Source organism: Bradyrhizobium mercantei (assembly GCF_001982635.1).
GTDB lineage: Bacteria > Pseudomonadota > Alphaproteobacteria > Rhizobiales > Xanthobacteraceae > Bradyrhizobium > Bradyrhizobium mercantei.
Map to the genome: position 1 here is coordinate 901,273 of NZ_MKFI01000003.1, position 57,290 is coordinate 958,562.

A 57,290-nucleotide genomic window follows, 5' to 3' on the forward strand; every position below is an offset into this window, starting at 1 on the left:
AGACACAACGCAAGATAGAGCTTTTAAGAATGGAGGTGCGGTGTGGCTACTATTGTGCCTGAAGTTCGCTCATTCTTTCACGCTAAGATAAACGCTATAATTCCTCCGCCGGTCGCGCCATCGGTAGTTCTGACCGCTCCGGATGTTGATACCGAAGATGAAGTTGGGGCCTTACGACCATCACCAGGTACGATCGAACATGCGGAGGGCCAATCGTTCGTTCTCCATTACAAGGATGCTGACGGAAATATAAGCGCTCGATCGGTTAGCGTTTGGGCGATCCGTCACACCGACGCTGGGATACCGGTATTAGTCGCGAGATGCTACCTTCGAAAGGCAACACGCTATTTCCGCGTGGATCGCATCGAAGCCGTCGCTGATTTCGACGGAGTCGTTATCGTGCCAACCAGTAAGTTTCTTGCGGACACCTTCGGGGTGCGATGGCCGCCATCGAAGGCAGAACTCGCCGCCGCGGCCGAAGTTCAGATGCGTTGGTCTCGATTGAGAACGATCTGCAGAGAGAATGGAGCGGCGCTCTTAACTGCGGTTGGCCTCGCCGATGGCGAGTTGGTGCCCGATGAAGTAGGAGCTATTCTCGATTTCGTTGGGAAGTGTTGTAGGCGAGTTAGCTTTGATTGCGGAGAGCGAGAAAACGATCGATTGCGTCTCTACATTCGCCGGCTTCGACCAACCCCAGAATTAATCGATCGTGCCGTCGATCACATGGCGCAAAGCGATCCGGCGACGGTCGTGGAAACGCTGTCCGCATGCGTGCGAGTGATGGAGGCGGACGGGCACATTCATCCAGCGGAAAGAAAAATGCTGGACGGGTTCTCTCAGGCCATGACGGGGCTGCCTTTGCAATATCCATAGCGCCGGCAGCGTCTGCGCTCTGCGCACCGACCTGTCGCATCTCCAGTTCAACTTGCGACCGAGCTTTATGCAGGATCATCATCAACTGTTCGCGCTTGGTGACTCGATTGGCAAAGCTGAGACCGTTGATCGCTATCTGAGCTTCAGGTGCGAGTGATAGGTAACCTGTCGCTCCAATCAACGCGTTCGCATCTCCGGCCCATTTCATATAAGCGGGCGGAATTGGTCCAGTCTCCGGTAGCAAGGGTGCTGTCTCTATGATTTGACTAAGAGCGCGCTGGAGATCTGCCAGAGGCAATCGACGGCTGCGTTCCGGGCAGTCGCATTGTGTCTCACCTCCCATGTACCGGCTAACAAGCTGCCGCACGCCCTCCACCACGCCTTGTTTAGCTACCTTCCTTCTTACCGACCGCTGCTTCAACGACTTTTATAAGATGGGCATCGTAGTCCTTCTCGAACGACTCGCGTTGTATAGCGACCGTTGTTTCACCCTTTTTTAGAACGAAGTTCCTTTCAGTTTTCGCAAATTCAAAGGCGATCTTTTCGACGGCCTTCTTGTCCCCGTCTCTTGCCACAGAGAAGAGAGCGAGTAGACGAAACTGCGCGTTTGTCATCTCATTCTGAAAATACTTAATCTCAAACAGACTGTAGCGGTAAAGGCGCAGAAAGAAATAAGCAAACAATTGCACAAATGCGGCCAGGGTGAGTCTAATAAGAAATCGGACTCCAACGTCCGTGGCACTTGAGCCGGAACTTAACTCGCTTGTTGCCGTCCATACAAACCAGGTCAATATGGCCAAGCCAACTGCCGACACTGCCGAGCCTATGGCTAGGTTGATGTTTGCCCTGCGCCCCAACGCATCGACTTCCTCTTGGAGGCGATTTCTGATGCGGGCGCCGAAATTGCGCAAATAAGAAAAATGCTCACTTTTAGAGTCTTCCGCCTGAAACTCTTCGCGCCATACCGCGGATAACTGCTGAACGGTCTCCTCCGATAAGGCTTTCCTTGTTTCGAGAAGAAGGTCTTCGCGCTCCTGAGCGGTCAGTAGAGAGGTTTCGGCGCTACTTGCCTTAATCTCGGCTCGAATAGCGGCATTCAAATCGTCAGGCGCGGCCACGCTGAGCCCGCGGAGTGTGACCCTGGCATCTTGGAGATAAGAGAAGAGAGCAGTTGAGGCGCCGGTTACCAGTACAAGAATTCCAGCTGCGGTTATTATCTGGCTCTGGAAGTAAGACGTAATGGCGCTTGTTCCGAGCGACATGAAAGTCACGGCGAGACCCAATACCGCAACCACGATCGGCGTTGGAAGTTTACGCGCCCCTTGCATGTTGTCAGACATCGCACCCAACCTCGTGAAGGGCGCAACTCTATGTTTAGTAAAGATAAATGTACACCATCTACGCGGTTGAATTTGGACTGATCAACCGATTTTGTGCATTTCGGCCTGGTGCATCTCCGCCATCGCAGCCAGGCACGGTGCTGCTAGGTTGCATCCTCGACCTCAGGCCATTTAGAATTGGTTCATAGCCATCGTGCAACCGAAGGGCGCCCCCGTGGTACTGCGGTTAGGCGGAAACATCATCCGTCGCGTTCGCTGTGTAACCGATCAAAATAGCTTGCGGTGACTGTTGCCAAAATTTTCGTTCACCAAAACGGCTAGCCAATTCGGTGGAATCGTCTCACTACGTCTCGATGTTCAACTCCATGAAGTCGTAGACGATACCCTCGAGCTGATCTATCGACGCCGTCCAAATGTCTAAATGATATTCCTTACTCTGTGGCTTGATTGATACTGAAACCGTTCCGTCCAGCTGGACACCCACCACGCACTTTCGTTGAACATCCTCTGAATACTTGTCCTCAAACATTATGATTACATCGCCGACGGTGCGGTCTGCGTCCGGATTGTAAGGTTGGAGATAGAGTTTTCTGCCTCCGGTCATTGCGGCATTTGTCGTCGCGACAGTCTGTGCCAGGACGTGATATAAGCGCCGGCATTCGTTTACAGCTCGGGCTTTCGCTTCTTTGGCGCGGTGATCAGCCATCGCCCGCCGCGCTAATTCGGCCACCTGCGCGCGGTCAGCGGCGTCCTGCTTTTCGAGAATTGATCTCAGCCTATTGTTTTCGGCCATTTAGCCCCCGCCGACGATGAGGTGTTCTTCCTCTTTGCTAGCGTTCCGCTCGCTCACCACGAGACCCACGTTGATGAACTGATGTGGAGAGCCGGCCGGTCGAAAGAAGCGACTTTCGACTGTGTAGACCTTGTGCTTCTCGATTTCGCGAGCGCCCTCTATTGAAGGTGCAATCATGTCACCCACATTCGGCAAAACACCGCCGAAATCCGAAAGCGTAAAGTCGTAGCCAACCTGCCAATATCCATCGATACCGTCGGATGATCTACCGCGTCTGAATAGTCGGATGTTTAGTTCACGTGTCATTTTCGGTTGTCCTTGACGAGCCGACCGTAAACAGGACCATCGCGGCGAACCTGAGCCGCTAAGGCATTGTCGAGATAGCCGGTGGCATCAAGCCGCCACAGCCGTGGATCGAGTTCCTTCGGAAATCGTTCGGTCGGCGTAACCAAGACGCGCGAGCTGCCGACCTCTCTGAAAACGCGGAGTGTCATTGCCTTGCTCTCTCGAATCAACTCGGAACCGGAAGTATAGCAATTGGCCATCCGGGAATATCGGTTAGTCGCTTTTGGTGAGTCGAAAGCCGCTAATATTGAAAATACTGACTTTTTGGCCTCGACTGGCGCAAGGGGCGATTCGAACTACGGCATCCATCGTTGAGCGACTTCGCGTTTCGCCCAGAGGAGTCCACTCCAATATCAACTTTCACTTTCCGCGTTGCGCTTCAGCTCACGATTAATCCGATCCTTTACCCGACGGACCGCAAGAAGCTGCAATTTCGTTTGGGTCTTTCCGCTGATCGTCCTGTCATCGATCTCAAAGCGGTAGTGCCATTCGCCCGGCAACGCTTCTCGCATGTGGAATTGCACTCCTCTGTGCTGCATAATTGTTCCAACCCCAATCACACAAGGTGCCTCTGCCCGGGCACCGCGTCGGTCGCGTGCAGATTGATCCATGATTTCTCAATCATGGGAACGTTGATCTAACACCGAAAGGGAGCCGCCGATCCTATCGGACCGGCGGCCAAGTCAAGGGAGGAAACGCCCGTTAGGGCAGCGGTAGCGAGACTACCGCATGGCACCGCCGATCTCTCGGCGGATCTCGAATATACATTTTGCGACTAGGCTAGAGAATGATCCGCCTACTCATCGAATGGAGATGATGCGCAGTCGTCTACGCATTGCTGGCTTCAAGTAATTCAATCGAGAACGCACCGAAAGGAAAAGTTGCGTACGCAGCGTACCAATTGAGCTCTTTCGTGCTTTCTCATTGGATCTTCAACAAGTCAGCGCTGTTTCGCGCGACGGTGTCCCGAGCCATCCATGAAGTGCAAAGCGTGCCGTTCCCTCCTTCGGAGCACGCAAGAGGCGCCAAGCGCAGCCGCAATGGCTCGCCCGGCAGTGTGAAGATTCAATAGCAGATCACGGATGTCCAATTATCAACTATCGATGTCGGTAGTTTCGAGGCGCGACCCTCAATGTAGTCTGAGTGCACCAAGGCCTATCTAGATCTGCGGAAATACTTCCGAGAAGGAAGGAGTTCCAACGACCGCTGCCAGCCAAAGAGAAAACCACAAGCAACGGATCTAACCTCAACTTGCGTCTTCCGATCGATTGTCCTGGCATTTTTGGGCATATCCATCGCTCGGTCCGACGCTATCGGACCGCAATCTGCGCGCCGATTGACGGGCGCGTCAGAACAATTCGGGTAAATCCCGATGCGGAGGCGACCATCGGATTGGATTCCGTCGATGGGGACCCCGCAAGCGAATAGTTGAGCGCACCGACGACAGCTATTGATCCGCCAGTCATCACAAAGCCCCATCCACTTCCCAGTCGAAAGACATCTGTTTATGCCGCGTCATCTTCCCGCAAGTCCTGCCGAGGTTTTCCGTGCCTCTGCCCGACTGCGCGCAGCCGTACGATGCGCCACATGGTTACGGCTCTGGGATCGTCCGCTGCAGAATGTCGCGACCGATTTAGCGGAGATGGAATTTGCCGATATGGCGTACTGGTTCTACAAAAGCGCCAGGCCGATCATAGCATCAGAAAACAAGGTATCTGGGACCCTTTTTCTACACGACAACTCGGTTGTGAAGTTGCCGGATGAGTTCAGGAGCGATAGTTCGGTGACGCTGAGCGCATCTGGTGATTTAATTCAGGCGGATGGTCTCGAATTCTCCAAGGACATCCTTTTTGAAAAGGTTGCTTCTGCCCTCTTTGATGCTGACATTTCATTCGCAAATTATGAATCGCCTGTAGCAGAAGAGGAGGTCGTAAGAAGAGCCATAGGTGACGGACGCACGGCGATGATGTGTTGCTCATTCGCTCAATATGCTGCGTTGACCGAACATCGGGGCAAGCATTTTACAGTTCTTAACGCGGCCAATAATCATATATTGGACTTGGGAATAGAGGGGATTGAAGCGACCCGGACAGCGATGACCCAAACCGGGATCGTTGATATTGGTGCTCCCCGTCGCCCCGAGGAATACGGGCGAGCAAACATTCTTGCGAAGAAGCAAATTACAATCGGGTTCGTATCGGCGACATTTGGACTCAATGCTCATCAGTTGCCCGAGAACGAAACGTTTCGTGTGCACACGGCGAGACTCTTGTCCAAGTACGTCCCAACGGACTTGGCGTTGCTCAAAAAGCAAATCGAGGATTGCAAGACGCAAGGTTGTGATTTCATTGTTGCGTCAATTCATTGGGGCTACGAATTTGAGTTTTTTCCACGGTACAGACAAATCGAGGCCGCTCATTCATTGATTGAGGAGGGAGTGGACCTGATTCTGGGTCATCATCCTCACGTTATTCAGCCGCTTGAATATTACCGGACAAAGAGGGATCCAGATCGTATTGGTGTTATCGCCTATTCTTTGGGCAGCTTGACGTGGGGATGGTATACCGCGCCGCACCTCGTCTTAAGTATGATCTTGAACGTTCGATTGTCGAAGGGCGGCAGAAATGGCGCTCACCGCACTTACATCGAAAGCGTCAAGCCCATTCCGGTATTTCGTGGTATTTCTTGTCAGGGCAAAAAAGCACTGATGCGCATTGAAAAGCTGGAAGACCATTTGGATGAATGTACATCTTCTCCTCCAGCGGAGCGTATTAGGCGAATGAAAGAGTATGTTGATCTGGTTCTTGGAAGCTGGACAAAGAAGTCTCTCGGATAGACTTTTCGTTGCAATCCAGTTCGCATCCGATGCTCTGACGATCGGCGCTTCGACGAAGGCGAGGGCGCAGACGAGCAGCCAGCCGTTTCGATTCTCACGGGATCGTTGAGAGGCGCGATTAGGCCCACCCGCTCATTCCGGGCTCGCTTGCGAGAATAATTTCCTCAATTGCGACAGTCGCCAACCATTCCAACGAATGCCTCTGCGAAATCATCCATTCGCTGCGACCTGCTCTGCTGCAGCCTCATCCTGCGCCATCTTGCGTAGAGCGCCACGAATTATCTTGCCCGTGGTTGTTAGGGGAATCTCATCAATGAAGCGTACGACACGCGGATATTCGTGCGCCGCTAGGCGTGACTTGACGAAGTTTGCAATGTCGTCAGCCAATGCATCTGATCCAACATGTCCATCCTTAAGCACGACATATGCGGCAACGACCGCCCCCCGCAGCGGATCCGGTTTAGCGACGACCCCGGCAAGACGGACAGCTTGGTGCGCAAGCAGGCAATCCTCAACTTCTGCAGGGCCAATTCTATAGCCGGCGGAGCCAATGACATCGTCATTGCGCCCCACAAAGTGAAGCCGGCCCTCAGCATCGCGCACCCCCTGGTCACCCGTGAGAAGCCATTTCCCATCCGGCCCTTCTACGAACTTCTCGCGGGTCCCTTCGGAATTGTGCCAGTAGCCGATGAACATCACGGGGTCGGGAGATAAAACCGCAAGGGCGCCTTCCGTCTCGTTGGGTTGGCGAATGCCGGTCGCAGCATCGATTACATCAACAACGTGACCAGGCACAGACCGGCCCATTTTGCCCGGAAAGGGGGGCTCTAGCGCTGCACAGGAAGAGACCACCATGTTGCACTCGGTCTGGCCGTAAAACTCGTTGATCGTGACCCCAAGCGTCGCACGCCCCCATTCGATCAATTCTGCACCAAGCGGTTCGCCGCCGCTTGCCACCGAGCGAAGGCGCACCTTGGGCGTCTGGGTCTTAGGCAGGAGCTTCATCATCTTCAAAGCGGTGGGAGGCAAAAAGGCGTTGCGAATTCGGCAGGTCTTGATCAGTTCGAACGCTGCCTCTGCGGTGAATTTCGTAAACCGACAGGCGACAACCGGGATGCCATGATGAAGCGCTGGCATGAGTACATCGAGCAGACCGCCAATCCATGCCCAGTCAGCAGGAGTCCAGAAACGATCTCCGTCGTGAGGAAGAAACTCGTGGCTCATTTCAACACCCGGAAGATGTCCCAGCAGAACCCTGTGGGCATGTAGGGCACCTTTAGGGTTTCCTGTGGTGCCTGACGTGTAAATTAGAATTGCTGGATCATCTGCGCGTGTCGATACAGGTTCGAAGACATCTGATTCTGCCGCGCAAAGTGCAGCGTAATTCTTGGCCGGTCCAATCGCGCCATCGACGCAGATGATCAACTCCAATGCAGGGAGTCGCTGAAGAAGAGGTTTTATTCGCTCGACGCCCGAGGCGTCGGTTACGATTGCTCTTGCGCCAGAATTTGCCAGGCGATGTAGAAGGGCATCGGGTCCAAACAGTGTAAATAGCGGGATCGAGATGCATGCGAGTTTTGCGAGCGCAACATGCACCACTGCTGTCTCGAAGCGCTGAGGAAGCATAACCCCAACCCGATCGCCCATCTCTCCGGCACGTCGGCCAATGCCGCGCGCGCTCAAGGCGTTAGCCAGCCGGTTGGAGATTGCCTTCAAGTCGCCGAAGCTGTATTCGCGAGTGGGTTTTCCAGGCTCCACGTCGATGATCGCCAATCGACCGGGTTCCTTATCGGCCCACCTGTCGCATATATCCGCACCGATATTATAGTAATCAGGGATATTCCAGCGGAACCCATTTCGAACCTCATCGAACGTTTTTCCTTTTTTCAGCATCACTGATCCTTTGTCCTGCGTCTGAAATGGCCGCCGTCCTTGACCCGAGTTCCGGGCGATAAACGGGCCCTTCGGCTATTGTGCTCGTCGTCGTGTTTCCAGCGTCCGCTCCGATGTCATGGCGTCTGTTACGATCAGCAGTCCTCCCCGACCGATGCATTGAGGCGTACCCGCTGCGCCTTTCGCGCGTCCGGTCATATCTGAAGCGAGAGCTTCGCCAACTCCAGGAAACCGGCGGTATCGGCGATAGGCGCAAAAGCGAAGTGCGAATGCTGACCGCGCGCCTCGCGGCCGCTTCGTGTGGGTACGCTCACGCAGACCTCTCCCGCAGTCGGGTGAGCAGGGATAAAGCCCCTGCGAGCCTCTTGTGAGCGGCTGGCTGTCAGTGAAGTCTTTGACGCTGGCAGCGTCCAAGTAGCCGGTCTGTGCTGAGGCGCTCACGATACTCTTCTCCATTCGATCGAGAGTTCGGAAGCGCCCGCACGGAAGCTCGCCCAGTTCCGCGCGGTTGTTGAGCCCGTTGGCGTAGCGCGCTCTGTCCTCCCTTGCTGTGTCACGCAACCTAACCTGAGAAATTCTGGGTCGGAAAAAGCCGAGTTCCGGCAATAGGCTTATGAAAATAATATGTCAAATGAAAGAAAATGTTTGACTTTGATCTATGAATTTCGTTCTCTTGGGTAGTTCAGTGTGGCGCTGGGTGCCATGCACCAACTTCGGGTGACGTGTTGCTGTACGCAGAAACCTTGCCGAGTGTGCTCTCGCCATCGGACCCACGCCCGGTTGAACTGGTCAATGCCAACGGACGTGCTGACTTCGTGCTGGTTTGCGAGCACGCGGGGGTCGCTGTTCCAGGGCGTCTCAAGAACCTTGGTCTGCCCGCGGCCGAAACCCTCGGGCATATTGCCTACGATATCGGCGCCGAAGGTGTAGCGCGTTGCCTTGCGGATCGCCTCGATGCTCCGCTTTTCCTGCAGCGCTATAGCCGGCTTGTCATCGACTGCAATCGTCCCTTTAACGCGCCCGATTGCGTTCCGGAGGTGAGCGATGGGACAGTCGTGCCGGGCAATTTGCAACTCGCGGAGTATCATCGCCGTCAGCGCTATGCGGAGATCCACGAGCCATTCCATCGGGAAGTGGCGCTCTTTCTCGACCGTCGCGCGACGGCGGGTTCGCCGGCGGTCCTGGTCGCCGTGCATAGCTTTACGCCGCGGCTGGCGGGAGGGCCCGAGCGACCTTGGCAACTCGGTGTGCTCTCCAACCGTGACCGCAGCTTTGCCGAGCGTTTCCTGGGCTCTTTTCAGGAGCGGAATCCAACGACGATCTGCGCACATAACGAGCCGTATGTCGTCGACGATGAGGGCGACTACACGATTCCGGTGCACGGGGAGGCGCGCGGCTTGCTGCACCTGTTGCTTGAAATTCGTAACGATTTGATCGGTGATCCCGAGGGGCAGCACCGATGGGCGAGCTTGATTGCCGATGGGCTGATCGATGCGCGAGAGAAAAAGCATGTCAACGATTGACTTTCCCACGACACGCGAGATGCCGCTCAATCCGAAGCAGTCGGCGCTGTTGTTCATCGACGTGCAGAACTTTTGCGTGCGACGCGATGGCGGCGAGTTCAAGGATGTGTCGGACGCCGAGATTGCCGGCAAGTACGGCTATTATTTCGATCGTTTGAATAACCTTGCCATCCCCAACATGCAGCGGTTGCAGGGGGCGTTTCGTGCCGCAGGCATGGAAGTACTCTACACCACGATCGAGAGTCTCACCAAGGATGGTCGCGATCGCAGCCTCGATTACAAGATCACGGGCTTCAATGTCCCAAAGGGCTCATGGGACGGGAAGGTTATCGACGAGATCGCGCCCGGCGACGACGAAATCGTGCTGCCGAAATCGTCCTCGAGCGTCTTTGTGTCCACCCACGTCGATTACCTGCTGCGCAATCTTGGGGTTAAGCAGCTGGTGTTGGCCGGGCTGGTTACCGACCAGTGCGTGGAATCTGCGGTGCGTGACGCCTGCGATCTCGGCTACCTCGTGACGCTCGTACCAGATGCCTGCGCCACCTATAGCCAGGACCGTCACGACAACACTCTGCGAGCGATCAAGGGGTATTGTCGCCAGGTCGATACAGATGCGCTGCTCGACGAGATCGGAAGGTACTCGGGATAAGCGGCCGAGAGCGAGTGAATCGTAATGCTTCGCGACTGAGGTGCCGCCTGAACCAAAACGCGACGGCCGCACTCGTCGATTTGCACCCGTTCAAAGATGTTCAGCACGTGCCATCAAGGAGAGGGGAATATAACGATGACCGTAAAATTTTCTAGCCTTTGGCTGAGTCTCGCGTTTGCTGGCCTCATCGCGACCAACTCTGCCCATGCTGAAGGGAAGATCAGCAAGATCGGCGTTATTGCGCCGCTCGCTGGAGGCAGCGCCGCCGACGGCAGCGAAATGGTCGACGGCGCCAAGCTCGCCGTTGACGAAATCAATGCGGCGGGCGGCGTGGCCGGCTACAAGCTTCAGGTCGTCGTTGGCGACACGCAGAACATGTCAGTGGAGTCGGTCACGAGCGCCGTCCAGCGCCTGACGAATGACCCTGACCTGAATGCCGTCATCACCGGCTATGCCGACTATAGCAATTTTGAGATCGAGATGATGGCCGAGCAGGATATGCCTTACCTGCTCTACGCCAGCACCGACTCGACGCGCGCGATCATTGCACCCCATCCGGACAAGTTCCCGACTGTCTGGTCGTTGAACGCTTCCTATGATGCCTACAAAACGGCAATGATTCCGGTGCTGCACAGCCTGGAAAAGAGCGGCAAGTTGAAGCTGCAAAACAAGAAGGTGGCTCTAATCTCCACCGACAATCCTTACTCGAAGTCAATCATGAATGGATTGAAAAAGAGCTTCGAAGAAGACGGTTGGACGGTCACATCTGCTGACCTTCTGCCGACGGGGGAAATCAGCGACTGGCGAACGTTCCTCGTCAAGGTCCGGCAGGACAACCCGGCAGTCGTCATAAATACCGACCCGAGGGCCGACAACGCAGCAAAGTTTTTGACCCAGTTTCTCGAGCAGCCGACCAACAGCCTGGTGTTTATCCAGTACGCACCGCACATTCCGGAATTCCTCAAATTGACCGGCGAGAAGGCAACGGGCGTCATCTATAATCTCATCGGCGGAACGCTACCGAAAAACCCGCGCACGGCTGAGATCAATACCAAGTTTCACGCCAAATTCGGCTACGAGCCGGGCTCAAGCGGACCGGCGGTCTACGAGGAGGTTATGCTCTACGCCGACGCACTGAAGAAGGTTGGCGACCCGAAGAAGCGGCTCGCGATCGGAAAAGCCATCGGTGAAATCAACAAGCTGACAGCGCAGGGTAGGCTTTCGTTCGATCCGAAGACGCATCTTGCCGTCCAAAGCGACGACGGCTTTCCGATCCAGTTCTACCAGGTTTGGGACGGCAAGCGGGTCCTGTTTTCTCCGCAGCAGCATGCGGACGGCGAATTCCGCATGCCGCCCTGGATGAAGCAATAAGCATTGCGGCGGCGCGGCGTTATCGCGTCGCACGCCCAGACACGCTGATCCATGAGACTGGCGGCCGCGCGTTGGCCGCCATGGGCGAAGCAATATCTGTGCTGACATAGGGAGGGGTTCCAAATGGGAAATATAGACGCTGCAGTGAAGGCCGCCTGGAACGCGATCGATCGCGAGCGGAGTTACACGACTGAGCTCACCCAAAGGCTTGTCCGAATACCATCGGTCAATCCGAAGTTCGTCAATGATCCAGGCCAGAACCGCGAGAGCGCCGTCCAAGACCTGGTTGAATCAGAACTCACGTCGCTTGGTATGTCGATCGACCGGTGGGACGTCTTTCCGGACCGGCCTAACGTCATCGGTCAACTCGCCGGCTTGGAAGAGCGTAGCCTGTTGTTGTGCGGCCATATCGATGTGGTGCCGGTCGGCGAGGCCGGCACCTGGTCGGTCGACCCTTTCGGGGGCGAGATCAAGGATGGTAAGCTTTACGGGCGTGGTGCCATCGACATGAAGAGCGGCGTCGCAGCCGCCATTGCTGCCATCCGGGGCATCAGGGCGGCAGGTATCGAACTTGAGGGACGTGTTGCCCTCCATTCGGTGGTCGATGAAGAAGCTGGCGGCTTTGGTGCGATAGACGCCGTCAAGCGCGGCTATCTCGCCAAGGCGGCGATCATCACCGAACTAACGATGGGTGATATCCAGGTCTGCGAAGGCGGCCTGGAATGGATACGCATCACCATCACCGGTCGGCAAGGCCATTCGGCGTGGCGCTACAACGAGATTTGGCCGCAGCGTGATGCACCTGATCGGCTGCGGCCAGCCGTGAATGCGATCGATATTGCAACCCGTTTTCTGGAAGCGCTCAGGAACTTCGAATATTCGAGGTGCCGCATGCGTCAACACCCGCTGCTGCCGCCCGGTATGAATACGATCAATGTCGGGGCAATGCGCGCTGGCGCGGGGCTTGGGCCAGACGGATTGCCGCTCATCATGACCAATCCCGCCATCATTCCGGATGTGGCGGTTATCGACCTCGACTACAAATTCCTGCCCCACCAGACCAAGCAAGAGATCCGGTCTGAGTTCGAAGCGTTCGTCCACCACTTCTGCCAGCAGGATCTTTGGTTGCAGAAGAATCCGATCAAGGTGCAATGGGAGCTCGGTGGCCTGCATTTTCCGCCTATGGATACCGCGCCAGATCATCCGCTTGTGCAGTCGCTTTTGCAGCGTCGAACCCAGTTGGGCGGCAAGCCCAAGATCTCTGGAATGATTGCCGTCGTCGACGCGGCGCACTACGCCGGCGCGGGAGTTGATGCCGTGATCTGCGGCGCAACCGGGGATGGTTTCCACGGCGCCGACGAGTATGTGGATATCGCCTCGTTGGAGGAAACAACAAAAACCTTGGCCGCCGGAATCATCGATTGGTGCGGAATCAAATGATTGCTCGCAAAATGAGTAAACAAGCGCAGTGAAAGAGGGACTGCTACAATGAAGCTTTATAGTCTTTTGACCTGTCTGGTTGTTGCTGCGCTCGCCGCGTCAGCGCCTGCCCATTCTGCTGGTAGAATTGCCAAGATCGGTATCCTCGCGCCGCTGACCGGAAACTCGGCTGCGGATGGAAACGAAATGATCGACGGCGCCAAGCTCGCCGTTGACGAAATCAATGCAGCCGGCGGGGTGGCTGGCTACAAGCTGCAGGTGGTCGTAGGTGACACCCAGAACCAGTCCGCCGATGCGGTGACCAGCGCGATCGAACGTCTGGCGGGTGACCATGACCTGAACGCCATCCTCACCGGCTACGCCAGCGGCAGCAATTTTGAAATCGAGACCATGGCCGAGCAGGATATGCCGTACCTGATCTGGGCGAATTCGGCTCAGACGCGGGACATCATCGCGCCCCATCCGGACAAGTTCCCGACTGTCTGGTCAATGGCCCCGTCCCTGGATGAGTACAATACGGCCATGGTCCCGGTAGTTAAGCGCCTACTTGCAGATGGCAAGCTCAGGCTGCGGAATACGAAGGTCGCCCTGATCTCTTCGGACAATCCCTATTCGAAGACCATCATGAACGGGCTCAAGAAGAGCTTCGAGGGCGCGGGCTGGACCGTGACCTCGGCAGACCTTCTGCCGTTCGGTGAGATCGACAACTGGCGGACATTCATGGCCAAGGTTCGCCAGGATAATCCAGCCGTCATCATCAATACCGACTATCAGCCGGGCAACGCCGGGAAATTCCTGACCCAGTTTCTCGAGCAGCCGACGGACAGCCTGGTCTTCATCCAGTATGCGCCTTCGGTCCCCGAATTCTTGAAGTTGACGGGCAAGCAGGCCACGGGCGTCGTCTATAACCTGCTGGGCGGCACGCTCAACACACCTGCGAACCCGCGGGCTGCCGAGGTGATCAAGAAATATCAGGACAAATACGGCCACGAACCAGGCACGTACGGGCCGGCGCTCTACGAGGAGGTCATGGTCTATGCCGATGCCCTGGCGAAGGTTGGGGATCCGACCAAGCGGCTCGCTATCGGCAAGGCTATTGGCGAGAGCCGGAAGCAGATCGTAAGTGGCAAGCTCTCCTTTGACGCGAAAACGCATCTCGCCAACCAAGGTGACGACTCAATTCCCATCCAGTTCTTCCAGATCTGGGACGGCAAGCGGGTTCTGTTTTACCCGAAGCAGTATGCGGACGGAGAGTTCCGCATGCCTCCGTGGATGCAGCAATAGCGCTTCGGCGTGCGGCCACGCGGCAATGGCACGTGGCCGCTTCTTCCACTGCGAGCCGGAAGATGAAACGATGGTAGAACCAAATGACGATAAGCCGCTGCTCGAGATGCGCCAGGTAACCCGGCGCTTCGGTGCACTGCTCGCGCTTGATAATGTGTCGTTCTCGGTTCGAAAGAGCGAGATCTTCGGCATCGCAGGTCCGAACGGTAGCGGCAAGAGCACGCTCTTCAATGTCATCACCGGGATTCCATTTCCGCCGAGCGAGGGTGAGATACTGCTTGCTGGCAAGCCGATCCATCGGCTGCCCCCGCATCAGATCAGCCGGGCGGGTATCCTTCGAACATTCCAAAAGGACGCGGAGTTTGCGACGCTGAGCGCGCGCGAGAACGTTTATGCAAGCGCCGTCTATTGCGGGAGGATGACATCGACTGAGGCGAAAGAAGCCGCTGATCAGGCGCTCGATGACGTGTCACTCAAGGCTGAACGCCGGGCGAAAGCCGCCTCAGACCTTTCCGTCTTTGAGCGCAAGCAGTTGATGATAGCTTCCGCAATTGCAGGCCGGCCCAAGGTGCTTCTCCTCGATGAGCCTGCCGCCGGCCTCACCAAGCCGGAAGTAACCGGGCTCTCCGACCTCATATTTACCGTGCACCGACGCGGCATCACTGTCGTGCTCATCGAACACGTCCTGCCGCTTCTCTTGAACGTGTCCGAACGTCTGATGATTCTCAATCACGGTGCCATCATCGCCTCAGGAAGTCCGGCCGAGGTGGTGCGTAACCCGGAGGTCGTGGAAGCCTATCTCGGCAAACGGGAGGCCAGGCTTTGAGCAACAATACGAACGCCCTTGAAATCGCTGGCTTGCGCGCCGGTTACGATGCTTCCGATGTGCTGCTCGGCATGAGCTTTCACGTCGGACCGACGGAGCGCGTCGGCCTCTTTGGACCCAACGGGCACGGCAAGACGACGCTTCTCAACACGATTTCGCGGGTGATCCGCCCGCGAGCGGGAGATGTCCGCTTCATGGGCGAGACGATCGATCAGCTCGCGCCCCAGAAGATCGTGGCACGCGGCTTGATTCACGTGCCCCAGGCCAATCGCCTCTTTCCAGACATGCAGATCATGGAGACGCTCGAACTTGCGGCGTTCACGCCGCGCGCGCGGAACGAGCTGAAGACAAACCTCGATTATGTGCTCAACCTGTTTCCTCGGCTTGCCGAGCGCCGTCGGCAGCAATGCAAGACGCTGTCAGGCGGCGAGCGTCAGATGCTGTCAATCGGCGCGGGACTCATGTGCGCGCCTCGCATGCTGATGCTGGATGAGCCAACGCTTGGGCTGTCTCCGAAGCTCAAGGACGAGCTTGCTGAGGCAATCTCGGAAATCTCGTCGCGCGGCATTCCACTTCTTCTCGTCGAGCAGGATATCGCATTCATCCTGTCCTTGGTCGACCGCATGTACCTTGTCGATCACGGCGAGATCCGCCGGGAGATCAACCGGAGCGGAGAACTCGATCATCAGGAAATCATGGACATGTATTTCGGGTCGGAGGGCGCATGATCACGAGTGACATCCTTAGCGCCATTCTCGTCAGCGGCATCGTGCTCGGCTCAGGCTATGCGTTGATGGCGAGCGGACTTTCCCTGGTATGGACGACACTTGGCATCTTCAATTTCGCTCACGGGGTGCTGATGACGCTCGGCGCCTATATCGCATGGACCGTGTCGGACGCGGCCGGGCTCAATTTCGGGCTGGGTCTGGCAATCGCCGTTTCAGCGGCGATCATGATCGGAGTGGGCATTCTGATCGAGCGGGTCATTGTTCGGCCGTTCTACGACCATCGCGATATCCTGCTCGTCACCGTCATGACGACCCTTGCCGCCATGATATTCATGCAGAAGGGGATCCAGCTGATCTGGGGGGCAAGGCTCAAGCAATTGGCTCCGATCGCGACGGGCAACGTTCAAATCTGGCAAACGACGATTTCCGCCCAGGAGGCGCTCATCATTGTCGTGGCGCCCTTGTTGCTTGGTGCGCTTTGGCTTTTCCTCGACCGTTCGCGGACAGGACGCGGAATACGGGCTGTTGGCCAAAACCCGGATGCCGCCAGGCTGATCGGCATCGACGTCTCCAGGCTTTTTATCATTACGTTCGCTCTCTCGGCTGTCCTTGCCGGGCTCACAGGCGTTCTGCTCGGCTCGATTCGCCTGCTCACTCCGGAATTCGGCTCGGAGCCGCTCGTCAAGGCATTGATCATCGTGATCTTCGGCGGGCTGGGCTCATTGGGAGGCACGGTTGTCGCTGCCTATCTGATGGGCCTCCTTGAGGCGGCCCTCGTGTTTTTCGTAGGCATCTACTGGGCACCCTCGATGATCTTTCTCCTGCTCATCCTTGTGCTGCTCATCCGGCCCCAGGGGCTCCTCGGAAAGGTGGTGCGTTGATGATGGCCCTCCACGGCGGCAAGCTCCGCAGCAGCAAGGTATGGCTGATCGGCGTCCTGCTAATCGCTGGGCTCCTTGTGCCGATCTTCGTCCAGGACAGCTATCTGCGGCATCTTTTCATCATCTCCTTTGTCTACGGGATTGTCGCAGCGAGCTGGGACCTCAGTCTTGGCTATGCCGGCATCTTCAATTTTGCCCATGTCGCCTTTTTTGGCGTGGGTGTTTATGCGACAGGACTGACCGCAAAGCTTCTCGGGATTGATCCGTGGGCTGCGATGCTCATCGGCGGGGTCGCCGCTTCTGCTGCTGCTGCCATCGTCGCTCTGCCGGTCGTACGCCTTCAGGGCGTCTATGTGGTGCTGGTCACGTTTGCTTTCAGCCAGCTCGTGATGCAACTTGTGATCAATCAATCAAATCTCACCGGCGGAACGCAAGGCATGGTGCGCGTGCCGACGATATGGCTGCCGGGCTACAATTTCCTGCGCGACTACAAGCTCGGCTACTACTATGTCGCCTTTGGGCTGCTTGTCACCACGACCGTTTGTCTGCGCTGGCTGGTTCGTTCCGATTTCGGTCTCTCGATCAAAGCTCTGCGCGACAACGAGGATTACGCCGTCTCGCGCGGCATTCCGATTGCGTTGCAACGCCTGAAGGCGCTGGTGGCAAGTGCGTTCTTCACGGGGATTGCGGGCGGTTTCTACGTCATCTATCTGCGCGTTGCCTCGCCGGAGGTCTTCGACTTCTCGACCGTGTCGCTCATCTTGAGCATGGTGCTTGTCGGGGGCACGTCAAGCATCTATGGGCCGCTGTTTGCTGCGCTCTTCCTGACCTTCATCTCGGAAGGGCTTGCAAGCATTAACAACTTCGCCGAAGGCCGCTTCATGCTGGTTGCACTGGCGATGATCGTCGTTCTCCTGTTCTTTCCAAAGGGGCTGGCCTCCGCACTGCCCGCAATCCTTGCAAGGAATGCGAACCAAAAGCGATCGCGACAGTCCGGGACGGCTTTGGCAGATCGGGCGCTGATGACTTCGTCCGACAAGGAGAACGAGGCTGAAGCTGCCAGTCACTCTGGGGTCCGTTGAACGACTGCAGTCGCATTCGGTGCAGAGCAAGGGTGGGATTGAAGCCTCGGGTCAGGCGATATGAATCGCGTGGTTGTCCGGGCATCGATCGAGGCAGGTTGAGGAGAATTGGCTGGGTCGTTGTCCTGATGATCTCGTGCGGCATGACGACGGTGCGGCGATCCGCAGTGCAGACTTTCGCAAGCCGTCATCAACATGCGGTTTCGCACGCCAGTCGTAAGGGCCAAAATGAGCGGCCAGTGCCCAGTATCTCAGCTCAGGAACGAGACATGACCCGGTTGTATGAACGTGAAGCCCAATCGATTTCAAAACTGGCTCATTTGCGCTTCTATCCGTTGGCCGTGAAGGGGGGCGCCCGGGCGACACTGATTGCAGATGACAGCAGACAGCTTCTGGATTTTGCGGCCTCCTGGGGCGCTGCGAGCCTGGGTCATTCCGATCCTCGTATCAGGGCAGCAGTTGACCGCGCTCTGTCCGACCAGGCCGGAGCAAGCTATCTTTCGAGCGCCAATCTGCCGACAGTGCAGTTGGCCGAAGAGCTCCTCTCGCTCGTGCCCCCTCGCGCAGCGGGCAGGATCTGGTTTGGCCATTCCGGTTCGGACGCCAATGAGACCGTCGCACGCATTGTCGTTGCAGCGACAGGCCGGCCGCGGATCATCTCCTTCGCAGGCGCCTACCACGGTGGCACCACCGGCTCTGCCGCAGTCTCCGGTCACCCGTCGCAAGCTCTACCGAAGGCGTCTGGCTTGACGCTTGTGCCCTATCCCAACAGCTATGCCGACGGGGAAGAAGCTGCGGAAAAAGCGCTCGCTCACCTCGATCGGCTTTTTGCAGGCGCTGTCCCTCCGCAAGAGGTAGCCGCTTTCTTCATCGAGCCAATCCAGTCCGACGGCGGAATGCTGGTTCCTCCAGCCGACTTCTTTGCAGAAGTTGAGCGGCGATGCCGCAAGCACGGAATCCTCCTCGTCAGCGACGAAGTCAAGGTCGGATTGGGCAGAACCGGGCGACTGCATGCCTTTGCGCATCATGGAATCGAACCCGACATCGTGGTGTTCGGGAAGGGGCTTGGCGGCGGATTGCCGATCTCGGCAGTCGCAGGACCAGAAGCCATCATGAATTTTGCGCCAGCATTCTCGTTTCAGACATTACATGGCAATCCGGTTTGCGCCGCCGCAGCGTTGGCTGTGCTTGAGGCCATCAAAACCGATCGTTTGGCGGAAAATGCTGCCAAGGTGGGGGCCCATTTGCTCACCCGTCTCCAGGCGTTGAAACAGAGGCATGCGCTGATTGGCGACGTCCGCGGCCAGGGCCTGGCGATCGGAATAGAGTTGGTCACCGACCGGGCCACAAGGGCGCCGGCAAAACGGCAGACCGCAATGACCGTTTATCGCGCCTTCGAATATGGATTGGTGATGTTCTATGTTGGCGTCAACTCGAATGTACTCGAACTCACTCCACCGTTGACGTTGACGCAGGAGGAAGCCGACCGCGGCGTCGAGATGCTCGATCTGGCTCTTACAGACGTCGAGGCGGGCAAAGTGGACCCGTCGCTCGCGGGAGCCTTCTCCGGCTGGTAACCGAAAGCCTCGGATCCGATCTATATCACCCAGGCGGTGGTATCTCAGTTTGAACTTTGGAGCCGGCTGGATTATCGCGAGCTGGTGCGCATGAACTGGATTAGGTCACCAGGATCTACGCGTTCTGGGGTGTTTGGTCGAATCTAAGTTGGCTCGATGGTATCGAGTATGTCTTGGTGGGGCGCCGTGTCGCTCGTCTTGCATTATCGGCGGCATGGGATCATCGCAGCCCTCGGTGGGCGCGCTACTTCTCGAATAGGGCCATCACAAATGACCTGACGTCATTGTCGGCGCTGTCGCTGCGTGGGCCGGAGAGGTCATCATTTCTGCAATCGTCGATGGGACAGACAGGTGATAACGCTCAAAGACCTGGCTCATGCAGGTCGATGCACGCCTCCTGATTCGGGGCCACGTAATTAGGGTGCTCCTTCAGCAGCTTCTGTTCATAATTGCCGGCCACATGGACCTGAATCGCACCGCCCCGCAGCTGTTGATAGAACTCGTCTCTCCGCTGATAGACATCCAGATCGACCTCAACGATCGAGCGGTAGGTTCCGTTGATGATGGCAACCAAATCAATCAGAAGATCGAATGCCAACAAGAGGCGGTGAACGTCCTGCGGTCGGTAAAAATTACCGGCATCCATTCCGTGTAAGACGTAGTGCCGGTTCAAAACTGATAGCGTGAAATCGGCATTGTCCATGTTGGAGTAGAGCCAGCGCTGGACGAAGCTGGATAGCGCTTCCCGGAATGCTTCTTGAATAGCGTTCATCTCAGGATTCACGTTTACGAGCGGAAGATTAGTGATCGTGTCCGTGAGCTGTTTGAAGTTTGGCTTGTTTGGTTGCCCCACGCGCCAGCCATTGAGAGAAAGTAGCACTCCCTCGAGGGTTACAAGCAGCAAGCACACCGAAGCCGCGTATTCCCGCTTGTAGTAGGCGAAAATCGCGCTCTCATAGAGATGAGAATATTCGTTGAGGTGGGGCGTTCTTAGAGTCAGCCAGACGTAGCGAGCGCGGGCACGAGTGCTAAAGGCTACATCGAGCAGCTCTTTGTGGATCTTGTCCTCGATTGCGCGCCGCCCATTGTCGTCGGAAGGAGGATTTGCCGTAATGTGCGCTCCCAAGCTCTTGATGCGCTCGTGCTCTTCGCCTGTCGCAAATGGACCAATGAACCAGCCATAGTCCATCAGTTGCGAGCTTAGAGCACGATAGTCGGCAATTCGTTGCTGTTGGGTCATGCCAAATCTCCCAAGATCATCTGTGCCTATCACAATGAAGTGGCCAGGCACTAGTGGCCCCACCCAGCCGCATCATGCGGGCTGGGTTGAAGGAGTCCCGTAGGCAAAGCTCGGTTATGACGGAAAGCAGCTCAATGCCGCTCTTGCGTAGCTCAAGGCTTTCAAAAGCGAGAGGAAAGTTGGAGTCGCTTTCAAAAGACAGGATGATGTCAGGTGAATCGTAGAATCCGTTTCCCACCTGAACGGGAAATTGACCTCGTTGCGCGCGTGCAGCGTCCAGAGCGCCACGCAAATGCGCCGCATGCGTCGGCCGATCGCGGTCGGGCAGGCTGAATTTGGGAGAGTGTCCCCGGGGCGCGGGCGGTTTCCGCAGGAGTGTCCACTAATAGGTGCGGATAGCGCGGCATTCAAAAATGGATGTGAGTTATTTGGCTGGCTTCCTGTGCGCCAGAACACCTTTGCGCTCCAAAATCGCGGCAGTTAGATCCTTGCTGGTCAACTCCCGACGTTCAATCAGCGCATGCTTGATGGCGTCGCTAGCGGCGCGTGTAACGTCCGCGTAGCTCAGGCCCTTGGCCCTCTTGGCCAAAACGTCCCATTTCACAACATCTGCAATCCTTTTTGAGGTAAATTTGAAATTAAGAGCTTCAATGATCTCTTTTTCAGTAGGAAGCGAATACTCGACGATATCGTCGAACCGTCTGAAAAGAGCCCTGTCCAGAATAGTTGGATGATTGGTCGCGGCAATGATGAGGCTGTCTGACTCATCCTGCTCGACCATTTGCAGAAAGCTGTTCACGACGCGGCGGATTTCGCCAACGTCATTGCTGAGGCCACGCTCGGAACCAATGCTATCGAATTCGTCAAACAAGTAGACGGCGCGGGTTTGCGCGATAGCATCGAAAATCAATCGCAACTTAGCGCCGGTCTCGCCCATATAACGTGTGATAAGCCGATCAAGACGAACCACGAAGAGAGGCAGCGACAATTCACCTGCGACAGCTGACGCGGTTAAGGTCTTTCCAGTACCTGGGGGACCGACTAGCAAAAGCTTCTTACGAGGAGCTAGGCCATGCGCGCGGATGTCGCGAATTGTCTTATGTTCGCGAATGACTCTTTCCAGAATGGCTTTGGTTTTGGGACTTAGTACAAGGTCGTGCGAACGCGTGTGCGGATAAGTGACCGTTAGGAGGTCGGCTATCTCGCCACGGGGACGTCCAAGAGGAATGGGCGAAGGGCCTGGAGAGGGCACTCTTGCGCGGGATTTGTCGATAAGATCGCGCAGCTCTTCCGCGAGCTTGCCGTGTCCGCTTCGCGCCTCTCCAGCAGCGATCTGCATGGCGATCGAATGAAACTGACCGGCATCGGCCTCGGCGTATGCCTTCAAAAGCGCCCTCAGTTGGTCTGCGCTGGCCATTGGACGTGCTTTGCTGCTCACTCCGCGAGTCTACCTTCAGGTTGCAGATTCTGGCGACCGCTACGAATTCGCGCACCGATAGTTTGGTGAACGAGTGTGGTGCGGGCGGCCGGATTCGAACCGGCACAGGCCTTGCGGCCTCACGGATTTTCGTACCACTTCGGCTTCCGCCGCCGCCCATCCGGCGTTCGTGGTCTGGACTATCCCTTCACCTTGGCGATGTCCGCTGTAGGTGCTGCCCGTCTAGTCTCTACACCTTCCCCCCGGCGGGGGCTTGGCTCGGGATTGCCAGTGAAGGTTTCCCCGACTTTGAGCAGTTCTGCACCCAGGGTTTCCCCTAGGGCACTCAATGGCTTAAGTCCGATGCGTCTACCAGTTCCGCCACGCCCGCATCGGTGCATCTATACGGCGCAAATGGTGTTCCGGCAAAGGGAATACACTCCGTTCCGCTCACGGAATGAGCAGCCAAGCGCAGGGTGGCGAGTTCGCCCTTGCGAATGTCGGCCACTTCCTTCTTCGGCGCCTTCTGCTTCCGGACGTTGATGGCGCTGGCGTCCAGTACGTCCTTGAGGTGTGCGGCATAGTATTTCTCAATCATCTCGACGCTGGTCCGGCAGTTCTTGGCCAGCATGTAGATGTCGGCGCCCTCCATGAGGCGGAAACAGATGTAGGTGTGCCTCAAGCTGTAAAGGGTGCGAGGACGTCCTCAGTCCCAATGCGCTGCATCGCCGAGATTGTAGGTGAGTGACTCATCCAGCCAGCGTCCGTTCCGTACCGAATAAATTCGAGCTGAGGCGATATCGGACCCGCAATGCCTCTCCAAAAATCCGCTTAGGTGTGCTACAACTTAAAGGTATATCTTGAAGGATTGCTAGCGTCTTCGGGTTACCAACATCGTTGCGTTCAAGAGTTCTTTTTACCCTATCAGCGCGCGCACTCATCGAAGCCGTCGCGTCGCGACAAATCGCCCGTGTCGAAATGTTCCGGCCACGTGGAGAGTGTCCTTTAGCTTGGTATTTGAGACTAGGTCCGTACAGAGACTGAGCAATGCTGCCTGCTGAGCTTGTTGGTTGGAATTCGCTCAGATAGGAGGCGGTCCCGTTGGCTCACTAGCATAAGTGGAAATTTGATAGGTCTGCCACCAGTCGAGTGGAGGGCAAGAATTTGAGCATTTCAACTCGTCTGCGTGAATTCTCGGCGCTGTTCGTTCTTCCGGTGATCCTGATCCCCGCCTGGCTTGCGTTTGTCGCGGGTTTTTCTTTCGTCGGGCTGTTGCCGTTGGGGGTGTTGATCGTCTCGGCTATCTCCGTGTTTGCGATCCGGGCAGTCTGCCGAAGGCACAGCGGCAACGCTGTCCTCGCCGAGGTCGGATCGAAACTTACCACCTACTGCATGGTGACCGGCGCCGTTTCGGCATGTTTCCTGTTTCTGCAGATCGGCTTCTATCTTTTCTTGACGGAGTTCTCACCGCGACTGAGCACCGTGACTGCTTGGTACGATAGCCTCGAGACTGGACACATAATTGAGCGCGTGAAGTCCTTCGCTCTGAAGGCGCGCCTTGCGATCATACTCGTGCTTGGTTTCAACCTGATCTTCTTTCCGCTTATCTCATCGAGGGTCGCTCGACTTTCGAAGATGGCATCGAAGGGTATAGACGTCGTCGGTGCCTTCTTCGTTGCGGTCCTGCTGTTCTCCTTCTACGGTTCTGCGCCTAGCGGTTTGAACGCCCTGCGGGTCGAACTTCGGTCCGCGCACGATGCTATAGACAATTCATACAGGCGAGCCGTTGCCCGCGCGTCCATCCACTTCGCGAAGGTCATGCTGGATAGGGCGACCCTGCAGGATGACCACCTTTTCCGGACTACGCCGCCCCCGGGGGATTGGGGTGGTCCGCGACCCGCGGGCGCGCCTCCGGGACCACGACCGATGCCCCCGCCCGCCGGCTCGGGTGTTTGGGACACTGAACTCAGGGCCAGGGTCCTGAATTCCGACGAGCGGCTGAACGAGCGCATCGCGAGCAGAACGACGGCGAACGCAGCCAAGTTCGACGTACGCGGTCGGTCGGACGCGCTGAACACGCCGCCTGCGGCAAGTACGTCCAAACTGGCCGAACTCGAATCTACTCTGGAGGGACCTCGGGGAGGGGCAGCGCGGGGAGGGAGCCCTCCCGGGGACGACCTCAAACGACCAGGCGGCAGCTCATCTCAGCAGCGTGCGTTCCGAGAGATGCTCTCGACTGCGCTCGACGTTGCGAAGGTCCCCGAGGTCATCGAACCGGCAATATCCGAGCTAGTGAAGGAAACCGTCTCCGGGAACGTGATCAAAGAAATATTGACGGCGATGAGCGACGATTTGCTGGCTGACGGCATAAGAGCGGCCGCGGTCGAATTCGTCGACGACTACCTCAAGGGAGCGGTGTCGTCGGCGGACGCGAAATCTGAGCTCCGAAGAAGAGCATCCGCTTTGCTCGACACGAAATTGGGTGCGTCTTTGAAAAGTGCCTTGAGTGGGATCCGGGGATACGGATCGATGCTCTTCGACCGTATCCAAAGTCTACGCGGGGGAAACCGCGATCCGGTGATTTCCCCGCAAGAGGATGAGATGATCGCGGAGGCCAATTCGAAGGCGTCCGGCCTTTCCGATAGCGGTGGAAGGAGCAGGATCGGCTCCGATCTAATCCAAAGATCGAGGATCGAAACCTCGAAGATCATCGATATTCTTTCGGTGCAAGCGAAGACCGACGATTTGGCAGCGCGGTCGCTGCTGGATGTCGGATCGAACCTTTCGGACATGGAATCCAAGGCCACGCAGTTGGGTGGGCTCGTGAGGCTGGCCCAAGAGCATGGTTACAGGGGGGAGGTCGGAGTTTGCATCGTGACACTCGAGGGCGTGGTCGTTGCGACGTTCATCTCAACTCGACAGGAATGCAAGGGCGCGAGACGATGAACTCCAGCAAGACGTCCGTTCCTCCGGCGGCGTAGCTTCGACCCACACTGCAGGTGGCCCTCGCCATCCAACTCGACGTGCGCATCTGTAAGAACAGTACGCGATCACCTGCCTTTCGGCGGCAGACCACGAGGAACGGCGAGTTTTTTACTGGCAGCCGAGACGTTACGACATTACGATCGTCAGCAAGAAGCGACGCGTTCGGTCTGATATCGCCTGCCATGGCGGATAGGCATGTCTGAAACCGTGTGGGACTTTCGGCTTGATGAGACCGATTTATTCGCGGCGTCAGGCCTATTTCAGAGGCGGGAATGGCCGACGCGTCTCTGCAAGGATGTCCGGAACTATCGCATCGTACCGGTCGATCCTCTTTGCTTCACCCATGTCGAGGTCCGCGTTCCAGTACGGCGCAAAGCCGCCCGGAAAGTAGAACGTCGAGAAGCCGGCCGCCGCCGCAGCCAGGATGTCCCGGTCGACCTGGTCACCTACCATGAAACACCGAGCCGAGCCGACGCCCCGCTTGAGGTCGAGATATGCTTGCGAAGTCTTGCGCACCGAGACGACCTCGCCAATCAGGTGTTCGAGGCCGTGTCCGGAAACGAACCTGCGGCACCTTTCGGTCTTCTCTTCGGTCACGATCGTGACCGGTACTCCGGCTTTCGAGATGGCGATGAGTCCTTCGCGAACGCCCGTCCGCAGCGCCGGAAGGCGCTGGATGGCTTCCAGGAAGCGGGATTGAGCCGACTCGAAGAGGTCGTCCGGCCGGACCTCCGGTCCGGAGATTAGTGCGACCGTTTCTTCTACGTCGCGCCCCTGAAGCACCATCGAGAGTCCTTGCGCGAGCAACGCCGCCGGATAGCGCAGATGATCCGGATGCGTCGCCGCGATCTTCTGGTCCAAGTCCCGCAAAAACGCCAATCCTTGATCCTCGTCCTGCGGTGCGTTACGACCGGTGAGCCGCTCGATCTGCCGCAGCATGTCCAATTGCGCGGCCGCGAATACCCGGTCCGTATCCCAGAGTGTATTGTCGGCGTCCGTGAAGAGATGCGCCTTCAACGGGTCATCCCCCTTTCTTGCCCGGGGCCGGAACGGGCGCCGGCGGAGTCGCGGTCGGCGTGGTGGGAGACGACAACTTGGCTGCTACGCCGGCGTTCGAAGATTTCACCAGAATCACGTTGGCGCCGGATAGGGAAAAGAAGATCAACAGCACCCACATCGCGGCCTGCAGCATACCGACGCCCGGAGTTAGCAGCCGGAGCTTGTCCGCCACTTTTTCGGCGACGAGATAGGATTCCGCGATGTAACACTTGGCGTAGTATGCCTTAAGATCTGCTCCTTCTTTGGTGCCGAGAGCGATGAAAGCTTCGCCCCAGGTGGGAGCAGTCACGTCCAGGATGCCTTTATAGAAGAGCATGGACGTTGGTCGGTGGGGCTTAGATCCGGCTTTCCAGGTCTTGGGTATTCTAAATCGCGGCTTGACCGCCCTGAGGATAATCAATACGGAGCCCGTCACCAACAGGACGTAGGCGAAGAAAGCGGCGTATGTCGCTATGGTCAGCGCCGAAAACGGATCGGTGCCGAACGCGCCGAAACCGGGCCAGGGATAGTCTGTCGCGAACCTGGTGAAGACGGCGGCGACAACGGCGCTCAAGAACGCCACGATCGTCAGCAGACGCGAGGCTTTACCGTCCTCGTATTCGGTCAGCGCCTTCACTTCCGCGAGACTGGCCTTTGCACCGTCGTGAACGTGATTGAGCGCGTCCGTCGGAATTGACCACCCGTCGAGCTTGACCAATAGTTCCGCGAAGCCCGTATCGCTGGGAGGCCTGCTGATGCCAAACATACCGAATCACCCGCTTTGCAGATCAACTGCTTCCCCCATATATCGCCGCCATCCTTCGCGCCGCAACCCGCAGGCATCGCATTTGCCGCAGCCGAAGCCCCAATCGTGACGGACGCTCCGGTCGCCCAGGTAGCAGGTATGAGTCTTGTCGAGGATCAATTCGACGAATGAGCGCCCTCCTAACTTCTCGGCAAGCCTCCATGTCGCGGCTTTGTCGATCCACATCAGCGGCGTCTGCAGTACAAGACGTGCCTCCATGCCGAGATTGATAGCGACTTGAAGCGCCTTCACAGTATCGTCCCTGCAATCGGGGTAACCCGAGAAATCCGTCTCGCAGACGCCTGTGACGACGTGTTTGAGGCCGCGCTGATGGGCGACGATCGCCGCGAAGGTTAGGAACACCAGATTGCGGCCGGGAACGAAAGTGGAGGGAAGACCGTCCGGCCGTTTCGAAAGCGGCAGATCTGCAGTCAGAGCGCTGGTACTCACCTGTCCGAGAACGGCCAGGTCGATGACGTGATCACGCCCGAGCCTGGCTTCCCAGCGCCGGTCGATGCCGGCAATGCCGGATCTCACCGCGTCGCGACAATCCATTTCGATCGCGTGACGCTGACCGTATCCGAATCCGATCGTCTCTACATGATCGTAGCGGGACAGCGCCCACGCGAGGCACGTCGTCGAGTCTTGGCCGCCCGAGAAGAGAACGATTGCGGATTGCGTCATTGCGATCTCCAGGAATGAATGCCGAATTCAGCGAGGGGGTCCGTCGTATTCCGCCCAGCAATCGGTGGTCTCGTAGACCCTTACGCTGAAGAGTTGCGCCAGTTGCGGCTTGATCCTGTCCCAGATCCAGATCGCGATGTTTTCCGCGGTGGGATTTTCCAGTCCCGGAACGTCGTTCAGGCAGTGGTGGTCGAGCGCCTTGAGAAGGGGGCCGAACGCCGCCTCCATGTCGAAAAAATCCACCACGAAGCCGGTATGCGGATCGACCGGCCCGTCCAATACGACCTCGATGCGATAGGAATGACCGTGCATCCGATGGCAACGGTGTGTCTGCGGGACGCTGGGAAGCCGGTGCGCGGCTTCGAACTTGAATGCCTGGGATATCTTCATCGGATGCCAAGATGCTTGTGGGTTTGAACGCTGAGACGCCACTTCGGATTGTTCAGGCAGTACGCGACAGCCTGCCGCGTGTGGTCGACCACGTCGGGGCCGTCCATCGGTTGAAGCAGAAAATTATCGAAGCCCATCCTCTCGAACCGTTCAGGCGGGGCTAGCGTCTGCGGGTACACGAGTTTGAGTTCGTGTCCTCGGGTGATCGCGAGTTCGGCATTCGATTTTGGGCTGACGCAGATCCAATCGATGCCGGCAGGGGCCGGCAGCGTTCCATTCGTCTCGATCGCGATACGGAAGCCGAAGCCGTGCAGCGCCCGCACGACTTCGTCGTCAACCTGCAGCAGGGGCTCTCCCCCGGTGAGGACGCAGAGACGATGAGCTTCGCCGGCGGTCCATTCGGAGACGATCGCCTCGGCGAGGCTTTGTGCGTCGCGATACCGGCCTCCCTTCGTGCCGTCGGTTCCGACGAAATCCGTATCGCAGAAACGACAGACCGCCTCGTGCCGATCCTGTTCGCGTCCCGACCACAGATTGCAGCCGGCGAACCGGCAGAACACCGCGGGGCGCCCGGCCTGTATTCCCTCGCCCTGCAGCGTCAGAAAAATCTCCTTGACCGCGTAGGAGCCCATATCCCTACCGCCCTCAATTGGCGCGCCGGATGAGGCGCACGAGATAGTGCGACACCAGCCGATAGTCGGCCTTCGTGTTCTGAAGGGCGTGCCACAAACGCTTTTCGGTGCCGAAATTCCACTCGCCGCTGGACCAATGGGTCTTGCCGACCAGACACTTCAGGCCGTTCTCGAATTGTCGTTGCGATTTCGCCTTGTTCCTGATGGCAAGTTCGTCCATCGCGTAGCCCAGGGAGATCAGACCGACGCCGTGCACAAGACGCGACGTCTTCGGCGTATGATCTTTCCAATCCTTAGCGAAGATGTGCTGCACCGCGCCGAAGAAATTGCTGACGAGTTCGACGCCCTCGGACATCAGTTCTCCGTTGCTTTCGAAGCCGCGAAGCGCGCCCTGCTGCAGCGAATTCATCAAAAGCCGCTGCAGAAGGGTGTCCTTGATGATGCCCTCAGGATGGGTCTGTTGGTTGATCTGGCCGCGAAGCGACGAATCCGGATCGTAGTTGAGGCGTTCCGTCAACAATGCGGCGCCGGCGCGATCGGACAAACGGTGCGGCAGTCCGTCCAGCCCCGGCAGCAGTTCGTAGATAAGAGGCTTGGCGATCGGCCGCGTATTGTTGACCAGAATGAATTGACGGTTGAGTTCTGCCATGTCGTCGCAGAGGAACGAAGAGACGAGAAATTCGAATTTCCGCTCCGGCAAGCTCAGCGCCGCGCAGAGACGTTGCTGGCCGTCGACCACCCACCCCGGAGGCCCGCCGGAAGTGTCGACCACAAAACCGCCGTCGCGTGTGGCCGAGGCTCCCTTGGCGAACGCGAGCACGATCGCGTTGGGCAGCATCGCATCGTCCTGCCCCAAATAATCGCTTATCTCCCTGATATGGGACGCGATCTGCGGCCGCTGAAATCCGTTCAGACGACCTTTCGCATCGCGGCCGATCCGCTCGATGCGAGCGATCTTCGTGATCTCCTGCGGGGTCGCGGAGAAGCAGATGACCCGAGGGCCCTTGCCCTGGCGCGGTGAAATCGTCGGCTCGAAACGTACTTTAGTCATCGTTCTCTTTTCCGGACTTGTTTGCCGTCCGCCGTCAGGTGCGCGTAGAAGACGTGCAGGTTGTGGATGCCGCGTCTCTTGTTGCGATTGGACGAACGGAAGATTAATGCCTCCACGCCGGCGTCGCGACAGACGCGGCAGCGACAGCGCTCCCAGGGCCGATCGCCCAGCGTTTTCAGATAGGCCGTTCGCAATTCGGCGAGCCTCGCCTCGTTGCGTGCGTCGCTCGCGCGCTCGTCCCAGAGGGCGTATCGGCCGTACTCGATGACAGCATCCACCGCGGATTCGACCTTCATCCTTCGGGAGGCGAACTTGCGAACGCCTTCCAGCGCGCGCGTCTCAAGCCGGAGCAGATTTTCTTGGTCGAGACGCCCCCTGCGGGCACTTCTCAGCAGCCTGTCGTTGTCGATCGCCTGGGGGATCCGGACCGCCGTGTAATAGGCGAGTTCGCCGCTCTTCCCCAAGGCATAGTAATTGCGCTTGCCGTCCTTGAAGGCGCGCAGCAACGGCGACGTGGTGTCGAAGCTTGCAACGCCGTATTTCCTCACAGCTGCGAGGTGCTCGGTCTTGCCGAAGCCGAGAAGGTGCAGCTTGATGCTTCTTGGCAGAGACTCGCGGATCGTCGCCAACGCCTTCTCGATCTGCTCGATGCGCAACGGTACCATGCCGCCGACGGCGAGATAGCCGTAACCCATCTTGGCGAGCGCGGTCGCACAGTCGGCCATGCTGCGCGCAGACCAGCCCTGAATGACGCCGACTGGAGTGAACTTCCTGCCCAAAGCCTTCGATGCCGGCAGAAATCGGCGCGCGTTCTCGATCGTGATGTCCACGCGCCGCTTCGCCTCGGCTGAAGGCTTCATCCCGTCCTCAAGGAAATCGAAAACCAGATGGTCGATCGAGCAGCCGTGCGTGAAGCCGCCGTCCTCGTAGAATTCGAGTGTGTCATGGATTTTATAGGGCGGATCCTTCCGGTCTCGATACGTGAAGGCGCCGTTGTCCCCCATCACCATGCTGCCGGGATATTTGGAAAGCGGGTAGCGGAGAAATTCGCGCGCTCCTTCCCTGCGGAAGCGCATCGCCTGCGCCTCCGAATACTTGCCGGTCACGGTAGCGTCCCCGACGATCGCTCGGGAGACCAGCAGACCATCGTAGGGTGGGGTGTCCAGGTGCTCGTGCGGGAAGTCGTCGTCGGCATGCGCGCGCCGCCGCTTCGCCGCGCGGTCCGCGACGAAGTCGAACTCCGGGTCAACGAAATCAAGGCTATCGGAATACAAGAACTTCATGCCGCCGAAGCCCTTGAGACGTCTCGCTCGAGTTGGATCAGGTAGTTGGAGAGCAGACGTTGGTCCTTGGGTGTCGATTGGAGGTCGTTCCAATCGCGGTTCAGCGCCTCCCATCTTCCTTCGGTCCAGCGGCAATAGGGAGCGAGGCGCGTGAGCACCGACCTCACCGCCGAAGGGTCGCCGCCGAAATTGCCGTAACGCGTCATGATCTGATCCATGAGGACGCCCATCGCAGTGATGCCGGCGGCATGCATGAGCCTGCTTCGGTCTGGCGGAAGACCCCAAGCGCCGGGGAACGCGTCCCGAACCGCCGACCAGAAGGAGACGAGGAGCCGATACATCGCGTCGGTATCGGCGGTCCCGTCGGTGTCGACGTGCGCGGCAAGCGCGCCGCGTGGATCCTGCAAGCTGCGGCGCATGAGATTGGTCAGGGTCGAATCGGTAACGACGGCCAAAGGGGACGAATGGGATGGTCTCTTGACGAGTTGATAGAAGGGAGAGTTCGGCGTATCGGCAAGTGCGGCGCACAGTATGCTCGGGACCCGGCGCGCGGAGAGATCGCGCGGAAGGACGGTCCCCACCGTCGGCAACAGTTCGTCGATGAGGCGCTTGTCGAGGGGGCGCGCCTTGTTCACGAGAATGAATTGCTCGCGGTGAACCGCTATGTCACTTGAGACGAACGCGATGACCGGCACCGGAAGATTTGACCCGCCAGATTCGGCGAGTGCCAGCGCGCGCTGCTGTCCGTCCACGATCCAGGCAGACTTCCTTCCCGGTCTCACCGGAATCGAGAGCACGCCGGCGTCGCCGGCGCCATCGACGGTCTCGTTCTTCGTGCCCCTCTTTTGATTGAACTTGGCGCCGGCGATCGCGAGAATCACGGCATTCGGAAACAGGACGTCGCCGCCGGCCAGATATTCGGCTATCGCCTTGACATGGGCGCGGATCTCGGGCCGCTGGAAACCCTCGATCTGACTGTCCGTGGACTGCTTGATCCGGGCGATCTCGGCGATTTCGAGTATCCGCGATCCGGGAACGAAGAACGCGAAGACCTCGGTGCCGCCTTGGCGGGTCCTGATGGCGTGCACGTTCACGCATGGGATAGCCTTCATGAGAGCCCTCGCCGCACGTCGTTGTAGATCCGAGAGAACCGACCCTGTTCGCAGGACACCCCTTCGACATTCCTTAGATGTCTGAGGACCATGTTCGACGTGGGTCCGACCTTCGGCATCAGGCGGGTGACCATCCTTCTGATCTCGTCGTCGGAAACCCTCTTCTGGACCCGCGGTCGGCGAAAGGCGACAGGGGCGAGGCGCGCCGCGACGGCCTTCCTGTCGGTCTCGAGCGTCCCGTCGGATCGCGGCGAAATGTTCGTCACAAAATCGAGAAGCGCGCGCTGGGGAAAGTCGACCCGCGTTCCTGGGCGCCCGAGCCTGTCCAACCGTTCGTCGTACGGCATCACGTATGGCTTGAGGGCGTGGCACAGATGATTGCTGATGGACAGCCCGAACAATCTGAGCTGAACACCCTCCATTCGGGAAACGGCTATCAACTCCTTCTCGATCATCGCGGCGTAGGCGCGCGAAAGGCACACCAGAACTTGCGAGCAGCCCTTCGCGTCTTTCGCCAGAGTTGAGGAGAAAGGTCCCTTCGAGACGTGGGTCCACCATCGCGCGGCGCTCACTTCGCCCTTGATCTTGCGGAGGACGGAGGCCGGCCCGACCGGCCGGATCGTCAGATCGTAGCCCGGAATCGGGGTTTCGCTCTTCACGTAACCCAGTCCCGCGGAAAGAACGGCAAATCTTCCCGAAACGTGCTCCGCGGCCTTGCGGGCCATCTGGAACGCCCGCCCCTTATAGAGATCGGCCGCCGGCTGGAGTTGGGTCTCCCTCTTCAGCCGTCCGATCCAGGCATCTGCGGTCTGCTCGAGCGTCCCGCGCGGCAACGATCTGACGGAAAGCGCGCGCGTGCATCGCTTTCCTGCCGAACAGGTCGTCACGACCAGCGTCGGTTTTCGGAGGCGGTTGATCGTTTTCGTACGAGAAACTGCCATTCTTTCTGCGACCGTAGCCACTCTTTACTGCAAGGACGGGGAAAGCCAAAAAGCACGGATGGAGTTGGCGAATTCCCCAACGCCCCCTTAGCTAATCCGACAAGCAACGCGCGCTGTCAAGCTCCGGTTGTGCAGTTTCTTGAGCCTTCCCGAAGAAATGCTCTGCAGTTATCACCACGCTTTCGCGGGGATCACGGGACTTGGGGCAGTCGGTTGCGGCCCGTCGCGTCTGGACAATGATATTTGAAGTCGCAAGCCGTGCAGGTCCGTTGTTCCGGCTGTGTGGGCCAGGGCGCACGGGTCGATCCCTGCGTGATCTCGGCCTGGACCGCCACTTCGATGTCTCCGACGACCCTGTCGAACCGACCGGTTGCCTCGTCGAGGGAGGCGGGCGTGACCTCGACAAGCCGAAAGCTCCGATCCTCGAGAAAGAGCTTACTGAGGCCGCGCGTCTGGCCGGTCTCGAGTTCTTCGCCTTCCTGCTCCGGGCTTTCGCGTTCGCCCAGGAGGAATGCGCGATCGGCCTGGGCCGGCATGACATCGGTCGTGCGCCCTCTCACATCGCTCCGCAGATCGCGAAGGTCGGTCTGCGAGGGATAGAGTTCGTTCAGGTATAGAAGTACGCCCGCGATCACCCTCGCGTCGGGATTTTGCCGATGCCGTAGCCACGCATAAGTCTGTATCTGCCACGCCTGGTGGAGCCACGTGTCGCTCCCCACGCTTGGAGGGCGCCTCATGCCCTTGTAGTCCACTATGATCTCGAAGGGGGCATCGCTCCGTTCCATCTCGGCGCGTACCACCGGGCTTTGGCGAAGACGGTGAAGAATGGCGTTGCTCGGAGGTGCGCGATGGAGTTGAACCGAACTCAAGACATCGACTATTCCCGTGACAGAGTAGCGTACGGCCCGCATCTGCGCATTGGGCGGCAACTCCCTGGATCCCATCAGGCGCAGTTCCGCTTCGGCGACGAGCGGAAAGAGATGGACGCCCCACGTGTTCAAGGCCGCTTCCGCCCGGCGACTTGCGATGCCTCGGCCGTTCTCTGTCGGATTATCATAGTCGAGATACAGAAGGCGCGGCGGAGGACGCAGCCCCCGCGACAGCAGCCTGCGATAGACCGTCTCCTCGATCGGGCGGATGTGCGTCGCCCACGTCCAAGGCCAACCGCCGTTCCAGGGGGCTCCGCCGGCCCGCCACCGCGCAAACGCCTCCTCCATCAGGCCGTGAATGAATTCGCCGAACCACTGTTGAACCGGGACGGAAGGAGGCAAGCCCGCCTTGTTGTATAGACGATACTGGCGTCCACATTTTAAGAACGCCAGCAAGTCGCCCGTGAGGCTGTACTCGGGGATGATGCGCTCGACGCCGTGCGGACGGATGCTCATCGATGATCATAACCTCCTGAGGAACGAGAGGCCTCGCCAGGGCCAGAGTTCGGCAGGTGCGCACGAGGGGCGGCGCCAACCGGTGGCCACGCTCTGCATCGTCCTTTTGCTACGGCTGATACCCGTCGTAGCGACGGAATGGCCGACCAGGATCAGCAGGTCCTGGGCGCGACTGAAGGCGACAAAATATTTCCTGGTCAGGTCGTCGAAAGCGCGATCCTGTCCGGTCCGATTTCCCAGATCGATCTGCGAATATGGACGGAAGAAATCTTCCATCCGATGGACCCGATCGGGATCGGTAGGATAGCGCTTGAACGGCTTGGAGACCCTTCCGTCGCCGAGTTCCGAACCGACGTCGACGATTGTGACCGGAAACTCCAATCCCTTGGCCTGATGGATCGTCATGAAGTTGACCCGGTTGCGGGGCAATGTCTCGAGCAAGTCCTCCTCGACCTCGATCACATCGTCGGCGATCGGGGCGAACACGCGCCAGATCGCGTCGGCCACGCTGCGCGTCGCCAATTCGTCAGTGAGCGAACCCGGCGCGAAAATGAGTTCGCCCCGAAATCCGCGCAGGAGACTGGCCGCCGATACGGCGCGCATGATGGCTTCCAACCAAGCCAGATGCTCGACATCGTCCTGGAAAGCGGGAATCCAGGTGACCAGCTTGTAGAGCAGGTCACTCAAAGAGACATTTGTGTTGCCTCGCAGTGGCCGGGTCGCTCGGCGTCGCTGCCAGCTGTCGACGAATCTTCTCAGATTTGCCGGCCCGGAAACGAGAAAGGCGTCGGCGTCGTCGCGCCATCCGCGCAGTTCGCGCAACACCGGATCTCCTATTCTCTGCGAGCCCAATATCGAACCGTTGGGATCGAGACAAAGCAGCGCCAGGCCAAGGAGCCTGCGTACGGCCGCCTGCTTCTTTAGCGGCTGGCCTCGGGGATTGAAGACACCGATCGGCGGATCGAGCGCTTCGAGTTCGTCGCGTAAGAGGCGCGGGAATCGTTCGGTGCCGCTTGCGCGGTATTCAGATGTCGAGTCGAATAGGATCGCGATATCTCCGGCCGATCCGCGTTCCGCGTCGAGAGCGATCGCGTGTCTTTGCCCTTCAGCGTCGGCAATCCGAATTCGGCCCCCGTTGACCAATCGGCCAATCAGTCCTGCAACTTCCTGGGCGAGCAATTGCTCGCCATCCTCGAACATGCCGACGAGAGGTAGCTCGCCTTCATTGGCGGCGCCGTGCAGAAGCGCCGGCTTGCCGATCACGCGCGCCTGCTGAAAAATCACATCGGAGCGCACGAAGCTGTCCACGAGGCTCACAATATTTCTCGTCGATCGATAATTGAGATTCAGCGCTATTTCGGTTGCTTCGATTCTCACCCGATCCCGTGCGCGCCCGCGAAAGCCGGCGAAAAGCTCCACGGTGGCGCCGCGGAAGCGATACAGCGACTGGTCGTCGTCGCCGACGACACAGATCGATCCGCCGTTGTCGCGCGCCGCGGCGGCCAACGCGAAATAGATGCTCTCCTGCAGATAGTTCGTGTCTTGATATTCGTCGACCAAGACGAACCGGACGGTCGCAAGGAAGTCGTTCATCCGGCCGGAGCCGAGCGCCTCGAGAAAGTACTCGTTGAGACCTGCGAAATCGAAGATCTCCCGCTCGCGCATGACAGCCTCGAACGTCTCGATCGCTTCCAGCGCCCGCGACAGACCCACGCTGACGTCGTCGGCGCCGCGGCCGGCGCCGGCCAAAAGCGCGGCGCGGTCGACGCGATCGTTTATGAGGCGTTCGCGGATTTCGACGAGGGCGGCGGCACGACCGCCGAAGCCGAGCAGGCCGCCGTAGGTATTAAATCCCAGCGATTCGAGAAACGCGCATAGCCTCCTCGACCTTGCCGCGGCCGTTGGGCGGACGCCTTCAGCCATCATCAGAGCGGCGAAGACGTGCGTATCCACCGGTGTCGGTCGAGGCGCTCCGGCAGCCCTGAATTCATTGAGGAGGTCCTGAGCGATGCTGTCGATCGTCCCGACCCGCAACTGGTTGAAATCCAGCCTCTCGAAGCGAAGGGGTGCAGGGCGCCGGGAGCGCAGGACGCGCGCGCGTATGTTCTCGCCCCACTCGATAATTCTGCTCCGCAGGACCGCGGCGGCTCGACGTGTGAAGGTCGTGGCGACGATTTCGAGCGGATCGAGGCCGTCTACGTAGATGAGCTTCAGGATCCGAAGAGCCGATGCGGTCGTCTTTCCGCTGCCTGGGCCGGCGATGACGAAAAGGGACCTGTCGACCGTTGCGGAGACGATGCCAACCTGTCCATCGTTCAGGCCGCCTTCGCGTCCCACATTCCTCGCGCTAAGAGGAACTCTTGCCACCGCCATCGCATGGTCGCAAAAGTCCTCCCATGTCAACGTAGTCACCTGCGATCCCCCTCAGCCCCCGCCGTGCTGGCGATCCTCTCTGCGCCGCAACTTATGTTAGAGCAGCTATAGCGGGACCCTTCGATTTCGTCGATGCTGGAAGCGCGCGAACGGGAGTAGCGTTGAATCATACTTAAGTTCGTACGGAACGGACCGAGTATCGCGGCGGCCAGCGAATCGCCAATGTAGGACCGCGATCGGGTTCGGCTCGCTTCGCCGGGCCGTCCGGCTATCTCCTCCGCGCCGGAATTTTCGCCTCCCTCAGCGATATCGCCCGGTTCGGACCGTGTTGAAGCAATTCGGACCGTGTCGAAGCAATAAAGCCTGCGATTACAGACGACCCGAGTCTGCCCTGCGCATGATCGCGTTCGGCGATCCCGCGAGGAGAAGTGCGCGCTGAAGACCAAGATCCGGCACGCCCTCAAGGCCGCCGAGGTGCGGGAGGGAGGGCGTCTTACAGCCTGCGAGGTTCCGATAGTTTGGTGATATGCGAATACAATAATCATGTGCTGCGCATCACGTTAGGGCGACAGGCGGACGCGCCAGGTCGAGCGAAATGTCCGAGAAGCGTGCGTCCTGGATCGTCCACCACTCGATCAGCAATCGGATGCGGACCGTGTTCGGCACATTGCTTTCGCATGACCGTAGGCTCGCGCACACTCTGATCGGACACGTCGCAGAGCGATGGACCAGATAGTGGCGGAGTGACAGCCCGGTCTTCACGAGATCGATGATGTCGTTCGTGCTTGCCTTGCCGCCTTATTCGTCGTGTCCGTCGCGATGGCGTTGGGCACGAGTGATGACGAATTCGTCAAAATCGGACCCACTCTTAACCCACCCGAACTGGTAGTGTCCCGTAAATCGCTAGTGCCGTAGCAGTGCTAAGGGACCTGACGCATCACAATAGGACCAAGACGCGGCAATGACGAGCGTAGTCGACCTGCTGCACATATCGCGCTTCATTAACAGCTATGACGCTGCCGCCGCCCAAAAAGGCATCAAGCTTTCGTTGGGAGTCGATTTTCACGAGTATATCTCGATTACGCGGGCGACTGCAACGAAGGGGCCTACATATCCGAATTTCCGGCCGGACCGCTCGCCAATTGGATCAGGCGAGGGATTTTGGATGGTCGGCGTCGACAAGAACAATGACGTTGCGGTCCTGCAGGCCGTTCGACTGTACGATCTTTCGCGCAGCAACTTTGCAGAGCATCTTCAATCCCTGAAAGCGTTCTACGCCGATCCGGACAAACATGCCCATCCAGAGGATGAGTGCACTTGTGCGGCACCAATTGCGAGGAAGATGTCTGGCAAAGTAGCGTATCACGGCGATGGTTGGGTGCGCAGAGACTTCAGAGGTTCGGGCATACCCGAGATTATGGGAGGAATGGCATTCGGCGTGTCCTTCGCCATGTGGGCTCCTGATTTCGTCTGTGGATTGGTAGCGCGCTGGCTAATCGATAAGGGCGTTGTTTCACAGTACGGATATGCTCACCATGAGAGAGCCGGCTCGATCTTGCGGCTGGTGGAAGAGGAAATTGTCGACGATGATTGGCTGATATGGCTGACCGGGGAAGAGTTGAGGAGCCGTGTTGTTCCGCCAGGAGAATGACGGGCTGATGTTGGCGACGTAACCGTTGCCGGCGCAGCGAATAAACTCGACACGAGGTTGAATTTGGCCGATCCTCGCCACAAAGATGATTGTCTGGGACGTCGCATTTAGGTCTCTTATCTTAGAGCTTGCAGTCTGACTAAACATGCCTGGATGCGCTGAGGGGGCGGAGAGCGCCGGTTGCCGCGCCCGCTACTTTGAATCGTAAATCATTTGATCGATGATCCCGAGGGACGCCCAGATTGCGACCTTGAACTGCTATGGGCCGATCGATGCGCGAGAGGAAAACATGTCAACGACTGAACTTCCGACGCGCGAGGTGCCGCTCAATCCGGGGCAGTCCGCATTAATGTTCATCGACGTGCAGAACTTTTGCATCCGACGCGATGGCGGCGAGTTCAAGGATGTGTCGGACGACGACATCGCCGGCAAGCACGGCTATTATTTCGATCGCTTGAACAGCATTGCCATACCCAACATGCTGAGGCTGCAGGCTGCCTTTCGTGCGGCAAGAATAGAAGTACTTTACACGACGATTGAGAGCCTCACACGGGATGGTCGCGATCGCGGCCAGAACTACAAGATCGTGGGCTTCAACGTCCCAAGAGGTTCATGGGACGGCAAGGTCATTGACGAGCTTGCGCCGGGCGATGACGAAATTGTGCTGCCGAAATCGTCCTCGAGCGTCTTTATATCCACCAATATCGATTACCTGCTGCGCAATCTCGGCGCAAAACAGCTGGTATTGGCTGGGGTGGTTACCGACGAGTGCGTGGAATCCGCTGTGCGTGACGCTTGCGACCTCGGTTACCTGGTGACGCTCGTGCCAGATGCTTGCGCGACCTACAGCCAGGAGCGCCAGGACAATAGTTTGCGGGTGATCGAGGGGTATTGCCGCCGAGTGTACACAAACGACCTGATTGAGGAGGTCGGTGCTGCTTGCCAAGTTGTCTTGAGCAAAAAATCTTAGCTGCTCATCTCTACTCATGCCGACCGTAAGTCACTGACCCTTCTTGAATTTCCGGAAAATCTGTACTTCATAGCTGCTCGTCTTTTCTCGGCACTACACCACGCATTCCCGAGCAAAAAGCGAGCAAAAATGTTCATCATCCATTTCACTGACATCACCATTCGCTCTCTCAAAGAGGGCAACTTCTATGACGACAAGACACCAGGCTTCGGCATCCGCATCGGCAAGCAGCGTAAGACATGGCATGTCGTCAAGCAGCCGTCGCGCACGAAGGTGACGATTGCCGCCCCAGTTGCCGGATCGCTGTAAGCGACGCTTTTGGCGGAGAGTAGCGCGTTCTTGAAAGCTGCCGGGGTCGAGATGTCTGGCTTGGCAGCCCCGTGCTTCACTGCGACCGCGATACCCGAACTTGCGAAGACAGCATCTGTATACGCCATGAAGCGGTTGCCAAGCTACTCTCCGTTCGCTCGGTGAGGATCCTGTGCTGTCGCGCAGCTGCTCAAATATTTCACTTGCAAAATTTGCAGCATCGGGCTCGAGAATGCTGCTCAGGTCGGAGCGTAACTTCATCCGGACGAAATACTCAGAGGTCACCTTGAGCCGTTTTGCTGGTTGCAAACTGACTCCTCTTTTGATGTGTCCGTCTATGACGCTTTCTGAGACGCTCTCTGTTGCGACCTTTGGGAGCAAGTGGTCGGTCGCGTCGGCGTTGTCTGCCCTGTCCGTCGCCTGACTCCTTGCTTGCGCGGTCTTCCGTCTGGCCCGAAGTTACGTTCCATATGCATTCACTATGCTTCCATATGCGAACGGTATTTCCACTCGATCGTGCCGCGGACTAGAACCGTTGAAGCAGCTAATCCTGAGCGGCGGCCTGCTGGAAGGCAGAGCTTTATCCGAATGCTGATGACGCGCTCAGCGGCATCAGAAGTGGTGGCCAAAACACCCCGCAGCAGGTGCAACTCTTCGGTGAAAGCCTTATTGCATTCTGGCGGATGAGGCGGGCTTAAAGCGGTGTAAGGACTATTCGTCGTTATGTCTGATTTGGTCCCGTTTGCCGCGCCGGAAAGCCGACGCCGCCTTCTGCGGTGCCTGACCGAGATTGCGTTTCTGGCCTGTCTTAAAAGCGACGTGGAGCGAGCGAGGCGGATTGCCAAGGGAATTGGTGTGGTTGCTCCAGGCGGTCGGGAGGCCGTCATCGCTTGCGTGCTCGTCGATCTATTGGCAGGTGACGTTGAAGCAGCGCTGGAGCGCCTCGATCCTCTTGCCCGCGCGAATGATCCCTATGGAATGGCATTTCAGGCGCTGGTGCTTGAGATTGTTGGCCGCTTAAGCGAGCGGGATGCTGTGCTTCGGCGTCTTCCTCGCGGCGATCTGGCGCTCGACGGGCTTTTTGCGGCACTAGGTGGTGCAGCGAAGGTACATACAGGAGGTTCAGTCAATGAGCGGTGTGAATGAGGTCGTGGCGCTACTTGAGGCCGTGTCGCCGGCGAGCGGGAGGCCGGCGGCATCAAGGGCGCCGAGTGACTCGGTCGAGGCCTTTCGTGCGGCCCTCGAGCGGCCGGTGCCATCATCACCGAATGATGATCCCGCAGCGGTCACTGGTCTTGGCTCCAGCGAGGAGGGGCTTATTGGTCGCGTCCGGGTGGCTGACGATATCCTTGGTGGAATGGATAAACTAAGCGCATCTTTCGGCGATGCCGCGAAAGTCGCGGCCGGGGTCGCGGAAAGCCATACTTCCGGCGAGTTCAGCTCGACTGAGTGGCTGAACGCGCAGTCCGCCCTGTCAGCCCTGACTCTGCAATACGATATCGCGTCGAAAGTGGTTGGGAAGGCCGTGCAAAGCCTAGATACTCTCCTGAAGAGCCAGTGAACAACCGTGATGCGAGCGTGATGTTGGTGTTGAAGCGCGCATTGATTCTTTTGGCGACACTCGCGTTGACGGGCTGCGGAGCAAAGATCGAGCTTTATCGCAATCTTCCGGCGCATGACGCCAACGACATGCTCGCGTTGCTGATGCGGCACGGCATCGATGCCGAGCGGGTGCCCGAGCACAACGGAGCGGCCTCCCTGATTGTTTCGACGAAAGACGTGCCGCGTGCCATGGGTGTACTGGATGGCGCCGGATTGCCTCGCGATCGGCTTGCCGACTTGGGCACCCTCTTCAAGAAAGAGGGTATGTTGTCATCGCCAACGGAGGAGCGTGTGCGATTCATCCATGGCACGACGCAGGAATTATCGGAGACGCTCTCCAGGATCGATGGCGTGTTCAGTGCCCGCGTCCATGCCGTCCTGCCCGAAAATACGATCGACGATCGCGTCCCACCTGCTCCCTCAACTGCTGCTGTATTGGTCCGCTATAAGGCTGGTACTGCCGTTGATCAGATCGTACCGAAGATCAAGGAGTTGGTCGCAAATAGCTTGAAGGGCGTATCGTACGACGGCGTCTCGGTTACGCTCGTCGAGGCAAGTCAAAGCGATAGCGGCTTGCCGCCACTTGATGCGCCTCCCGTCGCCGCCGAGGCCAGCGCTCGGCTCTATCTCCTGGTCGGACTCGTGGCTGGGCTGGTGATATCGCTAATCTGCAATGCAGCTCTTGCCTTTCTCGTGTGGCGGAAGCGAGTGAGCCACACAACAAATCCTGCGGCGCCATAGATCGATGCAAGCGAGCAATCCCGCGATGATCGCGACAGAATCGGCGGCAATTTCGGACAGCTGGCTTCACAGGCCGTGGGCCGGAGCGATGATGCGCTGCATCGCCGATCCCGCGGCCGACTTCGATGATGCTATAGCCAAGGATTGGCCGGAATGGTTGCCGCGGGATCCTGCACGGGCAGATTCGTTCATCCGAATGAGACTTGGAAGTCGGCTGCTTCGCGATCAAGATAGGGGGGCGTCGGCCATCATCTCCGCTGGCCATGCGCCGCGGACGCGGCTCGCATTTTTGCCGGTATCGGACGCCGTGCGCCTCATGTGCCTTGCCGCGGCGTGGACCGGGGTGCCGAGTCTTGTCGGGCAACTTCGCAACGCCGATGTCGTTGCAGCGCGTTCCGTCCTCGGAGAAGACGCCTTCGCGTTCGCTTTCGATGCCGCGCTGCTGCCACGACCGACCGCCGGACTGATGTCGGCTATCGGTGCTTCCAAGCTGCCGACCGGGCCTGCTGAACTGCTCCACTGCGCAGCTGCGATGTTCGGCCTCGCAATGGGCTGCATCCCGCATGCACTGCAGGTACGACTGAGATTACGCAGCCCTGCGTCGATCTGGACGGTGTCGGCTAACGCCTGTCGCAACGACAGTGCTGGAGAGGACGCCTTTCATGCGATGCGGCGGTTGGTCCGCAAAAGGATGGCCCCATGGTCGCACTGGTTCGATTGACGTCCGAGACGATCAGTGTTCTCGGACCAGGGCAAATCTTGCCGGCGGCAAGCGCGCAGGCACTCCTGCACGCCGAGCAACTGCTGACCCAGGCGCAGCGCGATGCAGAGGCGCTTGTTGAGGAAGCGCGCATGTCCGCGAGCAGGATTGAAGCGGCCGCCAGAGAAGCCGGGCTCAAGGAAGCGCAAGTGACAATTCAACAGCGCTTGGCCGCAATCGCCGTAGAGTCGCTGCGGGTCATGGAGCAAAACAAGGAAAGGATCGTGGACCTCGGCCTGCAGATCGCCCGCCGGATCATCGACACGACGGCACCAGACGAGACCGCGGTGCAGATCGCACTGCGAAGCCTGCGAGTCGTGGGCCATAGCCCTGTCGTTCGGCTGCGAGTGGCACCGTCGCTGGTCGAGACGGTTCGCGGGCGGGTCGACGAGATAGTCCCGGCGGTCACGTCACGCGCAGTCGTCGAAGTGATTTCTGATCCGCGGATCAATGATGCCGGGTGTATTCTTGAGACCGATGCCGGACTGGTCGACGCGACGATCGAAAGCCAGCTGACATTGATCGAAAGCGGCCTTCGCAAAAGCCTGGAGGCGTCGAAGTGATCTCGGAGACAGCCGAGCCGTCAACGGCGGTAGCTCCCGTAGGTTGTTCGTATGAAAGCATCGATCGGTTCTTCCGGCTCGCTAACAGGGCGGTTGAGCAAACGCCGACGATGAATGTCCGTGGTCGCGTCCTTCAAGTCGTTGGAACAATCATCCGTGCGACGGCTCCTGGCGTGCGTATCGGGGATTTGTGCGAACTCCACGATCCCAAAAATGACCGTGGACTGACCGCTGAGGTCGTCGGTGTTCAGCGCGATGTTGCCGTTCTGACGCCGCTCGGGGAAATGCGGGGACTTTCTACCCTCACAGAGGTGATTCCGACGAGCAAGGCCCTGCTGGTGCCGGCGGGCTGGAACTTGCTAGGTCGGGTGCTTGACGGCCTTGGCCGCCCGCTCGATGCAACCACTCATGGGCCCATGATCGCAGAGGCCCACGTGCCGGTTCATGGCAGCGCACCGGATCCGCTAAGCCGGCGTAGCATAGATCAGGTTCTTCCGGTCGGTGTACGGGCGATCGATGCCCTGCTGACGTGCGGGGAAGGGCAACGCGTCGGTATCTTTGCCGCTGCAGGAGCCGGCAAAAGCACACTGCTGTCGATGCTCATACGGGGCGCTGACGTTGACGTCGCGGTGATAGCACTTATCGGCGAGCGCGGACGGGAGGTGCAAGAGTTCATCACGCAACTCGGTTCGCAATCACGAACCAAAGCGGTTTTTGTTGTCGCGACGTCCGACCGGCCCGCCATGGAGCGCGCCAAGGCGGCCTATGTAGCCACTGCAATCGCTGAATGGTTTCGCGATCAAGGCAAACGTGTGCTGCTTCTCATGGATTCGCTAACGCGTTTTGCGCGGGCGCACAGGGAGATCGGCCTTGCAGCGGGTGAGCCACCGACCCGGCATGGTTTCCCGCCATCCGTGTTCGCAACACTGCCGCAACTTTTGGAACGCGCGGGCAACAATGCGCGTGGGTCGATCACGGCCTTCTATACCGTGCTTGTCGAGGGAGATGACATGACTGAACCCGTCGCCGACGAAACGCGCTCGATCCTTGATGGGCACATTGTGCTCTCGCGTGCCCTGGCTACGTCGAACCACTATCCTGCCATCGACATTCTTGCGAGCGTCAGCCGCGTCATGAGCATGATCGTGGCTCCCCAGCATGAAAGCATGGCGCGGAGACTGCGTGAGCTGATGGCGAAATACCAGGAGGTCGAACTGTTGATTCGTGTGGGAGAATACAAGAACGGAACCGACGAACTCGCGGATGAGGCGATCGCCAGAAGGGACGAAATACAGAACTTCCTGCGCCAATCGACAAGTGAGCAAATGGACTTCGAAGCCACGCTCCAGGAGCTTGAAGCATGCGTGGGATGATCTCGGACGCCGTCCACCGTCTCCTGGAGCTACGGAAATTGCGACATCATCGTCAGCAAGATATTCTCCGGGCGCGACAGCTGGCCCTTGAGAACGCTGCCGCTGCCGTGGAGACCGCCGCCAAAAATCACCGCACCTGGCGGCAAAAGCGTCTTCGGCTTGAAGCTTCCCTGTACGATTCCGTGATCGGAGAAACCGTCGCTCTCGGCGCTCTTGTCGGTCTGAAGGTAAGGATGACCTCGCTGCACGATCACGATCAGCTGCTCGAAAAGGACATTGAAAAGGCAATCGCGGAAGCCGATCGGGCCCGGCAGGCACGCGACGAAATGTGCAACATCGTACGTCAAACAGGCAAGCAGTTCGATAAGTGCGAACATCTGGCGCGCGCTTTGCGCGATGCCTCGGTGAGGAGGCCGGAGCAGGTTTGCGAGAACAGGACTGCTGTGAACACGTCGCAAGCCGGATCGGCCTTGGATCTCGAAGAATGTCGGGGATGCGAAGGCTAGGGGAGGGGATCAGGCGAGCGTCGATACGACGTTGGATATGGCGGGTCTAGTAGGTCGATCTCATCCATGGTGCATCGGATCCTGCGGTTTACGTCGATGCAGATCGTGCGGTTAGGCTGACGGCGATACGCTCGACCGACCGTCCCGCTGGCACGATCGCGTGTGCCTGTCGTCTAGGTCAAAGACTGCGGGCTTACGGCAGACGATCGAAGAAACATCAGAGTCACTGTTGCGATCCGGGCGAGTTGGCTTTGAACGCAGCTAATCGGCGCGGAGGGTTCAAATTTGCTGCTCTGGGTTTGAAGGCGGGCCGGCAGTCTGCCTCAGGGCCGGAGCGAGCCATCGTCAGCTGCGTGTCGCACCTCTGGCTATGGACTGGCATTTCACGGGGCAAGTCGCGCTAGGCTGATCATATGAAGTCACTCGACAAACTGCTGACCATCGCGACCGGCCGTAACGACATTGTTCTGGTGACGTTGCTGATCACGATCGTTTTCATGATGATTATTCCGCTTCCATCAGTGCTTATGGATGTGCTGCAAGCGGTCAATCTGGGAATTGCAGCCCTCCTGCTGATGGTGGCGGTCTACATCAAATCGCCACTCGCATTCGTCTCATTTCCATCGGTGCTGTTGCTGGCAACGCTGTTTCGTCTGGCGCTCGGTATTGCGGCAACTCGCACCATCCTGCTTCGTGCGGAAGCTGGCCAGATCATCAAGACCTTCGGTAACTTTGTCGTAGCTGGTAATCTCGTCGTAGGCGCCGTTACCTTCTTGATCATGACAATTGTACAATTTGTCGTCATCACCAAAGGATCAGAGCGCGTTGCCGAAGTCGCTGCACGTTTTTCTCTGGATTCCATGCCGGGAAAGCAGATGAGCGTCGATGGCGACTTGCGGGCCGGCAGCATCGATATGCGAGAGGCACGCAGGCGCCGTGTTGCCATCGAGCGCGAAAGTCAGTTGTACGGTGCCATGGACGGCGCCATGAAGTTCCTCAAAGGGGACGCGATCGCAGGCGTGATCAGCATTATCGTGAACATCATTGGCGGGATCGCAATTGGTTCACTCCAAAAGGGAATGGGATTCTCGGAGGCGCTTGAAGTCTATACGACCTTGACCATTGGCGATGGTCTCGTCGGTCAGATTCCGGCGTTGTTCACCTCGATCACGGCAGGATTCATCGTCACGCGAGTAAGCTCCGAAGACAACAGCGCAGACCTCGGCAATGCAATCGGCAATGAACTGAGTGCGCAACCACGTGCACTCATGGTTGGCGCATTCATGCTCATCCTGTTCTCCCTTGTGCCCGGCTTTCCGACATTGATTTTTATGGTTTTGGCAGCAGCGGTGGGTGGGACTGGCTGGCTGCTGCAGCGTCGTGGCCAGCTATTGCGCACTGACTCGCATGGCCAGCCACTCAGCGGGGGAGCGCTGTCGATGAATCCGACTGAGGCCTCTGAGGCAAAGAAGGTAGGCGTAGGCGGCAATGGCATCATGCTTACTGTGCCCCTGATGATCGACGTTGACCGGGATATCCAGACGATGATCCAGCCGGACGTGCTTGATAAAGCGTTGGTGGCCACGCAGCAGGCGCTGATGCTCGATCTTGGCGTGCCGGTTCCAGCGATCAATGTCCGAATAAACGAGGATTGTCACAACGGCGAATATATTATCAGGCTAAATGAAGTTCCATACGGATCGGGACGATTGCGGCCTCAACACATCCTGGCGCGTGATACTCCCGAGCGCCTCGAAATGGTGGACATTCCATGTGTCGTGGAAGAGCCCTCCTTCTTGCCTCAGATCGAGACCGTCTGGGTTGATGTCGCACATCTCGAGTCGCTGCGAGCGGCGGGCATCCCGTATCTGGAATCAGCCCAGATTCTCTCCTGCCATGTTGGTCTAATCGTGCGTCGGCACGCCGATGAGTTCATCGGTATTCAGGAAACGAAAGCGCTTTTGAAGCAGGCGGAAGGATCCTTTCCAGAACTCGTGAAGGAGGCGTTGCGCCTAGTCCCGCTGCAAAAGATTGCCGAGGTGCTCAAACGGCTCGTTTCGGAGCAGGTTTCGCTGCGAAATATGAGTGCTATCCTCAACACATTGGTCCAGTGGGGACAAAATGAGAAGGATACAGTGCTGCTGACCGAGTATGTGCGCGGCGCGCTCAAGAGGCAGATCTGCTTTCAGCATTGTGCCGGTACGAATCTGTTGCCGGCCTACATTTTGACGCCGGAGGTGGAAGATACTGTGCGCAAGTCAATTCGACAGACGTCTGCGGGGAGCTATCTCGCTCTCGATCCGCAGACCACGCGACAGATCGTTGGCAGGATAAAAGATGCCGCCGGCATCCTTGAATCGCTGCCATACAAGCCCGTGCTACTCACCTCGATCGATGTCCGTCGATACGTCCGCAAGCTTGTCGAGGCCGATTTGTACGAGCTCCCGGTGCTCTCCTATCAGGAGCTTACTCCCGACATCTCTGTCCAGCCCTTGGCGCGAATTGCGCTGCAGTGACGTGCATGCCAATGGAAAAGAATGTTCTGACCGATGAGCAGGCCAAGCTCACTTTGCGCGTGCTGTCCGGGCCAAACCTGGGCGCGGAGACATGGCTGGACGAGGGAACGTCGCTCATCGGTAGCCATGATACGGATGACCTCACCTTCGGCGATCCGGAACTCGTCGGTTCGCATATTCGCATTGTTAACGAGTCAGGGAAAATCCAGATCACTGCGTCCGCACCGGGCGTGCTGATCAACGGTAGAGAGTGCACTCCCAACAATCCGACTATCCTTGATCCGTTCACCCCGGTCCGTGTTGGCCGCACAATCTTTAGCCTCGGTCCCGTCGGGCTCGACTTTCCCAAGGAGTATACCGTAGCCGAGCGCCAGGGGGTGGATGCAAGCAGGGCCGCTTCGGATGCGACAGAGTCATCGAGTTTGGGCAGCTGGCGAACACGTCTCGCGGTGGGCTGGATACCGTGGCGATTGCGGTTGGCGGCGGTGGTTTGTGGCCTCCTGATGATAATATGTGGCGCTTGGGCAGGGATGGAGCGGCTTCACTCCCGGTCTTTTTTTAACCCTCCGGGCACCCAGCCGATCGAGCCGCAGACGGCCGATCCTCATGGGGCGGACATTGCACCCGACGTCAATATCCAATCGACTGCCGGCAGGCTGACGATCGAACTGGGGCCTGGAGAGAATACCAACAAGAGCCAGTCTGACTGGCAGGACCCCAGGCTTGCGGCTGACCTCACAGCAAAGCGACCGGCTACTGCCAAATTATCTGACGCAAGGCTGATCGACCTCGCAGCTACGATCTTACACGCTTTTGATATCGACGGTCGCGTTCGCGTAGAAGCTGCAGGCGAACTCACAGTAATAGGTTACGGTCGGAGCGATGCTAAAGTAGAAGCGGCCCTTCGTCGTCTCCAGCAGGACATCCCGGGCATCTACAAGACCAATGATGAAGTGGCAACACCAGATCGCGCACGCGCTTTTTTGCTGCGGGCGGCGTCCGCCGAACTCCGTCGGTCCATCCGCATCACCGTAAGGCCCGATGTCGTATCCGTGTCCGGAGCGCTGGCCTCGGCGACATACGATGAGTGGAAGGACGTTGCCGCTCGGTTCGAGGAAAGATTCAGGCCCTATATCCGACTCGAGTCGCGGTGTGAGCTGATGGTATTGCCCGCGGTGCGAGGGGTGCACCTGGGCCGCACACCTTTCGTCGTGGTTGAAAACGGAGCTCAGTTGAAAGTGGGCGACAGCATCGATCACATCGGCAAGATTGCGGCCGTTGACCGCGACGGGCTTATCGTGCGCGTCGGAGAATCGAACCTTCGCATGCTCTATCGAGAGAACCCAGAGTGGTTAACCGAGGATGATCAACGGTGAAGAGGAATCCATCGTGCTTGAGCTGGAGAAGCAGCTGCTAAATGATGTCGATGGCTCCAGCAGAGCCGTCATCAATGAAGACCTCCAGAACTGGAGGCAGTCTCTGAAACGTCACATTGATAGCGGCGTCACGACGCGGCAGTTCGAAGCACTGCAGGCGCTGCTCGAGGCAATAGATTGCGCGACCGAAGTCGTTGATGCTACATGGGTACAGCAACACCGCGAAATAGTCCGCTGAGTAATGAGAGGTGAAATGCATTTCGGCAGTATAACCAGCTCGATTGGGCAATCCGTCGTCCAATCGGAACGCAATGTGAGAGAACGTATGGCAACCATGAACCCGGACGACACCATGGATCTGATTCGCTTTCAGCTCTCAATGACCAAGCACACGACACTGTTGAACTTGAACTCCACCATCATCAAGGCGGTTCACGACGCACTCAATGGTATCATCCGGAATATTGCCTGATCTTCATCGGTAGGTGTGGTCGTTCGGTGCCGGCACGCTATCCGGGCTGATGGCGAGTCCGGATATTCTGATCATGCCTGAATCGACCGAGCGAAATCGAACGCGACTGATGTCACCTAACTTCCTGCAACTTCGTCATCTCCGCTATTTCCTCGGCATCGTGGATGCTGGTAGCTTTACGGGGGCGGCAGGCATGCTGCACGTGGCGCAACCTGCCCTCAGCCAGCAAATGACTGCCCTTGAAGCTGAGCTTGGCGTCGAACTGCTCCAGCGCAGTCAACGCGGCATTCGTCCAACTGCCGCGGGCGAAATCTTCTATCGTGAGGCGGCATCGATCATTGGGCAGGTGGAGCAGCTGGACCGCGTTGTTCGGTCGGCGGCAGGAGAACCGGAAGGCTTGGTAAGGCTTGGCATGTCATCGGGATTTGCGGTGTGCTGGGCTTGCGACTTTATGGAAGCCTGCCGGATGATTCTGCCGAAAGTGCACCTCCGTCTGGTTGCAGGTGACATTCTGCGCATGAGATCGCTTATCGCATCGCGTGCGCTCGATCTCTGCTTCCTTCTGGAAGATGAGCCTATCCAGGGCTTATCGCGGCAGCCGCTCTTTCATCAGCCGCTATCGCTGGTTGGACCTGTGTTTGCGGAAGACGTCACGCATACCATTTCGCTCGAGCGACTGGCTCACCTTCCTCTTGTGCTGCCGACAAGGCCCAACACAGTTCGCAGCGCGTTGGACCGGGCGTTTCAAGAGGTCGGCTTGATACCCAATTGCATCGCGGAAGTCGATACGTTCGCCAGTGCGCTCTCCCTGGTCAATGCAGGCATCGGTAATGTGATCGTTCCGAAGATCGTCTTCTCTGACATGCCGGGACATGGCCATCTGAGGCTGATCTCGATAGATCCGCCGATCCATGTGACGGCATGCCTGATCTCTTCCGGCAATACTCCGCTGCCCTTCGCGGCACAGGCGGTAGGTGACCTCCTGACAACCCACGTAAAACTGGCGCTTCGAAAAGACGGCAAAGAGAAGGAAGGCTCATTATCATAACGGGAGCCTCGAGGGTACAACCAGTGTGAACCCCGGCCCGAAGTGGAATTCGTCCACCATCGACTGACTCTGAGACTTCAAACGCCAGCGTGTTGCCGAGCGGCCGTCGCCCCGCGATCCGGCCAGCAAATAGTCGAAGCCTAGCTGCAACCTGGGATCTTGCTGGTTGGACTGAGGTTTCACTGGCGGCAGATCGCCGAGGGAAGAAATGTTCGTCGATACAAGTTGCGATTGCGACGACAGTGTAGCTCGCCTGCCGCGGCCCGCGTTCAAGGAAAAGCCCGACGAGCAGCCATCCGACCTGCTGCCCCGGGAGCCTGAGCGGCGAGTCATCGTCCGTGCCGGCAAGCGATGGGACTGTCTGACCGGCGACGTCGATGACGGTCTTGCGCCGATCGACAGCAACCTTCTAGTCGTCACTGGATACGTACTCTGATCAAGCACAGCGTTCCGATCGGGAGACTGCTTCGCGCCAACTATCAATCGAGTGCGCGTCGCATATTGCCATCGAGCAGGGGAGATACCGGGGGCTCAGGAAAGGTTCTGGGTACCGAAATTGAGCCGGTGACGGCCGGGATTGCCAGCTCTCGCCGAACCTTCGCAGCTTGTTCACGCTTTGGTGAGGCAGCCTCTTGTTGCGGTCCGGGCGTGAGCTGGCGGCCGAGCTCGGGCGCCAGCGATTCGAACTTCGCCCGCAACTCGTCGGTTAGGGCTCCTGCCTCTGCGTCACCTTGAAGCACCAGAGGATTGAGTAACACCAGGAGCTCAGTTCGCTCTTTGGTTTGTTCAGTACGCCGGAATGCCGCTCCCAGAAGCGGAATGTTCATCAGCAAAGGCAGCCCAGAATCGGCCCGAGAGGTACTATCCTGCATCAACCCACCAATCGCTATCGTATCCCCGTTTCGTGTGGATACGGTGCTCTGCAGGCGGCGTAGCGAAATCACAGGGGACTGGACGCTGGTGAGCTTGTTCTTGTTGGCGGTACTAACCTCCTGAAAAGTGTCGAGTGTGACACTACCGCCGGCGCCTATTCTCGGCGTAACAGCCAAAATTACTCCTGTGTCACGCAGTTCGACGTTGCTGATGATCGGCGAGTTCTCGCTTGCCGGGGATTGGGATGATCGGGACAAGATAGGGACCTGCTCGCCGACCTGGATCGTCGCCGGCTGATTGTCGACCGCGAGAATGCGTGGCGCGGATACAACCTTGACGTCCGCCACCTCGCTCAGCGCATGCAGCACAACGTTGGCACTTGTCCCGGGAAACACATAGGACAAGCCACCTTTTGGAACGGCACCCAGGCCACGAGAGGACAAAAGATAGTCCACCCCGTACCCCAGGCCGTCGTTTAGCCGGACCTCCGCGACAATTGCCTGGATGAGAACCTGACGAGGCTTGACATCAAGACGACGGATCGCGGCATCGATGATCTTGGCATCGTGCGGTGCCGCCAGAATAACAAGCGCGTTCTGGCTGCGATCCGCCTGGATCCGCACCGGCGCCGATAACCCGAGACTGGCCGGGACCACTACCGCTTCGTGCTTTGCTTGCACCGTCTGCGTGTTCGAGTCGGAGTCTGCGTTCGGCGGGCTGGACGGGTTTGGAAGAAGGTCTGATCGACTGGCCAGGCTTGCCACCGGCACCTTGCCGGACTCTCCATCGGACTGTGCGGGCGCTGCTGCAACGCTCGGGTCAGCGCCGAAGATTTGCGCCAGCACCTGAGCCACTTCCGTCGCCCTTCGGTACTTCAGAGGCCGCACTTGAACGTTTGCTGCTGCCTTCGACGTTCTGTCCAGCTTCTCGATTGTCGTACGCGCGTGCTGGAGCGCCGCAGGATCGTCGGCAATTACAAGAATGCCGTTCAACCGCTCCAGTGATGCAAACCGGACTCGCGCCGGACCCTCAGCATTCTGATTGAATAGAAAATTGAGGTCTTTCTCGACTGCGGCGGGACTAGCCTGAGCCAGGGTATACAGAGCAAAGGACTTGTGGAGCATGCTATCGATGTCCAACAAGGCTATGAGTTCACGCGCGGAACTGACGCCACCGGGCGGGCCGCTGATCGCAATGCCTCGTTGTCCGGGGGCGGGCGCCAAATGAACGTTTTCCTCGACGTTTGGTCGGATGACCTTGATGACCTCGACTGGGTCGACATAACGAACGGGAATTACCTTAACATCGCCGCGCCCTCCGTCGGCGAGATCAGCCAGGCGCGCCACCCTGACTCCCCGGTCACCTGCCGCCAGTCCGTAACCAGACTTTCCCAGCACTTCGTCCAGAAGCCGCGGAACATCATTCGCCGGAACCTTGCCGGAAGTCCGGAGCGTTATCTTTCCCTCCACGCCTGGATCGATCACAACGGGCATGGCCAAGATATTGCCGACGACGTCATTCACGACCCGCCGAATATCAGCATTGACGTAGTCCAGACTGACGCGCGTGCTATTGGTGGTGACCGGTAGCCGACGCTCCGAGGTTTCGGCAGGTGGGGCGGATGGCTGGGTCAACACTTCAAAGCCCCCCGCGAGCGGTGCGCTCTCCGAGTATGTAGGTTCGGACACCTTCCGAATGCCGCTCGGCGGGTTCAGTAGAACGCTGCGCTCAGCCGTCGAGCCTGCGCATCCGGTGAGGAGTAGACAAAGAAACGTGAGTGCCGTGGGGTGGGAAGGGGGACACACTTGCGGAAGATGTGCATTCATTCAATGTTTCCATGTGCCAGCGCAAAGCCATCCTCTGGAGCTTTAGCAGCGCGAGCGATGTTGGGCCTGGCGCTCAGCGGCGAAACTTTCCCGAGGATAAGACAAATAGCAGCTTGATGATTCTTCCGAGTGTCAGTACCGGAGACCCGCCAAGCTGCAAATTAATTCATCGATATCGGGCCATAACGGGAAGTGATGGAGCTGCGAGCGCTCCGTGCTTTGACCACACATTGATGGTCGCCTGGATAAGCAGGAGCGGTATTCACCACGCGGCACGTTTCGATGAGTTGTTGCCAATCTCGGCAGTTACGGGTGAAGCGCGAGATCGCGGACGCAAACTGGACCAACCCTTGCCAGGTAGCCAAACTCCGCTGCCATTGGCTCCAAAACGGCGCGTTGTATGCCGTCGTCGGCTGAACGAGCGCGATGATCATCGATCTCGTCAAGCCATGACCACCCGAGTGCCGTCGGCCGTTCCCGCATGACTAGTACAAGCGGGCTGCTCTCGCGACACACTCCCTGATGCGCCGGAGTTTGACGCACGTAAGATCATGCCGCGCTTCAGATGATGAGGCACTAAGTCAGAAATCATCGATCTTCTTAGCGGCGGCGTAGCTGTCCTCGCAGCATAGCTGACATGGCCCAGCAGCAGAACCGCTATGATTGTGGCGTCTTCGTGCTCGACGCGACGCGGACGCTGGTTAGACGTTGGCGGAAGGACAGCAGCCAGAGCAGCTGCGCCTTAACAACATCGGCGCAGATCGGCAGGCCTTGCGGGATCGACTAGGCGCTTTTCCCGGGTTGGGCTGACCAGGCTGACTGGAATATTAAGCGGTGCCAAGTCCTTGAGAATCCGCCCCCGTTCATGGAGGGGATCAGGCGGCCGTTCAACAACCATATGGATCGGGCCTGGCCCGATCGTTGGGCTGCGCCATAGCGCGATCAGCTGGACCGATATCGAAAATGTATTTGCTTCTGAGCGGCCCTAAGCAGATCAAAGGGGTGGAAGGGAGTGCCTTGTGCTGAGCGGCGCTTACCTTCCTCTTGTCTCCGGGGTACAAGGTCGTGATTGGTGACTGGAGCGATGAGCCGCGGCGCTGCAATGCGCGAATTGAGCTGTCTGCATGGCATTTCAGCGTGCCTGTCGCTGCGGCGCGTTTGATGTCTGGTGAAGCTGCGATGGAGCTGCCTTGATGAAGGTCCGTGACAGCGCTTCGATGTCGGCAATCGCGCCATGTGACCGCTCGCCCCCGCGCGTGCTCGCGGCCCAGAAGCCTGTGCCTGGTGCGGATTACGAGCGCTTTCGGCGACGACTCGAAGAGGCCGCTCTGGATGACTGCGAGTCGCCCGCGGATGGTTCCGGCTGCTCGAAGCTCGGCAACGATCAGCATGATCCGGTGGCGATGGGGGGCGTTGCGTCCTCCTGCGTGCCCGTCGTCTCGCACGAACCCGTCATGCCGGATTATGCACAGGATCCGGGAGTGGACGGAAAGCCTTCACGTTCCACAGAGCTCGCTGAGCTGGCGGAGGCGATCGTTGAGCGCTGTTTGATATGCCCGGACCGCAGGGGGGGCGCGACGGCGTATATCACGTTGAATCGCGTCGTGTTTGGAAGCGCATGTGTGTCCGTCAGGTGCCGCGACGATGCGCTATCTCTCTCCATCGTCTCCGACCACCTTAGGTCCATCTTGCAATTGCGAGGCCAAGCGTTTGCGCGCCACTTGTCTGATCGGCTCGGCATGCGCGTCATGATTGCAGTCGTTGGCCGAGGCTGGCGGGAAGAGGGCTGTCATTGGCACTCTTCCGGTTCGGAGACGACATTCCACTACAGCGCTGAGAAGCGCTCATGATCGATCTTCCGCGCTACGATGGACGCGATGCTGTCGCAATATCGCGAATTGCGAGTCGTCTTCCGTTTGCTTTCAGTCTCGCCGGCATCGAAGTGCAGGCGGTCATGGCCGATTCAACGCATCGGCCCATCCCGGTGCCAAGTTACACCGTGTTAATGAATGTGCAAGGCCACAAAATCCGCCTCGCATTAGGGGCAATGCTCCTTCCACAGCTGGCCGTAGAACGATGGCCGGAGATCACCACATTGTCTCCTGGCCACGGCTTGGGTGAGATATTGTTTGATATCGTTCTGCAGGATCTGGCGATCGAGGTGGAGCGATGGTGCGGTCTGCGGCCGACCTGGTCCTGCTCCGACGTCGCGGCCCCGCGTCCCTACGCGTTCAAGATCGTTCGGCTGGAGCAACCGAGCGATCTGGTCGGTTTGGTGGAACTCGATGGTGAGGGGCTGCAGTGGGTCGCCGACTGTTCCTCCGACCTGCCGGTCGTAGCCGCAGTGCTCGATGAGCTTCCGCTTCTTCTGGATGTGCGCATTGCTCCCATCAGCCTTGCCGTGGCGGAACTACAGCGACTTGCGCAAGGTGACGTCATCATGCTCGACAACCAATCGGTGGGCAAGGATGGCGTGATGAGCGTTGTCGCGCACCTCTCTAACAATCCCTGGTTTCGTGCCTCGATCCGGGATTGCCGCCTCTCTGTCCAATCAGTAGTGGATCGTTTGATGGGTAAGCCGGAGTTCCTCCCGTCTGAAAGCCTCGACAGCCTTAATCTGACCGTCGATGTTGATGTCGGACGTTTGACCATGCCGCTCGGACAGCTTCGTGAACTCGCTGTGGGCCAGGTCATCGATCTTGGCTTTGATGCAACCACTAACGTTTCTCTGCGCGTCAATGGCCAAGTCGTCGCGACGGGTGAGCTGGTGCGCATTGCTGAGCGGACCGGGGTGCGCCTGCTGGATCTGCGCTTGCCCCGGGCTGAGCGATGAATAAGTTGCCCGATCCGGCGACGCTTGTCGTCCTGATGGGAGCCATCGCGGTCCTCCCCTTCGTTGCGATTACGGTAACGTCCTTCGTAAAGCTTGTCGTTGTCTTTGGGCTGCTGCGCAACGCACTCGGCGTTCAGAATATCCCACCGAACATGGCCTTGAACGCGATCGCTATCTTACTTTCGGTCTACATCATGCAGCCAGTGGCGAAGGGCGCGTATCAGGCTCTGCGTGATAGGCCAATCGCGTACCAAACGTTCGGAGAATTGGTCGACACGATAGCCATAGGTGCCGAGCCAGTTCGTGACTTCCTCATCAAAAACACGTCCACGACATCACGTCATTTCTTCGTCAATGCCACGCGCAAGTCGTGGAGCAAGGAAGACGCGGCTGACGTGGTCGACAACGCATTTTTGATCTTGATCCCGGCCTTCATCACGTCCGAACTGGAAGAGGCATTCAAGGTCGGATGCTTGCTGTTCCTCCCCTTCATCGTTATCGATCTCGTTATCTCCAACATCCTTCTGGCGATGGGCATGATGATGGTTTCACCCATGACGATATCCCTGCCATTCAAGCTGTTCTTGTTCGTTGCCGTGAACGGGTGGCAGCGCCTCATCCACGGCCTCGTCTTGTCCTACGCAGGACCGGCGTCTTGAATTCCGCCACGCTCGTCAACGTCGCCGTCGAAGCGCTTACACTGTCGGTTGTGCTGTCCTTGCCGGCAGTCCTCGTCGCTACGATAGTGGGACTGACCATCAGTCTCATCCAGGCCATGACTCAGATTCAAGAGCAAACACTTTCCTTCGCTGTGAAGCTGATAAGCGTAAATCTTGTGCTGGTCGCCACCGCGAGCTGGTTTGAGGAGCTTGGCCGGTATACCATGCGAATCTTCGACAAGATCGGCGCAGTGTAGGCGTTGGAGTTCGAGCGGGTCATCGATTGTCCATCGCGTGCGGCATCTGCAGAAAGGACCGCGGCCGCTCTTCATCATCCTGGTTGTCCTTTCATGTTGTCACTTGATCCGGATGAGATGCGTACCGCCCTCGTTGTTCTTGTGCTCGCGGTTGCGCGCATATCGGGCATGATGCTGG

56 protein-coding genes (1 of these 56 running past the window's edge) are annotated in these 57,290 nt (G+C 58.3%); 35 read left to right on the top strand and 21 right to left on the bottom strand.

Annotated elements, in window-relative coordinates; translation table 11 throughout:
- Positions 1-54: 54 nt before the first annotated feature.
- Complete coding sequence (locus BI327_RS43675) at positions 55-873, top strand: tellurite resistance TerB family protein (RefSeq protein WP_347337678.1); 819 nt, start codon at positions 55-57, stop codon at positions 871-873.
- Between the two features lie 386 nt (positions 874-1,259).
- Here BI327_RS43675 and BI327_RS17805 read toward each other — a convergent pair whose 3' ends face one another.
- From BI327_RS17805 to BI327_RS17815, 5 genes are all read right to left on the bottom strand, one after another.
- A complete protein-coding gene (locus BI327_RS17805; protein WP_143271632.1) occupies positions 1,260-2,213 on the bottom strand; it encodes a hypothetical protein in 954 nt (317 codons plus the stop codon).
- Between the two features lie 343 nt (positions 2,214-2,556).
- Positions 2,557-3,006, bottom strand: a complete 450-nt coding sequence (locus BI327_RS17810) for a hypothetical protein (protein WP_076862034.1) — start codon at positions 3,004-3,006, stop codon at positions 2,557-2,559.
- Positions 3,007-3,312 (bottom strand): hypothetical protein, encoded by a 306-nt coding sequence (locus BI327_RS41750; RefSeq protein ID WP_143271633.1) that lies wholly within the window; start codon positions 3,310-3,312, stop codon positions 3,007-3,009.
- Complete coding sequence (locus BI327_RS41755) at positions 3,309-3,500, bottom strand: hypothetical protein (protein ID WP_143271634.1); 192 nt, start codon at positions 3,498-3,500, stop codon at positions 3,309-3,311. The genes BI327_RS41750 and BI327_RS41755 overlap by 4 nt, the downstream gene beginning before the upstream one ends.
- Before the next feature lie 204 nt (positions 3,501-3,704).
- Complete coding sequence (locus BI327_RS17815; protein WP_347337677.1) at positions 3,705-3,863, bottom strand: hypothetical protein; 159 nt, start codon at positions 3,861-3,863, stop codon at positions 3,705-3,707.
- 995 nt (positions 3,864-4,858) lie between these two features.
- Between BI327_RS17815 and BI327_RS17820 the strand changes: the two genes are divergently transcribed.
- Positions 4,859-6,187: a CapA family protein gene (locus tag BI327_RS17820; protein ID WP_076862036.1), complete on the top strand. Its 1,329-nt coding sequence runs from the start codon at positions 4,859-4,861 to the stop codon at positions 6,185-6,187.
- Positions 6,188-6,397: 210 nt separating this feature from the next.
- Here BI327_RS17820 and BI327_RS17825 read toward each other — a convergent pair whose 3' ends face one another.
- Complete coding sequence (locus BI327_RS17825) at positions 6,398-8,080, bottom strand: AMP-binding protein (protein WP_076862037.1); 1,683 nt, start codon at positions 8,078-8,080, stop codon at positions 6,398-6,400.
- 725 nt (positions 8,081-8,805) lie between these two features.
- Here BI327_RS17825 and BI327_RS17830 point away from each other — a divergent pair.
- The 10 genes from BI327_RS17830 (at position 8,806) to BI327_RS17875 (ending at position 19,441) form a co-directional block, all read left to right on the top strand.
- Positions 8,806-9,603, top strand: a complete 798-nt coding sequence (locus tag BI327_RS17830; protein ID WP_089025529.1) for an N-formylglutamate amidohydrolase — start codon at positions 8,806-8,808, stop codon at positions 9,601-9,603.
- Positions 9,590-10,252 carry an isochorismatase family cysteine hydrolase gene (locus BI327_RS17835; RefSeq protein ID WP_076862039.1) on the top strand — a complete coding sequence of 221 codons (663 nt, stop codon included), beginning with the start codon at positions 9,590-9,592 and terminating at the stop codon, positions 10,250-10,252. Before BI327_RS17830 ends, BI327_RS17835 begins: the two co-directional genes overlap by 14 nt.
- A gap of 135 nt (positions 10,253-10,387) precedes the next feature.
- On the top strand, positions 10,388-11,623 hold the full coding sequence (locus BI327_RS17840) for an ABC transporter substrate-binding protein (RefSeq protein ID WP_076862040.1): 1,236 nt from the start codon (positions 10,388-10,390) through the stop codon (positions 11,621-11,623).
- Positions 11,624-11,746: 123 nt separating this feature from the next.
- Positions 11,747-13,063, top strand: a complete 1,317-nt coding sequence (locus BI327_RS17845) for a M20 family metallopeptidase (RefSeq protein ID WP_076862041.1) — start codon at positions 11,747-11,749, stop codon at positions 13,061-13,063.
- Positions 13,064-13,111: 48 nt separating this feature from the next.
- Complete coding sequence (locus tag BI327_RS17850; protein ID WP_076862042.1) at positions 13,112-14,347, top strand: ABC transporter substrate-binding protein; 1,236 nt, start codon at positions 13,112-13,114, stop codon at positions 14,345-14,347.
- Between the two features lie 25 nt (positions 14,348-14,372).
- Positions 14,373-15,173, top strand: coding sequence for an ABC transporter ATP-binding protein (locus BI327_RS17855; protein WP_245334848.1), 801 nt, complete (start codon positions 14,373-14,375; stop codon positions 15,171-15,173).
- Positions 15,170-15,901, top strand: a complete 732-nt coding sequence (locus tag BI327_RS17860) for an ABC transporter ATP-binding protein (RefSeq protein ID WP_089025501.1) — start codon at positions 15,170-15,172, stop codon at positions 15,899-15,901. Before BI327_RS17855 ends, BI327_RS17860 begins: the two co-directional genes overlap by 4 nt.
- On the top strand, positions 15,898-16,782 hold the full coding sequence (locus BI327_RS17865) for a branched-chain amino acid ABC transporter permease (protein ID WP_076862043.1): 885 nt from the start codon (positions 15,898-15,900) through the stop codon (positions 16,780-16,782). Before BI327_RS17860 ends, BI327_RS17865 begins: the two co-directional genes overlap by 4 nt.
- On the top strand, positions 16,782-17,864 hold the full coding sequence (locus BI327_RS17870; RefSeq protein ID WP_083742119.1) for a branched-chain amino acid ABC transporter permease: 1,083 nt from the start codon (positions 16,782-16,784) through the stop codon (positions 17,862-17,864). The genes BI327_RS17865 and BI327_RS17870 overlap by 1 nt, the downstream gene beginning before the upstream one ends.
- Positions 17,865-18,133: 269 nt before the next feature.
- A complete protein-coding gene (locus BI327_RS17875; protein WP_076862045.1) occupies positions 18,134-19,441 on the top strand; it encodes an aspartate aminotransferase family protein in 1,308 nt (435 codons plus the stop codon).
- Positions 19,442-19,802: 361 nt separating this feature from the next.
- Here the strand turns inward: BI327_RS17875 and BI327_RS17880 are convergent, their stop codons facing one another.
- The 3 genes from BI327_RS17880 to BI327_RS43210 all read right to left on the bottom strand — a co-directional run bounded on the left by BI327_RS17880 (position 19,803) and on the right by BI327_RS43210 (position 22,729).
- Positions 19,803-20,681 carry a hypothetical protein gene (locus tag BI327_RS17880; protein ID WP_076862046.1) on the bottom strand — a complete coding sequence of 293 codons (879 nt, stop codon included), beginning with the start codon at positions 20,679-20,681 and terminating at the stop codon, positions 19,803-19,805.
- Between the two features lie 424 nt (positions 20,682-21,105).
- Entirely contained in the window at positions 21,106-22,098 is a 993-nt protein-coding gene (locus BI327_RS17885) for an AAA family ATPase (RefSeq protein WP_076862047.1), read from the bottom strand.
- 346 nt (positions 22,099-22,444) lie between these two features.
- Entirely contained in the window at positions 22,445-22,729 is a 285-nt protein-coding gene (locus BI327_RS43210; protein ID WP_245334849.1) for a hypothetical protein, read from the bottom strand.
- A gap of 533 nt (positions 22,730-23,262) precedes the next feature.
- On the opposite strand from BI327_RS43210, the gene BI327_RS17895 reads away from it, so the two are divergent.
- Complete coding sequence (locus tag BI327_RS17895; protein WP_143271635.1) at positions 23,263-25,044, top strand: hypothetical protein; 1,782 nt, start codon at positions 23,263-23,265, stop codon at positions 25,042-25,044.
- Positions 25,045-25,338: 294 nt separating this feature from the next.
- Here the strand turns inward: BI327_RS17895 and BI327_RS17900 are convergent, their stop codons facing one another.
- The 11 genes from BI327_RS17900 to BI327_RS17950 form a co-directional block, all read right to left on the bottom strand.
- On the bottom strand, positions 25,339-26,100 hold the full coding sequence (locus BI327_RS17900) for an HAD family hydrolase (protein ID WP_076862049.1): 762 nt from the start codon (positions 26,098-26,100) through the stop codon (positions 25,339-25,341).
- A 4-nt stretch (positions 26,101-26,104) separates the two neighbouring features.
- Entirely contained in the window at positions 26,105-26,887 is a 783-nt protein-coding gene (locus BI327_RS17905) for a hypothetical protein (RefSeq protein WP_076862050.1), read from the bottom strand.
- A gap of 6 nt (positions 26,888-26,893) precedes the next feature.
- Positions 26,894-27,610 (bottom strand): 7-cyano-7-deazaguanine synthase QueC, encoded by a 717-nt coding sequence (gene queC / locus BI327_RS17910; RefSeq protein ID WP_076862051.1) that lies wholly within the window; start codon positions 27,608-27,610, stop codon positions 26,894-26,896.
- Between the two features lie 27 nt (positions 27,611-27,637).
- Positions 27,638-28,000, bottom strand: coding sequence for a 6-carboxytetrahydropterin synthase QueD (gene queD / locus BI327_RS17915; protein WP_076862052.1), 363 nt, complete (start codon positions 27,998-28,000; stop codon positions 27,638-27,640).
- The gene (gene queE, locus BI327_RS17920; protein ID WP_076862053.1) at positions 27,997-28,632 is read right to left on the bottom strand and encodes a 7-carboxy-7-deazaguanine synthase; all 636 of its coding nucleotides are present in this window, start codon (positions 28,630-28,632) and stop codon (positions 27,997-27,999) included. Before queE ends, queD begins: the two co-directional genes overlap by 4 nt.
- Positions 28,633-28,645: 13 nt before the next feature.
- Complete coding sequence (gene dbpB, locus BI327_RS17925) at positions 28,646-29,683, bottom strand: DGQHR domain-containing protein DpdB (RefSeq protein ID WP_076862054.1); 1,038 nt, start codon at positions 29,681-29,683, stop codon at positions 28,646-28,648.
- Positions 29,680-30,966 (bottom strand): tRNA-guanine transglycosylase DpdA, encoded by a 1,287-nt coding sequence (dpdA, locus tag BI327_RS17930; protein WP_076862055.1) that lies wholly within the window; start codon positions 30,964-30,966, stop codon positions 29,680-29,682. The genes dbpB (BI327_RS17925) and dpdA overlap by 4 nt, the downstream gene beginning before the upstream one ends.
- Positions 30,963-32,078, bottom strand: a complete 1,116-nt coding sequence (gene dbpB, locus BI327_RS17935) for a DGQHR domain-containing protein DpdB (RefSeq protein WP_076862056.1) — start codon at positions 32,076-32,078, stop codon at positions 30,963-30,965. Before dbpB (BI327_RS17935) ends, dpdA begins: the two co-directional genes overlap by 4 nt.
- A complete protein-coding gene (locus tag BI327_RS17940) occupies positions 32,075-33,019 on the bottom strand; it encodes a DUF6884 domain-containing protein (protein WP_143271636.1) in 945 nt (314 codons plus the stop codon). Before BI327_RS17940 ends, dbpB (BI327_RS17935) begins: the two co-directional genes overlap by 4 nt.
- A gap of 191 nt (positions 33,020-33,210) precedes the next feature.
- Positions 33,211-34,404 carry a PD-(D/E)XK nuclease family protein gene (locus tag BI327_RS17945; RefSeq protein ID WP_076862058.1) on the bottom strand — a complete coding sequence of 398 codons (1,194 nt, stop codon included), beginning with the start codon at positions 34,402-34,404 and terminating at the stop codon, positions 33,211-33,213.
- Between the two features lie 6 nt (positions 34,405-34,410).
- The gene (locus BI327_RS17950) at positions 34,411-36,741 is read right to left on the bottom strand and encodes a UvrD-helicase domain-containing protein (RefSeq protein WP_159450463.1); all 2,331 of its coding nucleotides are present in this window, start codon (positions 36,739-36,741) and stop codon (positions 34,411-34,413) included.
- A gap of 997 nt (positions 36,742-37,738) precedes the next feature.
- Here BI327_RS17950 and BI327_RS17955 point away from each other — a divergent pair.
- From BI327_RS17955 to BI327_RS18030, 16 genes are all read left to right on the top strand, one after another.
- Positions 37,739-38,428: a hypothetical protein gene (locus BI327_RS17955; protein WP_076862060.1), complete on the top strand. Its 690-nt coding sequence runs from the start codon at positions 37,739-37,741 to the stop codon at positions 38,426-38,428.
- Between the two features lie 289 nt (positions 38,429-38,717).
- Complete coding sequence (locus tag BI327_RS17960; RefSeq protein ID WP_076862210.1) at positions 38,718-39,398, top strand: cysteine hydrolase family protein; 681 nt, start codon at positions 38,718-38,720, stop codon at positions 39,396-39,398.
- A gap of 129 nt (positions 39,399-39,527) precedes the next feature.
- Positions 39,528-39,707 carry a hypothetical protein gene (locus BI327_RS17965; protein ID WP_076862061.1) on the top strand — a complete coding sequence of 60 codons (180 nt, stop codon included), beginning with the start codon at positions 39,528-39,530 and terminating at the stop codon, positions 39,705-39,707.
- A 723-nt stretch (positions 39,708-40,430) separates the two neighbouring features.
- The gene (locus BI327_RS41765; protein ID WP_143271638.1) at positions 40,431-40,853 is read left to right on the top strand and encodes a hypothetical protein; all 423 of its coding nucleotides are present in this window, start codon (positions 40,431-40,433) and stop codon (positions 40,851-40,853) included.
- Complete coding sequence (gene sctI, locus BI327_RS17975) at positions 40,837-41,268, top strand: type III secretion system inner rod subunit SctI (protein WP_143271639.1); 432 nt, start codon at positions 40,837-40,839, stop codon at positions 41,266-41,268. The genes BI327_RS41765 and sctI overlap by 17 nt, the downstream gene beginning before the upstream one ends.
- Positions 41,265-42,050 carry a type III secretion system inner membrane ring lipoprotein SctJ gene (gene sctJ, locus BI327_RS17980; RefSeq protein WP_143271640.1) on the top strand — a complete coding sequence of 262 codons (786 nt, stop codon included), beginning with the start codon at positions 41,265-41,267 and terminating at the stop codon, positions 42,048-42,050. The genes sctI and sctJ overlap by 4 nt, the downstream gene beginning before the upstream one ends.
- Positions 42,051-42,075: 25 nt before the next feature.
- Positions 42,076-42,771, top strand: coding sequence for a hypothetical protein (locus tag BI327_RS17985; RefSeq protein WP_076862065.1), 696 nt, complete (start codon positions 42,076-42,078; stop codon positions 42,769-42,771).
- The gene (locus tag BI327_RS17990; protein WP_076862066.1) at positions 42,750-43,373 is read left to right on the top strand and encodes a FliH/SctL family protein; all 624 of its coding nucleotides are present in this window, start codon (positions 42,750-42,752) and stop codon (positions 43,371-43,373) included. The genes BI327_RS17985 and BI327_RS17990 overlap by 22 nt, the downstream gene beginning before the upstream one ends.
- The gene (gene sctN, locus BI327_RS17995; RefSeq protein WP_283807797.1) at positions 43,370-44,746 is read left to right on the top strand and encodes a type III secretion system ATPase SctN; all 1,377 of its coding nucleotides are present in this window, start codon (positions 43,370-43,372) and stop codon (positions 44,744-44,746) included. Before BI327_RS17990 ends, sctN begins: the two co-directional genes overlap by 4 nt.
- Positions 44,743-45,252: a type III secretion system stalk subunit SctO gene (sctO, locus tag BI327_RS43770; RefSeq protein ID WP_394329867.1), complete on the top strand. Its 510-nt coding sequence runs from the start codon at positions 44,743-44,745 to the stop codon at positions 45,250-45,252. The genes sctN and sctO overlap by 4 nt, the downstream gene beginning before the upstream one ends.
- Before the next feature lie 413 nt (positions 45,253-45,665).
- Positions 45,666-47,768 carry a type III secretion system export apparatus subunit SctV gene (gene sctV, locus BI327_RS18005; RefSeq protein WP_076862068.1) on the top strand — a complete coding sequence of 701 codons (2,103 nt, stop codon included), beginning with the start codon at positions 45,666-45,668 and terminating at the stop codon, positions 47,766-47,768.
- A gap of 11 nt (positions 47,769-47,779) precedes the next feature.
- On the top strand, positions 47,780-49,144 hold the full coding sequence (locus tag BI327_RS18010) for an FHA domain-containing protein (protein WP_076862069.1): 1,365 nt from the start codon (positions 47,780-47,782) through the stop codon (positions 49,142-49,144).
- The gene (locus BI327_RS18015) at positions 49,131-49,382 is read left to right on the top strand and encodes an EscE/YscE/SsaE family type III secretion system needle protein co-chaperone (protein WP_076862070.1); all 252 of its coding nucleotides are present in this window, start codon (positions 49,131-49,133) and stop codon (positions 49,380-49,382) included. Before BI327_RS18010 ends, BI327_RS18015 begins: the two co-directional genes overlap by 14 nt.
- Before the next feature lie 15 nt (positions 49,383-49,397).
- Complete coding sequence (locus BI327_RS18020) at positions 49,398-49,616, top strand: EscF/YscF/HrpA family type III secretion system needle major subunit (RefSeq protein ID WP_066504019.1); 219 nt, start codon at positions 49,398-49,400, stop codon at positions 49,614-49,616.
- A 73-nt stretch (positions 49,617-49,689) separates the two neighbouring features.
- The gene (locus BI327_RS18025; protein ID WP_159450464.1) at positions 49,690-50,664 is read left to right on the top strand and encodes a LysR substrate-binding domain-containing protein; all 975 of its coding nucleotides are present in this window, start codon (positions 49,690-49,692) and stop codon (positions 50,662-50,664) included.
- A 208-nt stretch (positions 50,665-50,872) separates the two neighbouring features.
- Positions 50,873-51,100 (top strand): hypothetical protein, encoded by a 228-nt coding sequence (locus tag BI327_RS18030; RefSeq protein ID WP_076862072.1) that lies wholly within the window; start codon positions 50,873-50,875, stop codon positions 51,098-51,100.
- Between the two features lie 43 nt (positions 51,101-51,143).
- On the opposite strand, the gene BI327_RS18035 is transcribed toward BI327_RS18030, so the two are convergent.
- Positions 51,144-53,174 (bottom strand): secretin N-terminal domain-containing protein, encoded by a 2,031-nt coding sequence (locus BI327_RS18035; protein ID WP_159450465.1) that lies wholly within the window; start codon positions 53,172-53,174, stop codon positions 51,144-51,146.
- A gap of 826 nt (positions 53,175-54,000) precedes the next feature.
- Between BI327_RS18035 and BI327_RS43775 the strand changes: the two genes are divergently transcribed.
- The 6 genes from BI327_RS43775 to sctT form a co-directional block, all read left to right on the top strand.
- Positions 54,001-54,150: a Ulp1 family isopeptidase gene (locus tag BI327_RS43775; RefSeq protein ID WP_143271643.1), complete on the top strand. Its 150-nt coding sequence runs from the start codon at positions 54,001-54,003 to the stop codon at positions 54,148-54,150.
- A 406-nt stretch (positions 54,151-54,556) separates the two neighbouring features.
- A complete protein-coding gene (locus BI327_RS18045) occupies positions 54,557-55,213 on the top strand; it encodes a hypothetical protein (protein WP_143271644.1) in 657 nt (218 codons plus the stop codon).
- On the top strand, positions 55,210-56,196 hold the full coding sequence (locus BI327_RS18050; RefSeq protein WP_076862076.1) for a FliM/FliN family flagellar motor switch protein: 987 nt from the start codon (positions 55,210-55,212) through the stop codon (positions 56,194-56,196). Before BI327_RS18045 ends, BI327_RS18050 begins: the two co-directional genes overlap by 4 nt.
- Entirely contained in the window at positions 56,193-56,855 is a 663-nt protein-coding gene (gene sctR / locus BI327_RS18055) for a type III secretion system export apparatus subunit SctR (RefSeq protein ID WP_076862077.1), read from the top strand. Before BI327_RS18050 ends, sctR begins: the two co-directional genes overlap by 4 nt.
- On the top strand, positions 56,852-57,112 hold the full coding sequence (gene sctS, locus BI327_RS18060; RefSeq protein WP_066504027.1) for a type III secretion system export apparatus subunit SctS: 261 nt from the start codon (positions 56,852-56,854) through the stop codon (positions 57,110-57,112). Before sctR ends, sctS begins: the two co-directional genes overlap by 4 nt.
- A gap of 93 nt (positions 57,113-57,205) precedes the next feature.
- Positions 57,206-57,290, top strand: the start of a protein-coding gene (sctT, locus tag BI327_RS18065) for a type III secretion system export apparatus subunit SctT (RefSeq protein WP_076862078.1). 704 nt of this gene lie beyond the right edge of the window; only the first 85 of its 789 coding nucleotides appear in the window; the start codon lies at positions 57,206-57,208; the stop codon falls past the right edge of the window.

What these genes read in the sequence shown, in the direction of transcription:
- BI327_RS17810 (WP_076862034.1), bottom strand. Translation starts at nt 3,006, where the DNA reads ATGGCCGAAAACAATAGGCTGAGATCAATTCTCGAAAAGCAGGACGCC.
- sctR (WP_076862077.1), top strand. Translation starts at nt 56,193, where the DNA reads ATGAATAAGTTGCCCGATCCGGCGACGCTTGTCGTCCTGATGGGAGCC.
- sctV (WP_076862068.1), top strand. Translation starts at nt 45,666, where the DNA reads ATGAAGTCACTCGACAAACTGCTGACCATCGCGACCGGCCGTAACGAC.
- BI327_RS17855 (WP_245334848.1), top strand. Translation starts at nt 14,373, where the DNA reads ATGGCACGTGGCCGCTTCTTCCACTGCGAGCCGGAAGATGAAACGATG.
- BI327_RS41750 (WP_143271633.1), bottom strand. Translation starts at nt 3,312, where the DNA reads ATGACACGTGAACTAAACATCCGACTATTCAGACGCGGTAGATCATCC.
- BI327_RS17940 (WP_143271636.1), bottom strand. Translation starts at nt 33,019, where the DNA reads ATGGCAGTTTCTCGTACGAAAACGATCAACCGCCTCCGAAAACCGACG.
- BI327_RS18015 (WP_076862070.1), top strand. Translation starts at nt 49,131, where the DNA reads ATGATCAACGGTGAAGAGGAATCCATCGTGCTTGAGCTGGAGAAGCAG.
- BI327_RS17985 (WP_076862065.1), top strand. Translation starts at nt 42,076, where the DNA reads ATGATCGCGACAGAATCGGCGGCAATTTCGGACAGCTGGCTTCACAGG.
- BI327_RS17820 (WP_076862036.1), top strand. Translation starts at nt 4,859, where the DNA reads ATGCCGCGTCATCTTCCCGCAAGTCCTGCCGAGGTTTTCCGTGCCTCT.
- BI327_RS17850 (WP_076862042.1), top strand. Translation starts at nt 13,112, where the DNA reads ATGAAGCTTTATAGTCTTTTGACCTGTCTGGTTGTTGCTGCGCTCGCC.
- BI327_RS17960 (WP_076862210.1), top strand. Translation starts at nt 38,718, where the DNA reads ATGTCAACGACTGAACTTCCGACGCGCGAGGTGCCGCTCAATCCGGGG.
- BI327_RS43210 (WP_245334849.1), bottom strand. Translation starts at nt 22,729, where the DNA reads ATGCTGGCCAAGAACTGCCGGACCAGCGTCGAGATGATTGAGAAATAC.
- BI327_RS17870 (WP_083742119.1), top strand. Translation starts at nt 16,782, where the DNA reads ATGATGGCCCTCCACGGCGGCAAGCTCCGCAGCAGCAAGGTATGGCTG.
- BI327_RS17825 (WP_076862037.1), bottom strand. Translation starts at nt 8,080, where the DNA reads ATGCTGAAAAAAGGAAAAACGTTCGATGAGGTTCGAAATGGGTTCCGC.
- sctO (WP_394329867.1), top strand. Translation starts at nt 44,743, where the DNA reads ATGATCTCGGACGCCGTCCACCGTCTCCTGGAGCTACGGAAATTGCGA.
- BI327_RS17880 (WP_076862046.1), bottom strand. Translation starts at nt 20,681, where the DNA reads ATGACCCAACAGCAACGAATTGCCGACTATCGTGCTCTAAGCTCGCAA.
- queD (WP_076862052.1), bottom strand. Translation starts at nt 28,000, where the DNA reads ATGAAGATATCCCAGGCATTCAAGTTCGAAGCCGCGCACCGGCTTCCC.
- BI327_RS18030 (WP_076862072.1), top strand. Translation starts at nt 50,873, where the DNA reads ATGTTCGTCGATACAAGTTGCGATTGCGACGACAGTGTAGCTCGCCTG.
- BI327_RS18045 (WP_143271644.1), top strand. Translation starts at nt 54,557, where the DNA reads ATGAAGGTCCGTGACAGCGCTTCGATGTCGGCAATCGCGCCATGTGAC.
- BI327_RS17885 (WP_076862047.1), bottom strand. Translation starts at nt 22,098, where the DNA reads ATGGCCAGCGCAGACCAACTGAGGGCGCTTTTGAAGGCATACGCCGAG.
- BI327_RS18020 (WP_066504019.1), top strand. Translation starts at nt 49,398, where the DNA reads ATGCATTTCGGCAGTATAACCAGCTCGATTGGGCAATCCGTCGTCCAA.
- BI327_RS17905 (WP_076862050.1), bottom strand. Translation starts at nt 26,887, where the DNA reads ATGTTTGGCATCAGCAGGCCTCCCAGCGATACGGGCTTCGCGGAACTA.
- BI327_RS17805 (WP_143271632.1), bottom strand. Translation starts at nt 2,213, where the DNA reads ATGTCTGACAACATGCAAGGGGCGCGTAAACTTCCAACGCCGATCGTG.
- BI327_RS17955 (WP_076862060.1), top strand. Translation starts at nt 37,739, where the DNA reads ATGACGAGCGTAGTCGACCTGCTGCACATATCGCGCTTCATTAACAGC.
- BI327_RS18025 (WP_159450464.1), top strand. Translation starts at nt 49,690, where the DNA reads ATGCCTGAATCGACCGAGCGAAATCGAACGCGACTGATGTCACCTAAC.
- BI327_RS17865 (WP_076862043.1), top strand. Translation starts at nt 15,898, where the DNA reads ATGATCACGAGTGACATCCTTAGCGCCATTCTCGTCAGCGGCATCGTG.
- BI327_RS43775 (WP_143271643.1), top strand. Translation starts at nt 54,001, where the DNA reads ATGGCCCAGCAGCAGAACCGCTATGATTGTGGCGTCTTCGTGCTCGAC.
- BI327_RS17965 (WP_076862061.1), top strand. Translation starts at nt 39,528, where the DNA reads ATGTTCATCATCCATTTCACTGACATCACCATTCGCTCTCTCAAAGAG.
- BI327_RS17835 (WP_076862039.1), top strand. Translation starts at nt 9,590, where the DNA reads ATGTCAACGATTGACTTTCCCACGACACGCGAGATGCCGCTCAATCCG.
- BI327_RS18050 (WP_076862076.1), top strand. Translation starts at nt 55,210, where the DNA reads ATGATCGATCTTCCGCGCTACGATGGACGCGATGCTGTCGCAATATCG.
- dpdA (WP_076862055.1), bottom strand. Translation starts at nt 30,966, where the DNA reads ATGAAGTTCTTGTATTCCGATAGCCTTGATTTCGTTGACCCGGAGTTC.
- dbpB (WP_076862054.1), bottom strand. Translation starts at nt 29,683, where the DNA reads ATGACTAAAGTACGTTTCGAGCCGACGATTTCACCGCGCCAGGGCAAG.
- BI327_RS41755 (WP_143271634.1), bottom strand. Translation starts at nt 3,500, where the DNA reads ATGACACTCCGCGTTTTCAGAGAGGTCGGCAGCTCGCGCGTCTTGGTT.
- BI327_RS17840 (WP_076862040.1), top strand. Translation starts at nt 10,388, where the DNA reads ATGACCGTAAAATTTTCTAGCCTTTGGCTGAGTCTCGCGTTTGCTGGC.
- BI327_RS17945 (WP_076862058.1), bottom strand. Translation starts at nt 34,404, where the DNA reads ATGAGCATCCGTCCGCACGGCGTCGAGCGCATCATCCCCGAGTACAGC.
- BI327_RS17990 (WP_076862066.1), top strand. Translation starts at nt 42,750, where the DNA reads ATGGTCGCACTGGTTCGATTGACGTCCGAGACGATCAGTGTTCTCGGA.
- BI327_RS17815 (WP_347337677.1), bottom strand. Translation starts at nt 3,863, where the DNA reads ATGCGAGAAGCGTTGCCGGGCGAATGGCACTACCGCTTTGAGATCGAT.
- BI327_RS41765 (WP_143271638.1), top strand. Translation starts at nt 40,431, where the DNA reads ATGTCTGATTTGGTCCCGTTTGCCGCGCCGGAAAGCCGACGCCGCCTT.
- BI327_RS17875 (WP_076862045.1), top strand. Translation starts at nt 18,134, where the DNA reads ATGACCCGGTTGTATGAACGTGAAGCCCAATCGATTTCAAAACTGGCT.
- BI327_RS18010 (WP_076862069.1), top strand. Translation starts at nt 47,780, where the DNA reads ATGGAAAAGAATGTTCTGACCGATGAGCAGGCCAAGCTCACTTTGCGC.
- BI327_RS17845 (WP_076862041.1), top strand. Translation starts at nt 11,747, where the DNA reads ATGGGAAATATAGACGCTGCAGTGAAGGCCGCCTGGAACGCGATCGAT.
- queE (WP_076862053.1), bottom strand. Translation starts at nt 28,632, where the DNA reads ATGGGCTCCTACGCGGTCAAGGAGATTTTTCTGACGCTGCAGGGCGAG.
- dbpB (WP_076862056.1), bottom strand. Translation starts at nt 32,078, where the DNA reads ATGAAGGCTATCCCATGCGTGAACGTGCACGCCATCAGGACCCGCCAA.
- sctI (WP_143271639.1), top strand. Translation starts at nt 40,837, where the DNA reads ATGAGCGGTGTGAATGAGGTCGTGGCGCTACTTGAGGCCGTGTCGCCG.
- queC (WP_076862051.1), bottom strand. Translation starts at nt 27,610, where the DNA reads ATGACGCAATCCGCAATCGTTCTCTTCTCGGGCGGCCAAGACTCGACG.